Genomic DNA, 57,671 nt, shown 5'->3' on the forward strand with positions numbered 1-57,671 from the left:
GGCTGGGTCGACGCCTGGCAATTGTCGGACGAGGAGTTGGTCGCGCGCATCCGGTCGGATCAGGTCGACATTCTGGTCGATCTCTCCGGGCATTCCGCCGGCAACCGCCTCACCTTGTTCGCGCGCAAGCCCGCCCCGATCCAGGTCACGGCATGGGGCAATGCGACCGGCACCGGCCTGCCGACCATCGACTACTTCTTCGCCGATCCGGTCACGGTGCCCCAGGCCGTCCGGCCGCTGTTCGCGGAGGAGGTGTACGACCTGCCGGCCCTGATCACGACGGACCCGCTGCCGGATGCGCAGCCGACGCCGCTGCCGATGCTGCAAAATGGCTACGTCACCTTCGGTGTCTTCAACCGTGTCGACAAGATCTCCGATCAGGTGCTCGGTGTCTGGTCTGCCTTGCTGCGCGCGCTGCCCGATGCGCGCATCGTGGTGAAGAACGGGGCGCTCGACGACAGCTTCTTGCGCGACGGGCTGATCGCGCGCTTCGCGGCCCATGGCATCGCGGAGCACCGGCTGACCTGTCTCGGCTCGTCGATGCGGCATGAGCACATCGCAGCCTTCGCCCAGATCGACATCTCGCTTGATCCCTTTCCGCAGAACGGCGGCGTGAGCACCTGGGAATCGCTGCAGGCGGGCGTGCCCGTGGTGGCCAAGCTCGGCAACAGCTCGGCCTCGCGCGCCGGCGGCGCCATCGTCAAGGCGGTCGGTCTTGACGACTGGGTGGCCGAGGACGACGAAGGCTACATCGCGATCGCCCTGAAGCACGCCGCCAACCCCGCTGCCTTGGCGCAACTGAGGGCCGAGCTGCCGGCTCGCGTGGCGAGCTCGCCGGCCGGCAATGTCGTGACCTACACGCGCAAGGTCGAGGAAGGCTACCGCACCTTCTGGCGGCGCTATTGCGCGGCGGGTACCTGAACCCGGTCGCCCCCATGCCCCGCGAATCAAGCATCGTGTGCTAGCCTCGCGAAGGATATTCGTAAGCGGGTCGTCCACCGGCCGGCTTGGTTGTTCGGGCGGCGTCACCTGCCGAATCAGTTGCGTCTGTTGCATCCGGCTCATCTGATCTGGAGACGATCCTTGGCTGGCAATGTCGGCTCGCGTGCGTTTCAGAACGCCCGGCTCGAGAAGAAGAATCGTAAGCAGGCCGAGCCGTTGTTGGCGGCCGCGACCGCCGCGTATCACGCGCGGCGGCCGGCGGAGGTGCGCTCGCTGTGTGCCCAGGTGCTGGCGCTGCTGCCGGATCACGCCGGCGCGTTGCGGCTGCTCGGCATGGCTGCGCTCGATTCCGGCGCGTTGAGCGACGCCGCGGCGGCCCTGGCGCGCGCGGTGGAGATCGATCCGCGCGATGTCGATGCGCACGCCAATCTCGGCATCGTGCTGTCCAATCTGGGACGCCATGCCGAGGCGCGACGGCACCAGGAGCGCGCCGTGGCGCTGGTGCCCAGCTTCGCTGCCGGCTGGAATAGCCTCGGCAGCACGTTGCTGCGGCTGCAGGAGCCGGAGCCGGCGATCGCCGCCTATGAGCGCGCGGTGACGCTGAAGCCGGACTACGCAGACGCGCATTGCAACCGCGGCATGGCGCTGCTGCTCGTCGACCGCAGCGCCGAGGCGCTGCAGAGCTTCGATCGCGCGTTGGCGCTCAATCCACGTCATATCCAGGCGCTGCATGGCAAGGGTCTCGTCGGCCTCAAGCTCCGCCATTTTGACGAGGCGCTCGCGGCGTTGAATGCGGCGCTCGCGATCAGGCCGGATGCGGCAAGCGTCCTTGCCGAGCGCGGCCAGGTGCATCTGCAGGCCGGACGGTTTGATGAGGCTAAGGCGGATTTCGACGCGGCGCTGGCGCGCGAGCCAAACCTCGAATCCGCGTTGCTCGGCCGGGCCCATCTCGGCGTGCACCAGAACGATGTCGCGCCCGCCATGGCCGCCTGCCGCAAGGTGCTCGAGCAGAACCCTTCCTCCGAGGCCGCCTGGACCTGGCTCGGCGGCTGCTATGCGAAGCAGGGGGACATCGAGGCGGCGCTGCAGCACTTCGACCATGCGCTCGCGCTCAAGCCCGATTATCGCGATGCGATCGCTGCGAAGATCTTCACGCTCGACTTCCTGCCCGACGCCGATTTCGTCCGGCAACAGGCCGCCCGCCGCGAATGGTGGGAGCGGATCGGGACGCGGCTTCCGCGCGCCGTGCTGGCGCCGCGCAACAGAGATCCCGAGCGGCGGCTGGTCATCGGCTATGTCTCGGCTGATTTCCGCAATCACTCGGCGGCCTTCACCGTGCTGCCGGTGTTGCGCCATCATGATCACGCTCAGTTCGAGGTGATCTGCTATTCCTGCTCGGCGCGCCAGGACGAGGTCACGGCGCGCTGCCGGGCGGCGGCCGACCGCTGGGTCGATGCCTGGCAGATGTCCGACGACGATCTGGCCGCTCGCATCCAGGCCGACAGTGTCGACATCCTCGTCGATCTCTCCGGCCATTCCTCCGGCAACCGGCTTACTTTGTTCGCCCGCAAGCCCGCGCCGATCCAGGTCACGGCCTGGGGCCACGGCACCGGGACCGGCCTGCCGACGATCGACTACTTCTTCGCTGACCCGGTGACCGTGCCGGCCGACGTGCGCTCTTTGTTTGCCGAACAGGTCTATGACTTGCCCGCGGTGATCACGACGGATCCGCTGCCAGTGATGCCGACCACGGAGTTGCCGATGCTGCGCACCGGCTATGTCACCTTCGGCGTCTTCAACCGGATCGATAAGATCTCCGATGCGGCGCTGGCGGTGTGGGGGCGGCTGATGACGCAGTTGCCGGAGGCCCGCATCGTCGTCAAGAATTCCGCCATCGACGACGTCTTCCTGCGTGACGGCCTGGTGGCGCGCTTCGTCGCCCATGGCATCCGGGCAGAGCGCGTCATCTGCTTCGGCTCGACGACGCGCGAGCAGCATGTTGCGCAATTCGCCCATGTCGACATTTCGCTCGATCCGTTCCCGCAGAATGGTGGCGTCAGCACCTGGGAGTCGCTGCAGGCCGGCGTGCCCGTCCTTGCGAAGCTCGGCTGCAGCCCAGCCTCGCGCGCCGCCGCCGCGATCGACACTGCGCTCGGACTCGACGACTGGGTGGCCGCGGACGACGACTGCTATGTCGCCATCGCCCTGAAGCATGTTGCGGAGCCGGCCAGGCTGGCCCAGCTCAGAGCCGAGTTGCCGGCGCGGGTTGCGGGCTCTGCCGCCGGCAATGTCGAGACCTACACACGCAAGGTCGAGGAAGCCTATCGGCTGTTCTGGCGGCGCTCCTGCGCCAACCCGGATTGAGTGCGTGCGGGGCTGCGAGCCATAGCCCCCAGTGGATGTCGTGCAAGATCTTGGTGGAGCCTCTCCGTGGCAAGCGATGTCGGGACCCGCGCCTTTCAGAATGCGCGGTTGCAGAAGAAGCACCGCAAGCAGGCGGACGAGCTGATGCCGCGCGCCGTTGCCGCCTATCGCGCCGGCCGCCCGGCCGATGCACAGGCTGTCTGCGGCCAGATCCTGGCGCTGCTGCCCGATCATTTCGATGCCTTGCATCTGCTCGGCGTCATCGCGCTCGACAGCGGCCAGCTCGAGCTCGCCGAGCAGGCGTTGACCCGGGCCGTCGAGATCGAGCCGCGTCACGCTGAGGCGCTGTCCAATCTCGGGCTCGCGCTGTTCAACCGCAAACGCTACGCGGAGGCGCGCAAGTGCCAGGAGCGGGCGGTTGCGTTGAAGCCCAATTTCGTGGTCGCGCTCACAGGGCTCGGCAACACGCTGATGCGCTTGGGCCTGCAGCAGGAGGCGATCGCGGCGCATGACAAGGCGATCGCGCTGAAGCCGGACTACGCCGACGCCTATTGCAATCGCGGCATGGCGCTGCTGACGCTCAATCGCAACGCCGAGGCCAATCACAGCTTCGATCGCGCATTGTCGCTCACCCCGCGCCACATGGAGGCGATGTTCGGCAAGGGCCTCGCCTGCATCAATCTGCGCCATTCCGATGACGCGCTCGCGGCGTTCGATGCCGCGCTCGCGATCAAGCCAAACGCTGCGCAGGTGCTGGCCCAGCGCGGCCGGCTGCACCAGCAGGCCGGACGTTTCGACGAGGCGATGCCCGATTTCCAGGCCGCGCTCGCGCTCGATCCGCGTCACGAGGCGGCGCTGCTCGGCTTCGCCCAGCTCAGCGCCATCAAGGACAACATCGCGCCGGCGATGGATGCCTGCCGCAAGGTGCTGGAGCAGAACCCGCATTCGGAGGTCGCCTGGACCTGGCTCGGCGAATGCTTCTGCAGACAGGGCGACCTTGCGACAGCCTTGCAGCATTTCGAGCGCGCGCTCGAGATCAAGCCGGATTTCGGCGACGCGATCACCGCCAAGGTCTTCCTGCTCGATTTCATGCCCGATACTGACTTCGCCCAGCATCAGGCTGTCCGACGCGAATGGTGGAGCAGGATCGGCGCCCAGATCGCGCGGCGGCCGACGCCGCTGCGCGACCGCGATCCGGAGCGGCGGCTCACCATCGGCTATGTCTCGTCCGACTTCCGGACGCATTCGGCGGCGCTGGTGTTCCTGCCGGTGCTGCGCCATCACGATCACGGCGCGTTCAAGGTGGTCTGCTATTCCTGCTCGCCGCTGCAGGACGGGATGACGGCGCAGTGCCGTGCCGCCGCCGACGTCTGGGTCGACGCCTGGCAGATGTCCGACGAGGAGCTCGCCGATCGGATTGAAGCCGATGAGGTCGATATCCTGGTCGATCTCTCCGGCCATTCCGCCGGCAACCGCCTGCCGGTGTTCGCCCGCAAGCCGGCGCCGATTCAGGTCACGGCCTGGGGCAGCGGCACCGGCACCGGCGTGCCGACGATGGACTACTTCTTCGCCGACCCGGTCACGGTGCCGGAGGCCGCGCGCCCTCTGTTTGCCGAGCAGGTCTACGACCTGCCGGCTGTGATCACCACCGATCCGCTGCAGGGCTGGCAGCCGACGCCGCTGCCGATGCTGCGCAAGGGCCACGTCACCTTCGGCGTCTTCAACCGCATCGACAAGATCTCCGAGCCCGCGCTTGCGCTGTGGGCGCGGCTGATGGCGGAGCTGCCGGACTCGCGGATCGTGATCAAGAACGGCGCGCTCGATGCGCCGCTGCTGCGCGACGGCCTCGTCGCCCGCTTCGTGGCCCACGGCATTGCCGAGGAGCGCATCACCTGCCTCGGCCTGTCGACGCGCGATCAGCATATCGCCGAGTTCGCGGAGATCGACATGTCGCTCGACCCGTTCCCGCAGAATGGCGGCGTCAGCACCTGGGAGTCGCTGCAGGCCGGCGTGCCCGTGATCTGCAAGCTGGGGCACAGCGCGGCGGCACGGGCGGCCGCAGCCATCAACACTGCGGTGGGGCTGCCCGATTGGGCCGCTGAGGACGACGACGGCTACATCGCCATCGCCCTGAAATATGCGCGCGGGCCCGAGGCGCTGGCGAAGCTGCGGGCGGAGCTGCCGGCCATGGTCGCGAGCTCCGCGGCCGGCAATGTCGAGACCTACACGCGCAAGGTGGAGGAGGGCTATCGCCTGTTCTGGCGCCGCCATTGCGCCTCCGCCTGAGCTATAGGCGCGCGGCACCGACGATCCGTCCATCCGGTGCCTCGAGCAGCACGGCCGCATCCTCGCCCTCCGGCATCGGCTCGTTGAGCCGCAGCGCGGCGCCGCTCCAATCGCCGAGCGCGCGCACCGAGCGGACCACATTGAGCTCCTCCAGCGTGCGGCCGCCATTCTCGCCGCGGCGGATCGCCGTCTCATGCCGCCGGTCGAAGCCGACCAGCACGATTCGTCCGCGCCCTTCGCCGCCGGCGATCTCCACGGAGAGCTGGTCGCCATTGCGCGCGAGCTTGACGCTGGCCGCCGTGGAGCTCGCAACACGAACGCGGTCGATCGCCGGTCCGATCTCGGCTCTGTTGGAGCCGACATGGCTGGTCAGGCCGTCGACCACGATCTCCGGCGTGTAGGAGCCGTCGCCGAAGCGGCTGCCATAGCGGGCCTGGCGATCGGTCGCGGCGGGCAGCGAGAATGGATCCTTCCAGCCGAGGCGGTCCCAGTAGGTCACATGAAACGCGAGCGGCAGCACGTCGCGTCCCTGTCGGACTAATTCATTGAGATAGGCATTCGCAGGAGGGCACGACGAGCAGCCCTGCGAGGTGAACAGCTCGATGACGACGGGTCGTTTCACCTCCGCCGCGGCCGAGGGCGACCAGGGCGCGAACGAGGCGAGCAGGATGGCGAAGTGAGCAACGTGGCGTAGCGAGGCGTGGCGTAAGGACATGGCGTTCTCCCGCGAGGTGGCATGACCTCCTTCGCAGGCCCGAGCCATCGCGTTACCGCTGCGCGGCGCCCACACGCAGCCGTGATACGATCGCGCGCTCAGTCCCGCGCCCGTCGCGATCGTTGAGCGGGCCGCGCGGCACACGCGAGGACGGCCGCCCAGGTCCTTCAAAACGCTCCGTTTTTTCTCGGGCTCCGATGTAACTTTCTGAATCAAATCGTGTCCTGAAAAAGGTTTCCGCGTTCGCCTCGCTTGAAGTGACATGCTAGGAGAGCTTCGACCGGCTGATTTGCAGTTCGTTAACTGTTATGGCCATTCCGTGACTTTGATGGGGTCGAGCGACATGAGTTCCAAGGGGGCGGGCCACAAGGCCGAGCTGAGGCAGGCGCTGCGAGTCGGCGTGATCGGAGCCGGCGTGATGGGCAGCAATCATGCCCGCGTGCTCGCAGGCCTCCCCGATGTTCACCTCGTCGGCGTCGTCGATCCGCTGCCCGCGCATCGCTCTCGCGTCACCGAGCTTGCGAACTGCCCGACCTTCGAGAGCCTCGATCAGCTCGCCGCCGAAGGTGTCGATGCGGTGACGATCGCTGCGCCGACCCATCTGCATCATGAGCTCGCGCTCGCCTGCATCGCCCGCAAGGTGCACCTCCTCGTCGAGAAGCCGATTGCCTCCACGGTGGAGGAGGGCAAGGAGATCGTCGCGGCCGCGCATCGCGCCGGCGTCACCCTGATGATCGGCCATGTCGAGCGCTTCAATCCGGCGGTGGCCGCGATCAAGAAAGCGATCGCCGGCGAGGACCTGCTGTCGATCGCCATCACCCGCGTCGGCCCGTTCCCGCCGCGCATGTCGAATGTCGGCGTCGTTATCGATCTCGCCGTGCACGACATCGACCTGATCCGCTGGTTCACAGAGTCGGATATCATTGAGGTGCAGCCGCAGCTGTCGAGCGCGGTCGCCGAGCGCGAGGACATCGCGCTGCTGCAGTTCCGTACCGCCTCTGGCGTGCTTGCCCACATCAACACCAACTGGCTGACGCCGTTCAAGGCGCGCAACGTCACCGTGGCGACGCGCGGCAAGTACATCATGGGTGACCTGCTGACCCGCCAGGTCACCGAATGCTTCGGCTTCAAGCCGGATGGCAGCTACTCGATGCGGCATCTGCCGGTCGGCCATGACGAGCCGCTGCGCGCCGAGCTGATCGCCTTCCTGCACGCCGTGCGCTCCGGCACGTCGCCCGCCGTCACCGGCGACGAGGGCGTCGCGAGTCTCGCGATCGCCACGCAGTGCCTGGAGACCTCCAGCCATCGCCCGGCCGAGGCCGCCGCCACCAAGCGCCGCGCCGCTGCCGGCTAGTCGCATCTCTGCTTCACCCATTTCCGCCGCTCGAAAAGTCGTCAGAGCTCATGAACCAGCATTTGCGTCATCAGCCCATTCCGTTCATCGACACCGCCGCGCAGCGCCAGCGGCTCGGCAAGTCGCTCGATGACGCGGTCGCCCGCGTGCTCGCGCACTGCCAGTTTCTCGGCGGCCCCGAGATCATCCAGCTCGAGAAGGAGCTCGCCGAGTTCTGCGGCGCCAAATATGCCGTGAGCTGCTCCAGCGGCACCGATGCGCTGCTGATGGTGCTGATGGCCCAGGGCATCGGCCCGGGCGATGCGGTGCTGTGTCCGTCCTTCACCTTCTGCGCCACCGGCGAGTCGGTCGCGCTGACCGGCGCCACGCCGGTCTTCGTCGACGTGCTGGAGGACACCTTCAACATCGACCCGGCCTCGCTCCGCCGTGGCATCGCCACCGCGAAGCGGCTCGGCCTGAAGCCGAAGGCGGTCATTCCGGTCGACCTGTTCGGCCAGGCCGCCGATCACGACTCCGTCGCCGCGATCGCCGCGGACGAGGGGATGTTCGTGCTCGACGACGCCGCCCAAGGCTTTGGCGCCAGCTACAAGGGCCGCCGCATCGGCACCTTCGGGCTTGCGACCGCGACCAGCTTCTATCCGGCCAAGCCGCTCGGCTGCTTCGGCGACGGCGGCGCCATCCTGACCGACGACGCCGGCCTGCTGGAGCGCCTGCGCAGCGTGCGCGCCCATGGCGGCGGCAGCGACAAATACGACAACGTCCGCCTCGGCCTCACCGCGCGGCTCGACACCATCCAGGCCGCGATCCTGATCGAGAAGCTCCGGATCTTCGAGGACGAGATCCGCGCGCGCAACGCGGTCGCCGAGCGCTACACCGCGGCGCTGGCCGACGTCGTGAAGGTGCCGCGCCTCGTCGAGGGCTGCACCTCGGTGTGGGCGCAATACACCATCCGCCTGCCGCGCGGCGTCGACCGCGACACGTTTGCTGCCGCGCTGAAGGCGCAGGGCATCCCGACCGCGATCTACTATCCGAAGTCGATGCACCAGCAGACCGCGTATCGCATCTTCCCGAGCGCCGACGGTGGCCTGCCGGTCAGCGAGCAGCTCTCGGCCGATGTCATCAGCCTGCCAATGCACGCCTATCTGGATGAGGCGACACAGGCCCGCATCATCGACGTCGTGCGCGGCGCGCTGGCCTGAGGCCTCACGCATCGTCACGTATCCGGCTCGCGTCGTTACGGTGAGCCGCGCGCGCTGAACTGATCTGCCCCACCGGCAGCCCCACACACCGGTGTCGTCCCGGCGAACGCCGGGACCCATACCCCAGGGCGCGGTTTGGGCCCCGCTGGTCGTTGGCCCTTTGCCCAACACATCAGCCACGGCGTATGGATTCCCGATCGGCGCCCGCCGCCGCTGCGTGTCGGCAGGCTTGTCCGGGATGACGGCGGCGGGTGAGTTCTAACCGGTGTCATTGGTGCGGACGCGGGCTCGTCATACTCGCCGTCATTGCGAGCGAAGCGAAGCAATCCAGGGCCGCGCGTGTGACTCTGGATTGCTTCGCTTCGCTCGCCATGACGGTGGTGAGACAAGCGGTCTCCATTCGCCTCCGAGTCCGTAGGGTGGGCAAAGGCGCGCCCAACTACATGCTTTTTGGACCGACCCATCCCGCGCCGTGCCCACCATTGCCCCCACCCGTGCGGATGCGCGGTGGGCACGCGACCGCCCTGCGGGCGGCCGCTTTGCCCACCCTACGGCGGCGCGGCTCCGATTCCGATTTACATCTCAAACAGCGATCGACATAGCGGCGCGATCTCGCGGCACCTGATGCCCGAGGCTTGCGATCACTTCGTCCCTCGCAACGGTGCAGAGGGCGCAGGGAATGCCGGGTGAAGGCCTCACCCATGGCCCGCCTGCTGAAAAGAATGCAGGCGGCAGGTACCACAGGTTCAGCCGACATTCCGGCATTCCCTGCGCGATGGGCTTCCGGCTGCTCCGCGATCTCCCCGGTGCCCGGCTCGTTGGCCACCGTATCGCGACAACGCGCTTCGCACGCCATCGCGGACCTCAGCATCGGGAGGCCAGGACCACGCGACTTGACCGTCCGTAACAGCCCGTTCGTCCGCACGCCCAGGAGGACATGCTGCGAGCTCTCACGGCCATCGCATCCCCGCCTCGCGTGTCGTGACGATCGCGCGCAACGCCCCTTGTGTTCAGAAATTCTGTCAGAATGTGCGAACGGGCGGTTCTCGCAAAACCGCCCGTCGCTGGATCTGAGCCCGTAACGCCCCAAACGCGGCAGAGCCTGTATCAGAGCGAGGGACAGCTCCGGTGATCTTCCTCAACCCGAACAGTTGCAAGGGCTTCGAGCCCATACAAGGCAAGGAAGGGAGTGGATGATGACACAGATCGCAAATGGTGTCGCTGGTATCGATGTGGCCAAGGACAAGGTGGACGGCTGCATTCGGAAACTCGGAGTACGGCAGACATTCCCGAGCAGTTCGCTTGGGCATCGCCAGTTGGTGGCCTTGCTTCGCAAGCACAAGGTGACCAAGGCCGTCATGGAGGCCAGCGGCGGCTATGAGCGCGAATGGGCCAAGGCGCTGCGCGAGGCCGGGATAGAGGTGCGGATCGTTGATCCCAAACGGGTTCGCAGCTTCGCCTTGTCGGCGGGTCGACTGGCGAAGAACGACACGATAGACGCAGAGATGATCGCCTGGTTCGCCGAGACGTTCGACGAGGCACCGAGCCAGATCTACGATGCTGCACGCGAGGAACTGGCGGGGCTGGTGAAAGCGCGCAAGAATCTGATGGATCTGAAAACCCGTTTGCAGAACCAGACCGAGCATGTTGTGCCGGGATTGGCGCAGAAGGCCCATTCCCAGGTGTTGAAGACGCTCGCGGCTCAGATTGCGAAGCTCGAGGCTGCGATCTTCGCCAGGGTCAAGGCGACGCCGGAATTTGCCGAGCGCGCCGAGATCATTGAAAGTGTGCCGGGGCTTGCCGTCATGACCTCCGCGCTCCTCATCGCAGGAGCGCCGGAACTCGGCAAGGTGAGTGATAGGATCGCCGCTGCCCTGATCGGTGTTGCCCCTTACGACGACGACAGCGGCAAGCGCCGAGGCGAGCGCCACATCAAGGGAGGTCGGCGCTGGGTGAGAAACGGCCTGTTCCTTCCCTGCCTCGGAGCAGCGACGCAGCATAATCCGGTGCTCAAGACCTACTATGAACACCTCATCGCCAAGGGCAAAGAGCCGAAAGTTGCCCTCATCGCCTGTATGCGCAAGCTGATCATCATCCTCAACACGATGATCGCCCGCGGCGAAAAATGGAATCCCAAGCAGCCGCGCGTTGCGATGAGCTGATCGAGCGCCACATGCGCTCGGTTCACGACCGAGCGCATGCCAAGCCAACAGGACGGCGAGCGGACGGGGTCAAGGCCTTCAGCCGCCGAAGGCGGGGGCGCGTCTCGCGCCAGCCTTGAGGCCGGCCGTTCGCCGGCCTACCTCAAAAGCACAGTTGCTCCTGCATGAGGCGGGATGGGCGGGAGATAATCATGATTTCCGTAAAATCGGAATATAATTATTTTTATCGGAATTCATTTGGGCTTCTTACGCTCTCGTCCGGCGGGACCCCCCCCCGCGGCGGCTTCGGCCGACCACCGGCGATTGACGGCCATTTCTTCGTGTCGTGATCCGAAGCGGCCTTGTCGAGAGAACCGCGCTGCCTTGCGCAATCCAGCTCTCGTTAACAAAATGACAATAGCGTCGGGAATGTCGGGGATTGCTTGGAAACTGGACAATTGGCTCGCTGCGTGCTCAGAAGTTGGATGGTCAATGGCTCAGCAAACCGCAGACGCATATGACGCGCAGATGTGGACCTATCGCGAGCATCTGCGCGGATTGAACCGCCGGCTGGCGGAGGATTACGCACGCCGGAATGGTCCGCACGTGGTTGCGGCCATCGCGGCGCTCGCTGAGGCGGCGCCGGTGACGCTTGCGATAGCGCAGCTTCACGACGCGATTCGTCGCTCGCCGGCGAAAAATGTCTGGCCGATCCTCCGCAAGACGAGAGGCCAGCTCCTGCTTCAATCAGGTAACAGCGGTCAGGATTGTCCGTGGCCATGGCAGCGAACCAAGTCCGGCAATCTAAGTTACAGACTGTCGGGACATCTGCTGTTTTCGCCCTGGCCGACGAATGTTCGCCGCAGTGTTCGTAGCCTCTCCATCCAGCTGCAGCAGGTGATCCACAATACCCTGACAATACCGGACACAAGCGCGGTGTTTTTCGAAAGCTTTGTCGGCTCGATCCTGCCCAAGACCCGGCAAGCCGTTAGGCTGATAGATGAGATTAAGGCGCTCCAAGCGATCGCAATGCCGGACACCATTGCGGCCCTGGAGCGATGGTCCGGCGAGCCACGGCCCGGCTGCGCTGTCGAGCTACGGATTGAGCGAGGGGCCCTTGTCTACCGCAACGGTTCCGATCGGTGTGAGCTCGAAATTCCTGCCACGCTCACCAAGCCTCTTCTCGCTCCCACGACGCCCGATCGCCCGCTGGAACGGCACTCGGTCCAAGCCGGAACGTGGTCCTATTATCCGTGAAGATTAGTCAGCTTTCTGATGCGAACGCTAGTGCTCGACGTATATGTTGAGCGCACAGGGCGGTCGGCGCGGCGATCGTCATTGCTATTGAATATTGCGCGCCACAACTGGTCGGGTGGGTACGTCGTGATCGTACCAGGCTGCCATGAGTTACTCCGTGGTGGCTGAGTTTGTCCCCGGGCATCCACGTGGTTCCGGGCGCGCCTCACGACGTAGATGGCCGGGTCAAGCCCGGCCCACGGCGGCACGGAAGCAGACACAATAGGCAAAGCGCCATGTGCGATCGCGACCCAAAGCCTGGATAGGCCAGGGAAGCTGCGCGGATGGCCACACTTCGACTTCAAGCGGAATTCCTGCGTGTCCCCGCTTCAAACTCCGCCGCCAATCCTCTACAAGCCCCCCATGCTCGGACGTATCTTCACCGTTGGCGGCTATACGCTGCTGTCGCGCCTCACCGGTTTTGCTCGCGATATCATGCTGGCGGCGATCCTCGGCGCCGGGCCGATTGCGGACGCGTTCTTCATTGCGTTCCGGCTGCCGAACCATTTCCGGGCGATCTTTGCGGAGGGCGCGTTCAACGCCGCCTTCGTTCCGGCCTATGCGCATGTCCATGGCGAGAAGGGGCCGGCGTCCGCGAGCCTGTTTGCGGATCGGATCTTCACGCTGCTGCTGGCCTCGCAGGTCGTGCTGCTGATCCTCGCCTGGGTGTTCATGCCGCAGGCGATGACGATTTTGGCGCCGGGCTTCACCGACGATCCGGTGCAGCGGGACATGGCGATCACGCTGACGCGGATCACCTTTCCCTATCTGCTGCTGATCACGCTGGTGACGCTGTATGGCGGCATGCTCAACGTGATGCAGCGCTTCGCCAGCGCAGCGGCCGCGTCGATCTTCCTCAATCTTGCGATGATGCTGACGCTGGCGCTGGCGGCATTCTTTCCCAACGCTGGCCATGCCGCGGCATGGGGCGTGCTGATCTCCGGCTTCCTGCAGTATGTCCTGCTCGCCGGCGACCTCGCCCGCCATGGCGGGCTGCCGCGGTTTGCGCCGCTCAAGCTCGACGACGACATCCGTGCTTTCTTCAAGGCGCTGGGGCCGGCCACGCTCGGTTCGATGGGCACGCAGGTGGCGATGTTCGCCGACACCATCATCGCCACCTTCCTGCCCGCCGGCGCGATCTCGGCGCTGTATTATGCCGACCGTCTCAATCAGTTGCCGATCGGGGTGATCGGCATCGCCATCGGCACTGTGCTGCTGCCGGAGATGTCGCGGCGGCTGACCGCTGGCGATCACCAGGGCGCCATGGAGCAGCAGCGCCGCGCCTTCGAGTTCACCTTGTTGTTCTCGGTGCCGTTCGTCGCCGCCTTCCTCGCGGTCCCCGATGTGATCACGCGCGCGATGTTCGCGCGCGGCGCCTTCACCAAAGGCGATGCAGCGGCGGCCGGCGCGACGCTCGCGGCCTATGCCGTGGGCCTCATTCCCTTCGTGATGATCCGCAGCGCGGTCTCGACGTTCTACGCGCGCAAGGACACCGCGACGCCCGTCAAGGCCTCGCTCACCGGGTTGACGGCAAACGTCATCCTGAAGGTGCTGCTGATGGGCTCGCTGGCGCAGGTTGGCCTGGCGCTGGCGACCGCCGTCGGCGCCTGGATCAATCTGCTGCTGGTGCTCGGCTTTGCCGTGCACAAGCGCTACCTCGTCCTCGATCGCCCTCTCACGTCGTCGTTGTTGAAGTTTGCCGCGACCGGCGTGCTGCTCGCCACGTCACTTTGGCTGACGGTTTCCGTGGTTTTGCCGCATTTGGCCACACTCGGCCGTCTGCAGGACGAGGCCATGCTGGGCGTATTGATCATCGTCGGCGCGGTGATCTATGCCGCCGCCATACTGGCGCTGTTCGGCCTGCGCTGGCTCAAGGCGCTCGTGCGCCGCTGAGGCCGGCGCGTGGCATGACATACAACTGCGCGCGAACTGATGAGATCCTGCGCGCGTATCTGTTATGCCTTGCGCCACTGCGGCGCGGCGAATATTGTCGCGCGCGGGGAGATCATTCGTGACGCGACGGCGGCAAACTGCAAACTGGGCGAGGAGGGCGGTCGGCATTCTGGCCGCATATCTGATCGCGTTGCAGATGGTGCTCGCCGGCGCGATGTCGGCGCAGATGGCGGCCGCAGCCGCCAACGATCTCGGTGTGATCTGCACCGATGCTGATGGCAACGTCCACGGCCCCAGCACGCCGGACTCCGCGGTCCTGCACAAGGACTTCTGCGCGGTTTGCGCCTTCGCCGCCCATGCCGCGCCGGTGCCGACACTTGTCGTCGCCATGCTGGTGCGCAGCGCCAGCGAGCTGCGGCTTGCCAGCTTCGCCGCCTGGGCTGCGCGCGATTCCCGCCTCCGTGAACCCCGCCTGTCGCAAGGACCTCCCGCGAACGCCTGATCGCAGCTTGTCATCAGGTTTCGTTCGTCCAGAGGTTCATCATGTCCCGTTCCGTAACCGCGCTTTGCGCGGCGACGTGCCTTGTCACGTTGTCATCTCCCTGTTTCTCGCAAGCCCGCGAGCCCAGCAATCTGCCGACGGTCACCGTCGATCCGGCCAGGCCCGCCGTGTCGCGTCCGGCGAGGCCCGCCGGCAATGATCAGCCCGTGCGACGAGCGCGCGCGCCCCGATCGGCAGCCGCCCCGCAGACGGCCACGGCAGCTCCCGCCGGTCCCGCGCCGAGCCGGACCGCGCCGAATACGCAAACAGCGACCCAGCGCATCCAGCAGACGCCGGGCGCCGTCGCCGTCGTGCCGGATACCGCGTTCAAGAACGGCTCGGCGCAGGCCATCAAGGACGTGCTCGACTACGTGCCCGGCGTGTTCGCGCAGCCGAAATGGGGCGACGACACCAGGCTGTCGATTCGCGGCTCCGGCCTGTCGCGCAATTTCCATCTGCGCGGCACCCAGCTTTATCTCGACGGCATTCCGATCAACACCGCCGACGGCTATGGCGACTTCCAGGAGATCGACCCGACCGCCTATCGCTATGTCGAGGTCTACAAGGGCGCCAATGCGTTGCGCTATGGCGCCAACTCGCTCGGCGGCGCCGTCAACTTTGTCACGCCGACCGGGCGCGACGCCTCCGCGTTCGAGAGCCGGCTGGATGGCGGCGCGTTCGGCTTCCTGCGTGGCCAGGCCTCGACCGGCGGCACCTACGGCGCGGCCGACTATTTCGTGACCGGCTCGGCGTCGCGCGTGGACGGCTATCGCGACCACAGCTGGGGACAGTCCGAGCGCGGCAGCGCCAATCTCGGCTACCAGGTGTCGCCTGATTTCGAGACCCGATTCTATCTCAACGCCAACTCGGTGCGGCAGCGCATCCCGGGCGAGGTCACCAAGACCAGCGCGCTGAACTCGCCGCAGACAGCAGCCGCCAACAATGTGCTCAACGACTGGCAGCGCAACATCGACACGGTGCGCGTCGCCAACAAGTCGACGCTCCACCTCGACAACACCGATGTCGAGTTCGGCGTGTTCGCGGTCGACCGGCATCTGATGCATCCGATCTTCCAATGGCTCGACTACCGCTATCACGACTATGGCGGCTTCGTGCGCGCCGTCGACGATCGCGAGATCGGCGGCCATCGCAACCGCTTCACGGTCGGGCTGAACATTCAGAACGGCACCACGGACGCCAACCAGTTCGTCAACACCGGCGGCAACAAGGGCATGCAGATGTCCTCGCTGACCCAGAACCCGGAGAACTACACGCTCTATGCCGAGAATGCCTGGTACGCGCTGCCGAGCGTCTCGCTGATTGCCGGCGCGCAGTTCCTGCACGCGGTGCGCAGCCAGCAGGTCAATTTCACGCTCAACGGCGACGCGGCCGGCACCGCCACGTACGATCTCGCCAGCCCGAAGGTAGGCCTGCTCTGGGATGTCGACCCGAACTGGCAGGTGTTCGCCAACATCTCTCGCAGCGGCGAGGCGCCGAGCTTCGGCGAGGGCAGGGGCGCGCTGGTCCGCTTCTATGACGTCAAGGCGCAGACCGCGACCACCTACGAGATCGGCACGCGCGGCCGGCGGCCTGACGTCACCTGGGATTTCGCGCTCTACCACGCCGATATCCGCAACGAGCTGCAATGCTTCTATTCGTCGTTCGGCAATTGCAACGTCACCAATGCCGACAAGACGATGCATCAGGGCGTCGAGGCGGGCCTCGGCCTCAGCCTGCTGAAGGGGCTTGCGGTGAAGAGCGATACGCCGGACCGTGTCTGGCTCAATCTTGCCTACACCTACAACGACTTCCGCTACAGCAATGATGCGACCTGGGGCAACAACCGCCTGCCGGGCGCGCCCCCGCACTTCCTGCGCGCGGAGCTGCTGTACAAGCATCCGAGCGGCGTCGCCTTCGGTCCGAACATCGAGTGGGTGCCGCAATCCTATTTCGTCGACAGCGCCAACACGCTCAGCACGGAGTCCTATCTGCTGTGGGGCCTGAAGGCGACCTATGACGACGGCAAGAATTTCTCGGCGTATCTCGAAGGCCGCAACCTCGCCAACAAGGCCTATATCGCGACCACCAGCATCATCGATCGGGCGACGCCGACCTCGACCTTGTTCAATCCCGGCAACGGCCGCGGCGTCTATGCCGGCCTCCGCTACAAGCTGTGAGGAGGCGCACCATGCGCGATCACACCACTCATTCGCAAAGGACTGCTCTCGTGAAATCCATCCTGATCGGCCTCGCCGCTCTCTCCGCTGCGCTCGGCAGCGCCCCGGCGCAGGCCCATGTCGTCCTTGACAAGCCGGAGGCGCGCATCGGCAAGACCGTCAAGGCCGTGCTCGCGGTGCCGCATGGCTGCGAGGGCGCTGCGACGGTGCGTCTGACCGTGCAGGTGCCGGAAGGCCTGATCGCGGTCAAGCCGATGCCGAAACCGGGCTGGACCATCGACGTCAAGAAGGGCGCTTACGCGCGGGCCTATCATTTCTTTCACGGCGCGCAGCTCAGCGAAGGCGTCAAGGAGATCAGCTGGAGCGGCCGGCTGGAGGACAGCTACTATGACGAGTTCACCTTCACGGGCTTCGTTGCCGACACGTTCAAGCCGGGCGATGTGCTGCCCATTGCCGCGATCCAGGATTGCGAGAAGGGGACGGCGAATTGGGTCGAGATCGCCGCGCCCGGCCAGGATCCGCATGCGCTGAAATATCCCGCGCCGCTGCTGCGGCTGACATCCGCCGAGCCGCCGCCGCGCGGTGTCGCCAAGGGCGACATCACGGTGTCCTCGGGCTGGAGTCGCGCCACGCCCGGTGGCGCCAAGGTTGGCGCTGGCTATCTCACGCTCACCAATACGGGCCGTGAGCCGGACTGGCTGGTCTCCGTCAGCGCCGATATCGCCGAGAGCGTCGAGATCCATGAGATGTCGACACGTGACGGCGTCATGGTGATGCGGCCGATCGAGGAGGGGCTTGTGCTGCCGCCGGGACAGACGGTCACGCTGACATCCGGCGGCCTGCATCTGATGCTCACCGGCCTCAAGGCGCCGCTGGTCGAGGGCAAGTCGGTCGCCGTGACCTTGCAGTTCGAGCGCGCCGGCAAGATGGCCGTGCTGCTCGACGTGCTCGGCGTCGGCGCTCAGGCGCCCGGGCAACAGGACGGCGCCAAGGCGGAGCACGCGCATCATTGAGGCGGATGAGGGCGGCTCCGGCGCCGATGCGCTCCGGGGCTGCCTGATTGCAGCGCAGCATGATCCGGTGCTGCGCTGGCCGAGAGTTGACCGGTCGTGTTCCCCTGCGGCGGAGTTGCCGTTTGCGCGAGGCCTCGTTCCGCTGCAATATGGCGCCAACATCGCCAAAACGAAGCGGGACGAGAAACCAGATGGCAGCTCCAATCAAGTTCGGTATGGGACAAAGCGTTCTCCGCAAAGAGGATGACGCGCTGATTCGCGGCAAGGGCCGCTATACCGACGATCTCGCGCCATCGGCCGCCCTGCATGCCCTCGTGCTGCGCTCGCCGCAGGCCCATGCCAAGTTCACCATCGACGTTGCGGAGGCGCGGCTGCTGCCCGGCGTGGCGCTGATTCTGACCGCCGAGGACACCGCGGAACTCGGCGGCCTGCCGTGCCTGTTCAACCTCGAGACCGATCCGTTCACCGCGCCGCCTTACCCGATCCTGGCCAAGGACGAGGTGCGCCACGTCGGTGACGCCGTCGCCTTCGTCGTGGCCGATACGCTCGACCATGCGCGCGACGCGCTCGAGGCGATCAAGGTGGAGTGGACGACGCTTCCGGCCGTGACCGGCGTCGTCAATGCGATCAAACCGGGCGCGCCGCAGGTGTGGGCCGATCACAAGAACAACGTGCTGTTCGACGTCTCGATCGGCGACAAGTCGGCGACCGAGGCGGCGTTTGCGAAGGCGCATGCGGTCGCCGAGATCCGCATCGTCAATCCGCGCGTGGTCGCGAGCTTCATGGAGACGCGCGCCGCGGTCTGCGAATACGACACCAAGCGCGATCATCTGACCTTGACGGCCGGCAGCCAGGGCAGCCACCGCCTGCGCGACATCCTGTGCCAGAACGTGCTGAAGATCCCGACCGACAAGATGCGGGTGATCTGCCCGGATGTCGGCGGCGGCTTCGGCACAAAACTGTTTCCGTACCGGGAATACGCGCTGGTCGCGGTCGCCGCGCAGCGGCTGCGCAAGTCAGTGCGCTGGGCCGCCGATCGCTCCGAGCATTTCATGGGCGATGCGCAGGGCCGCGACAACGTCACGACAGCGAAGATGGCGCTCGCCGAGGACGGCAAGTTCCTTGCGATGGACGTCGATCTGATGGGCGACATGGGCGCCTATCTCTCGACCTTTGCGCCCTACATCCCGCATGGCGGCGCCGGCATGCTGCCGGGCCTCTACGACATCCAGGCCTTCCACTGCCGGGTGCGCACGATCTTCACCCACACCGTGCCGGTCGATGCCTATCGCGGCGCCGGCCGTCCCGAGGCGGCCTATGTCATCGAACGCCTGGTCGATGCCTGCGCGCGCAAGCTCGACATGTCGGTCGATGCGATCAGGCGCAAGAACTTCATTCCGCCGCGCGCGCTGCCCTACAAGACCGCGACCGGCAAGGTCTATGACTCCGGCGACTTCAACGCGCATCTGAAGCGCGCGATGGAGATCGCGGAGTGGAAGGATTTTTCCAAGCGTGCCAAGGCGGCCAAGAAGAACGGCCTCGTCCGCGGCATCGGCCTTGCGAGCTATGTCGAGGTCTGCGGCACGATGGGCGAGGAGACCGCCCATGTGAAGCTCGATCCCAACGGCGACGTGACGATCCTGATCGGCACGCAGTCGAGCGGGCAGGGCCATCAGACGGCCTATGCGCAGATCGTCGCCGAGCAGTTCGGCCTGCCGCCGGAGCGCGTCCATATCCACCAGGGCGACACCGCCCAGGTGCCGACGGGTCTCGGCACCGGCGGCTCGGCCTCGATCCCCTCGGGCGGCGTCAGCGTGCAGCGTGCGACGCACGACCTCGGCGACAAGCTGAAGCAGATCGCGGCAGAGGCGCTCGAAGCGGGGCTCGGTGACTTGGAAATCGCCGACGGCGTGATCCGCGTCGCCGGCACCGACCGGTCGATCTCCTTCGCCGATCTCGCCAAGCGCCCCGGCGTCGATCCCGCCAAGCTCGCCGGCAGCGCCACCTTCGCCAGCGCCGACGGCACCTATCCGAACGGCACCCATGTCGCGGAGATCGAGCTCGATCCGGCCACCGGCATCATCAGGATCGTCAACTACGTGATCGTCGACGATTTCGGCGTGACGCTGAATCCGTTGCTGCTCGCGGGGCAGGTGCATGGCGGCGCGGTGCAGGGCATCGGCCAGGCGCTGATGGAGCAGGTGGTCTACAGCAACTCCGATGCGCAGCTCGTCACCGGCAGCTACATGGACTACGCGCTACCGCGCGCCGCGGACGCGCCGACCTTCACCTTCGAGACCCACAACGTGCCCTGCAAGACCAACCCGATGGGTGTGAAGGGCGCGGGCGAGGCCGGCGCGATCGGCTCGTGCCCGGCCGTGGTCAACGCGATCGTCGAGGCGCTGTGGCGCGAGTACAAGATCGACCACATCGACATGCCGGCGACGCCCGAGCGCGTCTGGATCGCGATCCGGGAGCAGCATCGCCGTCACAGTCTCTGAGTACGGTATCCCTGAGCACCCTCCGATATCCGCCTCAATTCCGGAATAACCCGCCGGGACAGGGGTTGACCAACCAGGCGCGACCCGTCCAGGTGGGCTGGACGGGATTGTGACAACAAAGGAGCGAATTGATGAAGCGGACTGTCGTGGTAGCAGCAGCGTTGCTGCTAGGGGCCGGCGCCGTGATGGCACAGGAGAACCTGGTCAAGCAGAGCCAGGACATCATGAAGGCGAACGCCAAGAACCTCGGCGGTGTCCTGATCGCCATGGTTAAGGGCGAGAAGCCGTATGACCAGGCCGCCGTCAATGCCGCTTTGGCCCAGCTCGACGAGACCGCCAAGAAGCTGCCGACGATGTATCCGGCGAGCATGAAGGGCGCGAAGTTCGAGGGCGACTACAGCGCCTCGCCGAAGATCTGGGAAGACCAGGCCGGCTTCAAGGCCAAGATCGACAGCTTCGCCAAGGTCGTCACCGAGGCCAAGGCCAAGATCAAGGATCTCGACAGCCTGAAGGCGACCGCGCCCGGGATCGGCAAGGAATGCGGCGGCTGCCACGAGACCTTCCGTCTCAAGAACAGCTGATCTGACGCGAGTTTGAGGGGGCGGACGCGGGCTGCGCGTTCGCCCCCTCTTTGTTTGTCCGGCGTCGGCGTCCTATTCTCGCGGGCGCATCTCCATCGCAATCCTTCTCCCGCAGTCACGGAGCCACCATGCACCGCCGCCTCCTGCTTGCTCTGTGTGTGCTCGGCGTCGCCGGTCTTGCGGTATTCTGGTGGCTGACGCAGCCGTCGACGATCACGCTCGCAGCGGCGACGCGCGCGCCCGATCTCGCCAATGGCCAGGAGATGTTCAACATCGGCGGCTGCTCGTCATGCCATGCCGTGCCGAACCAGCCGGATCGCTTGAAGCTCGGCGGCGGCCTGCCGCTGGAATCGCCGTTCGGCACCTTCTATGCGCCCAACATCTCGCCTGATCCGAACGATGGCATCGGGCGCTGGAGCGAGGCCGAGTTCGTCAACGCCGTCCTGCGCGGCGTGTCGCCTGGCGGCAGTCACTATTATCCGGCGTTTCCCTATACCTCCTACGCCGCGGCGAAGGCCGACGACGTCAGGGATCTCTTTGCCTACATGAAGACGCTGCCGCCGGTCAGCGGCGCGTCGCGCCCGCATGATCTGCCATTCCCGTTCAACATCCGCCGCACCGTCGGGGTCTGGAAGCTGCTGTTCTTCGACGACAAGCCGTTCGTCGCGGATGCCTCGCGCTCGGCCGAGTGGAACCGCGGCGCCTACCTGGTGAACACCTTCGGCCATTGCGCGGAGTGCCACAGTCCGCGCAACCCGCTCGGCGGCATCAAGACCGCGCAGCGTCTCGCCGGCGGCCCTGATCCGGAAGGCCATGGCTTCGTGCCGAACATCACCCAGAAGGGGCTCGCGGACTGGAGCGAGAGCGATATCAGCTATTTCCTGGAGACCGGGCAGCTGCCCGACGGCGACAGCGCCGGCGGCTCGATGGCGCGGGTGATCCGCAATACCTCGCAGCTGACGGCTGAGGATCGCAAGGCGATGGCCGTTTATCTGAAATCGCTGCCGCCGGTCGAAGGTCCGCCGAAGCCGAAGAAATCCGCGAACTGAACCTGCGAGCTGAGCCGGCGCGCCGATGCTGGCTAGATCGGCTTGAAGCTGCCGTCGCTCTGGATCACCACCAGCGACACCGGCGGCGGGTTCTCCTTGCGCGCGCTGCCGAAGCTCACGACGAGCCCGCCGATGTCGAACTGGCCGACCTCGTTGATGATGCGCAGCAGCTCGGCGCGTGTCGGGTTCGGCCCGGTCATCGCCAGGGCGCGCGCCACCAGGCGCCCGGTGATGTAGCCTTCGAGCCCGATGAAGTCCGGAGTCTGGCTCGGATCGAGCGCCTTCATCGCCGCCTGATAGTCGGCGACGACGCGGCGATCGGTGTCCCACGGAAACGGCACCACCTCGGAGATGATGACCCCGCGGCCCTCGGAGCCGAGCTCCTTGGCGAGCGCGTTGCCGCCGACGAAGGACACCGCCGAGAAGGTCGGGTTGAAGCCCGAGCGATGCGCCATCTTGATGAACTCGGCGCAGGGGCCGTAGGTGCCGACCAGAATGACGGCTTCCGGCTCGGCGCGCCTGATGACCTTGAGCGCGGCGCCGACGGCGCGAGTGTTGCGCTCGAACGTGCCTTCGGCGGCGAGCTCCAGGCCGCGGCGATCGAGATAGGTCTTCACGCCGGCCAGCACGTCGCGGCCGAACGCGTCATCCTGATAGAAGATCGCGATCCGGGTGAGGCGCAGCTCCTCGGTGAGATGCTTGATCGTGGCTTCCGCCTCGGCCGCGTAGCTGGCGCGGATGTTGACGATGTTCTGGAATTCGGGAGCACGCAGGTATTCGGCGCCCGACACCGGGCCGATGAAGGGCACGTCGTTCGAGGCCGCGATCGGCGCGGTGGCCATCGCGGTCGGCGTGCCGACGGCGCCGATCAGCGCGAACACCTTGTCCTCATAGATCAGCTTGATCGTCTCGACGACCGAGCGGTCAGGATCGTAGCCGTCATTGCGGCTCGCGAGCTTCAGCCTGCGGCCATAGACGCCGCCTTTGGCGTTAAGCTCGCTGAATGCAGCGAGCAGGCCCTGGCGCGCGGCCTGACCCAGCGCCGCTGATGGACCTTCCAGCGCTGCGACCTGGCCGAATAAAATCGAGTCGTTGGTGACACCAAGCTCGTCCGCAACGGCCGAGGCGAGTGGAACGCCGCATGCGAGCAGGACGAGAAGAATGGAGTTTCGGAAACTTGCAAGCCAGCTCATTGCGATCTTCGCTGCACGGGTACGCCTGATGACAACTCAGCCTACACGCGTTGAATGAAGACCTCGCTAAAGAGGTACCGCCCGCTTGATCGCGTTTTGGGTGGCCTTGAAAAGTCAGTCATTAACCAAGCCAGGGTTTCTGGTACTCCACCACTGATCATCTTTGACCGTCTTTAACTTAGCCCGTTGACCATCGGCACACGCGTAGTGAGGGGCAGCCGTTTGGCGGGGGCCATATTGCAGGTTGAAGAGTACAGCGCACCGACGCTGCAGGAACAGGAAAGTGCTCGCATCGGTGGCGGGCGCGAGAGGCTGCGCGCGTCACTATCGCGATACCGTCTTTATCGACCTGCGATCATCGCCGCATGCGTCGGCGTCGTCCTGTCGATTGCCGGCACGGTTGCCGTCGGACGCTGGGAGAACCGGCTGGCGCGAACTGATTTCGAGGGCGTTGCCGAGGCGCAGGCGATCCTGGTCCAGAACGGCGTCAACGAATATGTCAGCCGCCTGACCGCGCTGCGCACCCGTTTCGAATCCGCCAACGACGACATCACCCGCAGCGAGTATCAGACCTTCAGCGCGCGGCTGTTCGAGGCGCATCGCGGCATGTTGCGTCTCGCCTGGCTGCCGCGCATCAAGCGCAAGGAGCGCGGCGAGTACGAGGCCGCCGCGATCACCGACGGCGTTCCCGCCTTCCGCATCAAGTCGTATCCGGACGGCACGGTCGCGCCCGAGAGCGACGAGTACTATCCGGTCTACTTCTCCACGGAGGCGAAGACCTCGCCGGTCTACGGCCTCGATTATTGGAGCATCCCCGATCATCGCGCGGTGCTGGAGCAGTCGCGCGACTACGACATGATCGGCGCGCTGCGCACACGACAGAACCTGATCAACCAGAACGAGCGCAACAACGCGGTGATGATCGGCATCCCCGTCTATGCCAAGGGGACGTCGCGCACGACGGTTGCCGATCGTCGCCGTAATCTCTCCGGCTTCATCGTCGGCGTGTTCGATCTGCCGATGCTGCTGCAGTCGGTGCGCGCCAACAATCCGAACAGTCCGGCGCTGCAGATCAACCTGCTGCCGCCCGAGCGCGTGATCAATGCCTCCGGCGTCGACCCGCAGCGCTGGCCGGCCGATCCCAATATCTGGTCGACCACCTTGCGCATCGGCGATGCCGACTGGGTGTTCCAGGCGGCGCCCGCCGGCGGACTGATGGCCAGTCACAACCGCGCCCTTGCGCTGTACGCGGCGGGCATGGCGACGACGATCTTCCTTGCGGTGTATCTCGCGCTGTCGAGCCGCAACGCATTGCAACTGGCGCTTGCCAATCGCCGCGTGCTCGAGCTGGCGCAGACCGACGCGCTGACGGGACTCGCCAACCGCGCCTTCTTCCTGGAGGAGATGGAGCGCATCAACGACGAGAAGAGCGGCCGCTTCACCGTCTTCCTGCTCGACCTCGACCGCTTCAAGAACGTCAACGACTCGCTCGGCCACGGCGCCGGCGACGAGCTGCTGGTGCAGGTCGCGCAGCGGCTGCGCTCGCAACTGCGCGACGAGGACGTGCTGGCCCGGCTCGGCGGCGACGAGTTCGCGCTGATCCAGGCGGGCTTCACCGACCAGCGCGCGGCCGCGATCGAGCTCGCGCAGCGCATCACCCGGCTGATCGCCGAGCCGTTCCAGATCGCCGGCCAGCGCGTCGAGATCGGCACTAGCATCGGCATCTCGCTGGCGCCGCAGCACGGCCGCGACCAGGAGCATCTGCTCAAGAAGGCCGACCTCGCGCTGTACCGCTCGAAATCCGCCGGCCGCAGCTGCTACACGATGTATGACGATGCGATGTCGGCCGAGCTCGAAGCGCGCAATACGCTGGAAGGCGATCTGCGTGACGCCATCGCGCAGTGCCAGTTCGAGGTGCACTATCAGCCGTTCTACGACGCGGACACCCGCCAGCGCCGCGGCGTCGAGGCGCTGGTGCGCTGGCGCCACCCAGTGAAGGGGCTTGTGCCGCCGGACAAGTTCATCCCGCTGGCGGAATCGACCGGCCTGATCGTGCCGCTCGGTGAGTGGATCATCGGCCGCGCCTGCGACGATGCAACGGCTTGGCCTGAGGACGTCAAGGTTGCGGTCAACCTGTCGCCGGTCCAGTTCAAGCAGGCGGAGCTGTTCGACGTCATCCAGTCGGCGCTCGCAAGGTCCGGCCTCGATCCGAAGCGGCTCGAGATCGAGATCACCGAGTCGGTGCTGCTGGAGCGCGCGGCGGAGAACGAGAGCTTCATCGACCGGCTGAAGGGGCTCGGCATCTCGCTGGCGCTCGACGATTTCGGCACCGGCTATTCCTCACTACGCTCGCTGACGGCATTCCCGTTCAACAAGATCAAGATCGACAAGTCGTTCGTCGCCAATCTGAGCACGCGTGACGAAAGCGCCGCGGTGATCTCGTCGGTCGTGACGCTGGCCCGCGGGCTCGGCATCCAGATCACGGCTGAGGGCGTCGAGACCGAGGAGCAACTGTCGCAGTTGCGCGCGCTCGGCGTCAACTTCGCGCAAGGCTATCTGCTGGGCCGGCCGATGCCGGTCGAGCAGCTCGAGCAGCACCTCGACATTGCCCGCAAGGCGTCGGAGCCTGATGAGGAGGAGACGCAGCCGGAGGCGGACGCAGCAGACAGCGGCGAGCCGCGTCCGGGCGCCGTGGTCGCGCTCATTCCGCGGTCCGGGGCGCTGCTATCCCTCGCATCCAACGGCTGAGCGGCGAGGCCGGCTCGGTGTCGCCCTGCAACGGCATCTGCGGCAGGCCGAGCATGGCCGCCTCGCGCGCGGCGCTCGGCGTGATGCCATAGGCGGCCTTGAACAGCCGGGTGAAATGCGCGTCGGTGCCGAGCTGCCAGCGCCGCGCCACCTCGCTGATGCGCAGGGAGCGCGCCCCGCTGCCGGCGAGATCGAAGAATGCGCGGTGCAGGCGGCGGCTGCGGATGTACTCCGCGATGCCGCCGATCGGCGCGAACAGCCGATAGAGCGACGCCCGCGACATGCCGAAATGCAGCGCCACGGCGTCGGCGCTGAGCTCGGGGCTGGCCAGCCGGGATTCGATATATTGCCGGATGCGCAGCAGCGAGGCATCCGCGGTGACGCTGCGATCGGCGTCGCGCCGCTCCAGCTCGCCGCGCAGGCAGGCCGAGATCAGCGACACGGTGCCGTCGACCACGGCCTGGCACTCGTCGAAGCTCATGCGCGGCGCGCAATCGAGTAGTGCGCCGAAATGCCGCGCCAAGAGCGGCGCCATCGCCCCGCTGCGCGGCAGGACAAGCCCGTGCAGATCATCGACCTGCAGCAGCCGCGCGTCGAACATCGGACGGGGAACGACCATGGTGACGTTCTCGAATGCGCGCGCACGCGTTTCGAGTGTCTGGGCCAGATCCAGCACGCAGAGATCGCCGGCTTCGACCTTGATCGGCCGCTGGCCGGCGACGCCCTCATAGCCGCCCCGCACGTAGAGCTGGATGATGACGTGGTCGACGCCGCTGCGCGCGATCGTCTCGGGGGAGCGCCGGAAGCGCTGGCCGCTGGCGCGGGCGGAGCCGAGCAGCACCGATCCCAGCGCGTAGGACAGGACATCGGCCCTGAACGGAGCCGGCTCGCCTGCGGCGAGCTCATCGACGTCGAAGAAGGTCGAGGTCGCTTCCCGCCAGGCTGCGATGTTGGCTGCGGTGTCCATCTGCTCGGCCGAGAAGCCGTAGCTCGGCAGCAGGGACGAAACGGCTTTCATCTCACTCTTCACACGACGTCGCCGACTTGATTGAGCTTTTGTCTCAACTTCTTGATCGACCGTATCCGACGGCCCGTTCGCCTTGACCCGGTGCCGCGTGGACCGGTTAAAGAACGCCTAACGCCAAGTTGCTGACGGAAAGCCGGGCCATTCGATGGTCCCCTCATTGCCCCCTCGCGATCGAAAGGTCCGGCTTTCCGAACGGCCGCGAGGTCTCCATCCGGCATGCGGCGGGGCCGCTCACCGGCTTTCATGACGAAATCATGCTTGTGCCATTTTGAGGATCTCGGCGCTCGTCGGTCACGACGGGCGCCTTTCTCTTTGCGGGCACCGCAAAGCGTTCAGCTCGCGCCGAAGGCCTTGAAGGTGATGATGGTGTGGGTGTCCTGGATGCCCGGCAGGACCTGGACCTTCTCGTTCACGAAGTGGCCGATGTCGGTCTCGTTGTCGACGTAGAACTTCACCAGCAGGTCGTAATTGCCGGCCGTCGAGTAGATCTCGGAGGCGATCTCGGCCTCGGCCAGCGCATTGGCCACGACGTAGGACTGGCCGAGCTTGCACTTGATCTGGACGAAGAAAGGAACCATTGCAGGCGGTCTCCGGAAGACGTTTCAGGCCTCAATATAGCGTTTTCCAGCGAAGTCGATACGCTTTCTCCGGCGGCGGCCCTGCTTGCCCGGCGCGGCCCGCCCGCGCTAGGAGAGGGGGATGAGCACCCCTGTCGCACTCACCATCGCCGGCTCGGATTCCTCCGGCGGAGCCGGCATCCAGGCCGACCTGAAGACCTTTGCCGCGCTGTCCGTCTACGGCGCTTCGGTGCTGACGGCGCTGACCGCGCAGAACACGACCGGCGTGACCGGGGTGCACCTGGTGCCGCCCGAATTCGTCACCGCCCAGATCGACGCCGTGTTCGACGATCTCGCGGTCGGTGCGGTCAAGATCGGCATGGTCGCGCAGGCGCCGATCGCCGAGGCGATCGCGGCGAGCCTGGCCCGCTGGAAGCCTCAGCAAGTGGTGCTCGATCCGGTGATGGTCGCGACCTCCGGGGCGCGGCTGCTGCCGGAGGACGCGATCGAGGCGCTGCGCAGCCGGCTCATCCCGCAGGCCGCGCTGATCACGCCCAACCTGCCGGAGGCGGCCGCGCTGCTCGGCGAGCCGATTGCTGATACCGATGAGGCGATCGCCGCGCAGGGCCGGCGCCTGCTCGCGCTCGGCTGTCCGGCCGTGCTGATCAAGGGCGGCCACGGGCAGGGCGTCGAGAGCACCGATTACCTGATCACCTCAGCGACCTCTATCGCGCTCCCGGCGCCGCGGGTGGCCACCAAGAACACGCACGGCACTGGCTGCTCGCTGTCGTCGGCGGTCGCCGCCGGCTTGGCCAAGGGCGAAGGCCTAGAGAGGGCCGTGCGCAACGCCAAGGCCTTCATCTCCGGTGCGATCGCGGCGGCCGATCGGTTCACGGTCGGGCATGGCCACGGGCCGGTGCATCATCTCTATCGGTTCTATTGAGGTCACACGGTTTTGAGACCTCGGGCTGCGGTCGATCCGCGTGATAGCAATTGATCATGCTACGTGGAGATGGGCCGCCGATGATCACGGACGGCGCTTGGGTTCAGGGGGATGACTGATGAGGACTTGGGTTCAGGGGGATGACTGATGAGGATAGGTATCGTCGCGGCTCTGGCTGTTACGCTCGCCGGCATCGTTGCGACGCCGGCGCTGGCGGAGCGCGCTTACACGGCCGAGGAGGAGCGCAACAAGCAGATCGTGCTCGACTTCTATGAGCAGGGTCTCAACCGGAAAGACTTTGCGGCCGCCTCGAAATATCTCGGCAAATACATCCAGCACAACCCGAGCGCCGAGGATGGCCCGGAGGGCTTCCGCAAGTTCATCGAATTCCTGAAGGCGAAGTTTCCCCAATCTCACAGCGAGATCACGAAGGTGCTGGTCGATGGCGACTTCGTCATCCTGCGCGTGCATGGCGTTCGCGAGCCCGGCACCCGCGGCAGTGCGATCGTCGACATCTTCCGCCTGAAGGACGGCAAGATCGAAGAGCATTGGGATTCGGTGCAGCCGATCCCGGAGCAGTCGGCCAACAGCAACGGCATGTTGTGAAGCGGCGGCGCCGCTCACTTCTCGTGGGCGGCTTCGACCTCGCGCGGATGTCCGTTGCCGATGCGCGCCCGATACTCGCCCGGCGACTCGCCAAACCAGCGGTTCGAGGCGCGGAAGAACGTGCTCTGGTCGGCATAGCCGAGCAGATAGCCGATGTCGGTCAATGACAGGCGTGGATCGGCGAGATGGCGCTGGGCAAGCTCCCGCCGTGTGTCGTCGACGAGGTCGCTGAAGGACAGGCCTTCCTCGGCCAGCCGGCGCTGAAAGGTGCGATCGCTGAGGCCCAGCGCAGCCGCGATCGCCGAGCGCAACGGGCTGCCGTCAGGAAGAAGCTTGGCGATCGCGCTCCGAGCGCGATAGGCGGTGTCGGTCTTGACCAGTCGCTCCAGCGCCTCGTCGGCGATGCGATCATGGATCGGCATCAGCTCGGGCGCCGCGGTCGTCAGCTTGCAGGCAAGATCCTCATGCGACACCAGGAAGCCGTTGAACGGGGCATCGAATTCGAGCGGTGACTGGAACGCCTTGTTGTAGGCCGCGATCGACAGCGGCACGGCATGCGTGAAGCGCGCCGCGAGCGGCGTCAGCGGGCGGTCGAGCATCCAGCGGCACAGATTCAGCAGATTGATGATGCCGTAGTCGTAGCGCTGCCGCGGGATCGGGCATTCGCCGCCATAGACGTCGGTGCGCACCCAGCGGCCGCCCTCGCCATCCTCCAGCGTGATCGCGACGGCGTCGCTGACCAGGCACATGTAGCGGATCAGGCGCATCAGCCCGGTCTGCAGATCCGGGCTCGACATCATCGCATAGCCCGCGACCCCATAATTATGCGGGCGTGGCGCTGCGACATTGACGAGGCCGATATCGGGATTGCCCGAGCGTTCGGCCGCCAGCACCCATAGCCGGCTCAACGCCTCCGTGGGCCAGCGGTGATCGCAATCCTCGAGATCCTTGATCGACAGGCCGACCTCGGCGAACAGCGCCGCTGCATCGAGGCCTTGCTCATCGAATGTGCTCGCGACGCCCCGCATCCAGGCTGACGATGTCGATCTGATCTGCTGCGCCATCCCCTTGGCTTACCCCTGGCTCGTCCCTGGCCTTCTGGAGCCAGTGCTTTGGCATCCTCGGATCATTGTGCAGGTGCACACGAGACTGCATAGCACCTGACATTGGCGATCGCGATACGAAATTCGTCGGAGCGGTCGCGCGGCTGGCGCAGGAGACAATCATGCCCGTTCTCAAAACCAACGATGGCACAGAGATCTACTACAAGGATTGGGGCTCCGGTCAGCCCATCGTGTTCAGCCATGGCTGGCCGCTGTCGTCGGATGATTGGGATGCGCAGTTGATGTTCTTCCTCAATCAAGGCTTCCGCGTCATCGCCCATGACCGCCGCGGCCATGGCCGCTCGGCCCAGGTCTCCGACGGCCACGACATGGACCATTATGCCGACGATCTCGCGGCGCTGACCGCGCATCTCGACCTCAAGGACGCGGTCCATGTCGGCCATTCCACCGGCGGCGGCGAGGTCGTGCACTATCTCGCGCGTCACGGCGAGAGCCGCGCGGCCAAGGCCGCGATCATCGCCGCCGTGCCGCCCTTGATGGTGCAGACGGCGGCCAATCCCGGCGGCCTGCCCAAGTCGGTGTTCGACGACTTCCAGACCCAGACCGCGACTCGCCGTGCCGAGTTCTACCGCGAGATCGCCGCTGGCCCGTTCTACGGCTTCAACAGGCCCGGCGCCAAGCCGTCCGAGGCTGTCATCCAGAACTGGTGGCGGCAGGGCATGATGGGCAGCGCCAAGGCGCATTACGATGGCGTGGTGGCGTTCTCGCAGACCGACTTCACCGAGGATCTGAAGAAGATCTCCTTGCCGGTGCTGGTGATGCACAGCGAGGACGATCAGATCGTGCCTTACGCCGACTCCGCGCCGCTGTCGGCCAAGCTGCTCAGGAACGGCACGTTGAAGACCTACAAGGGTTTTCCGCACGGCATGCCGACCACCGAGGCCGCCACCATCAACGCCGACCTCTTGGCCTTCATCAAGGGCTGACGCCCCGTGCGTCACATATCTTTCACGGAGATCTCCATGTCCAAGCTCGAAATGCTGACGCCGCAGAACTGCGCCGTCGCCCTCATCGACTATCAGCCGGCGATGTACCAGGGCGTGCAGTCGCACGACCGTCTCGGCGTGTTCAACAACATCCAGATCGTCGCCAAGGCGGCCAAGCTGTTCAAGCTGCCGACGGTGATCACCACGGTCGCCAAGGATTCGTTCTCCGGCCCGTTCATGCCGGAGATCACCGATCTCTTCCCGGAGCACGACATCGTCGACCGCACGGCGATGAACTCCTGGCTCGATGCCGGCTTCCGCAAGCAGGTCGCCGCCACCGGCCGCAAGAAGTTCATCATCGCGGGCCTCTGGACCGAGGCCTGCGTGCTGTTCCCCACGCTCGACATGCTGCGCGAGGGCTATGAGATCTACATCCCGGCCGATGCCTGCGGCGACCTCTCGCTCGAAGCGCATAACAGGGCGATGGATCGCGCCGTGCAGGCCGGCGCGGTGCCGATCACCTCGTGCCAGTTCGCCTTCGAGCTGCAGCAGGACTGGGCGCGCGCCGAGACCTATGACGGCATGATGGAGATCCTGAAAGCCCACTCGCCCTACGGCATCCAGATCCGCTTCTCGAAATGGGCGCTCGGCGAGCACGCTTCCGAAGGCGGCGCGAAGTAATCGGAGCATCGCATGAAGATCTATCTGCTCTCGCTCGGGGCAGGGCTGTTGGTCGGCGTGATCTACAGCCTGCTTCAGGTCCGCTCGCCGGCGCCGCCTCTGGTGGCGCTGGTCGGCCTGCTCGGCATCCTCGTCGGAGAGCAGGTGATCCCGATGGGCAGGCAGCTCCTGACCGGCAGCAGCATTGCTGCGGCCTGGCAGAAAGCGGCCTGCGCCTCGCACATCTTCGGCCTGCTGCCCGGCCATCACGGCCGGGCGGACACCACCCCTCACGCTGCGCCAGACGAGAAGGCCTCATGAGCGACCATCCCGATCTCATCCTGCATCGTGGCCTGTTCACGACGCTCGACCGCTCCAATCCCCAGGCGAATGCGGTCGCGATCAAGGACGGCGTGTTCACGGCCGTCGGCCACGAGCAGGACGTCATGAAGCTCGCCGGTCCGCAGACGAAGATCGTCGATCTCAAGGGCCGCCGCGTGCTGCCGGGGCTGATCGACAATCACCTGCACATCATCCGCGGCGGGCTCAATTTCAACATGGAGCTGCGCTGGGACGGCGTGCGCTCGCTGGCTGATGCCATGGCGATGCTGAAGGCGCAGGTCGCGATCACCCCGCCGCCGCAATGGGTCCGCGTCGTCGGCGGCTTCACCGAGCATCAGTTCGCCGAGAAGCGGCTGCCGACGATCGACGAGCTCAATGCGGTGGCGCCGGATACCCCCGTTTTCCTGCTGCATCTCTACGATCGCGCCATCCTCAACGGCGCCGCGCTGCGCGCCGTCGGCTACGACAAGGAGACGCCGCAGCCGCCCGGCGGCGAGATCGTTCGCGATATCAAAGGCAATCCCACGGGGCTGCTGCTGGCCAAGCCGAACGCCGCGATCCTCTATGCGACGCTCGCCAAGGGGCCAAAGCTGCCGTTCGACTATCAGCTCAACTCCACCCGCCACTTCATGCGCGAGCTGAACCGGCTCGGCGTCACCGGCGCGATCGATGCCGGTGGCGGCTTCCAGAACTATCCCGACGACTATGCCGTGATCCAGAAGCTGTCCGATGACGGCCAGCTCACGATCCGGCTCGCCTACAATCTGTTCACGCAGAAGCCGAAGGGCGAGAAGGACGACTTCCTGCGCTGGACGCAGAGCTCGTCCTACAAGCAGGGCAACGACTATTTCCGCCACAACGGCGCCGGCGAGATGCTGGTGTTCTCGGCCGCCGATTTCGAGGACTTTCGCGTGCCGCGGCCGGACATGCCGGCCGAGATGGAAGGCGAGCTCGAGGAGGTCGTGCGCATCCTCGTGCAGAACAAATGGCCGTGGCGGCTGCACGCGACCTATGATGAGACCATCTCGCGCGCGCTCGACGTGTTCGAGAAGGTCAACCAGGATACACCGCTCGACGGCATCAACTGGTTCTTCGATCATGCCGAGACCATCTCGGACCAGTCGATCGACCGCATCGCGGCGCTCGGCGGCGGCATCGCCGTGCAGCACCGAATGGCCTATCAGGGCGAATATTTCGTCGAGCGCTACGGCTATGGCGCGGCCGAGGCGACGCCGCCGGTGAAGAAGATCCTCGACAAGGGCGTCAAGGTCTCCGCCGGCACCGATGCGACGCGCGTGGCGTCCTACAATCCCTGGGTCTCGCTGGGGTGGCTGGTGACCGGCCGCACCGTCGGCGGCCTGCGGCTGTACCCGCAGCGCAACTGCCTCGATCGCGAGACGGCGTTGCGGATGTGGACCGAGAACGTGACCTGGTTCTCCAATGAGGAGGGCCGGAAGGGCCGCATCGAGGTCGGGCAGTTCGCCGACCTGATCGTGCCGGATCGCGACTTCTTCTCCTGCGCGGAGGCCGAGATCGCCGACATCACCAGCCACCTCACCATGGTCGGCGGCCGCGTCGTCTACGCGGCGTCCGACTTCAAGACACTCGACGAAGCCGTGCCGCCGCCGGCGATGCCGGACTGGTCCCCCGTGCGCCGCTTCGGCGGTTACGGCGCGTGGCTTGCGAAGGACGACACCGGCGCGGTCCGTGCCCAGGCGATGCAGATGTGCGGCTGCGCCAACGCTTGCGGCGTGCACGGCCACGATCACGCGCGGTCCTGGTCGAGCCAGCTGCCGGTGTCCGACCTCAAGAGCTTCTGGGGCGCGCTCGGCTGCGCCTGCTGGGCGGTGTGATGGCGGCATTGTCCGATACGCCACGGCCGATCGCAGCGGTGCTCGATTGGCCATGGCTCTGGCCGGCGGCGCGGTTCGCGCTGGTCTCGGCCTATCTGATCGGCGGCGTCCAGAAGCTCACGGACTTCTCCGGCGCCATCGCCGAGCAGGCCCATTTCGGCCTGCAGCCGGCTGCGCTCTGGGCCGTGGCCGCGATTGTCGTCGAGCTGATCGGCTCGCTGCTCGTCGTTATCAACCGCTTCGTCTGGCTCGGCGCCGGCGCGCTCGGCGTGCTGACATCAGTCGCCATGCTCACCGCCAACGACTTCTGGCACATGGAGGGCCATGACCGGTTCATGGCGCTCAATTCCTTCTTCGAGCATCTCGGCCTGATCGCAGGCCTCGTGCTCGTCTCCATCATGTCCTGGCGCGCGCGGCGCGCCTGATCCGGTTTCTCTTTGTCTGAGGTTGTCATGATCCGCTCCCGTCATCTCGTCGGCGCACTCGTCGCCACCACGCTGCTCGCCGCTCCCGCATTCGCCAAGGACACCGCGCCGCTGATTGGCGTCGGCGCGCAATACGACACGACCCACGTCTATGTCGCGCCCGACGACGTCGAGACGTTCGTGACGAGCTTCCTCGCCACCTTCGGCGGCCAGAGCACCAAGCAGGTGGTCGCGACGGTGACGCCGACGCCGAGCAGCACGACCTCGCAACTGTTGCAGACGCCGGTCGGCACGGTGTCGCTGTTCGGCTTCAAGACGCCGATTCCTTATCCGTTCGGGGCCGAGCGCACCGGCTATCTCGTCACCGACATGGACGCGGCGATCAAGGCGGCCAAGGCCGCCGGCGCCGATGTCGTCGTCGCGCCGTTCCCCGATCCGATCGGCCGTGATGCCGTGATTCAATGGCCGGGCGGCGTCAACATGCAGCTCTACTGGCACACGACCAAGCCGTCCTATGCGGCGTTCGAGACCGTTCCGGAGAATCGCGTCTATGTCTCGCCGGATCGCGTCGAGGCGTTCACACGCGCCTTCCTGCGCTTTGCGGACGGCAAGGTCGTCTCCGACGAGGCCAAGGCGCCCGGCGTCGAGATCGGCCGCCCGAACGATCACTACCGGCGCATCCGCATCGAGTCGGTGTTCGGCCGCATGACCGTGCTCGTGACCGACGGCCATCTGCCGTATCCGTTCGGCCGCGAGATGACCGGCTATGAGGTCGCCGATCTCAAGGCCACGCTCGACAAGGCCAAGGGCGCGGGCGCGACCGTGCTGGTCGAGCCCTTCACCGCCGACAGGCGCGAGCAGGCGCTGGTGCAATTTCCCGGCGGCTATGTCGCGGAGATCCACGCGCTGGTAAAGTAGCCGGATGGGGACGCGCGTGGGAAGCGCTCGGGCATGGACGAGGACGGCGGCAGCCGTTGCGATGGTCGCAACATCGTGCGGCCTCGCGGTCGCCGAGGACGACCGTCCCGCCATCCGCACCAACCGCTGGCAGGAGGACTGGTCCGCCCTCGCCAATCCGGCGCTGCGCACGCAGCCGTTCGACCCGATCAAGTACATCCCGTTGCAAGCCGGCGTGCCGCAGAGCTACGTCTCGTTCGGCATGACCCTGCGCGAGCGGTTCGAGAGCCTGGATGCGGCGAGCTTCGGCATCGGCGGCGCCAAGCCGGATTCTCACGTCCTGCAGCGCCTGCAGATCCATGCCGACGCGCATTTCGACGAACACTGGCAGGCGTTCGTGCAGCTCGAGGACATCAGAGCCTTCGGCAAGGCCAGCGTCACCTCCGTCGACCAGAACCCGCTCGATCTGCGGCTGGCCTTCCTGGCCTACGTCAACGCCACCGAGCAGGGCACGTTCAAGGCCCGCGTCGGGCGGCAGGATTTCGACTTCGACTTGCAGCGCTTCGTCTCGTCGCGCGACGGTCCGAATGTGCGGCAATCCTTCGATGCGCTGTGGGGCGATTGGGAGAGCGGTCCCTGGCGCTTCATCGGCTTCGTCAGCCAGCCCGTGCAGTACAATCTGGTGCGTCCGTTCGACGATGCGTCCAACGGCAAGTTCCTGTTCCACACCTTCCGGGTTGAGCGCCAGGTGCTCGGCACTAACGAACTGTCCGCGTATTACTCCTACTACCAGCGCGACAATGCGCGCTTTCTCGATGCATCGGGTCTCGAACAGCGCCACGTCCTCGACATCCGCTTCGCCGGCAAGCTCAAAGGCTTCGACTGGGATCTCGAGGCGATGGGACAGGCGGGCTCGGTCGGCGCCAAGCAGATCCGCGCCTGGGGCGCAGGCGCCCGCGCCGGCTATACGTTCGCTGATGTCGCCTGGCAGCCGCGCATCGGCCTGCAGATCGACGGCGCCTCCGGCGACCGCCATCGCGGCGACGACCGGATCGAGACCTTCAATCCGCTGTTCCCGAACGGCTACTATTTCTCGCTGGCCGGCTTTACCGGCTACACCAACCTGATCCATCTCAAGCCGTCACTGACCGTGAAGCCCACCGCCGCGCTGTCGTTCATGGCCGCGATCGGCCTGCAATGGCGCGCGACGACGGCGGATGCGATCTACGTCCAGCCCAATGTCGCGGTGGCCGGCACGGCCGGGCAGGGCAGCCTCTGGTCCGGCGTCTATGCGCAGCTCCGCGTCGACTATCGCTTCAACGCCAACCTCACCGGCGCCCTCGAAGCCGTGCACTATGACATCGGCGAGACGCTGCGCCGCGCCGGCGGCCACGATTCGAACTACATCGGCATCGAGCTGAAATACGCGCTCTGACCAACGAAGGCAGAATTCCATGGCGACCACCGACTCGCGCATCGTCCCGCTGCTGCTCAGCGTCAATGCCGGCTATGTCGACACTGCCGGCTTCCTGGCGCTGCAAGGCCTGTTCACCGCGCATGTCACCGGCAACTTCGTGACCTTCGGCGCGGCGCTAGCGCTTGGGACCTCCGGCGCGGTCGCCAAGCTGCTGGCGCTGCCGGTGTTCTGCGTGGTCGTGATCGCGACGCGGCTGATAGGGACCTTGCTGTCGCGCAGATGGTCCCGCGCCTTCGAGGTGCTGATTGCGGTCAAGCTGGTCCTGCTCGTGCTCGGCGCCGCGCTCGCGATCCATTTCGGCCCGTTCCACAATGGCGACAGCCAGGAGGCGATCCTCACCGGCATGGTGCTGGTCGCGGCGATGGCGATCCAGAACGCCGTGCATCGTATCCATCTGCCGACGTCGCCGCCCTCGACGCTGATGACCGGCACCACCACACAGGTGATGATCGATCTCGCCGACAAGATCTATGTCGGCGACAAGGGCCAGGCGCCGCCACCGGCGCGCCTCGCGCAGATGGCCATCAACGTCGCCGCCTTCGCGCTCGGCTGCGGCGCGGCCGCGCTGCTGTTCGTCAGGCTCGGCAACTGGTGCTTTGTGATCCCGCCGATTGTCGCTGCGCTGACCCTCATCGCGCGCATGGCTGGTCCGCAGCCGACGCGCTAATTCAGCACATCCCGGCGTGACGGGCGGCCCGGTCGTGCCCACGATCAGATGACGGAAATTTTAGGTCGGGCTCACGAAAAGTTATCGATCCGAAGAGGGCCTTAAAGGCTTGCCTGTTCAGAACCCTTTGCCCATTTTAGAACGAAACAGTTTCGTTCGTTTCGGAGAGCCGTATGGCTGTGCAGTCGTCCACCACCGAGTCCCCACCCCCGTCCAAGCCTGCCGACCAGACCGTCCCGGCGCGCGAGCGCGCGCTGAAGCAGTGGCGCGGCGACGCCGTCAAGGAGCTCCGCCGCGAGGCCGATCGCGAAACGGAGCGGCCGGATGAGCCAGCTCCTGCGAACGAGGAACAAAGTGAGCAGGGCGAAAAGCCGCGCAGAGGGCTGCTGCGGCGTCATCCTGTCGGCGCGGCGCTCGGGCTCGTTCTGCTGCTCGCCGCCGCCGCTGGCGGCTACGTGTATTACGATGCGGCGAGCCATTTCGAGAGCACCGACGACGCCTTCATCGCCGCCCGCCAGTTCTCGATCGCGCCCAAAGTTTCGGGCTACATCACCGCGGTTCCGGTCACCGACAACCAGCACGTCAAGGCCGGCGACGTGATCGCGCGCATCGACGATCGCGACTACAAGACGGCGCTGGCGCAGGCCGAGGCGCAGGTGAGGTCCGCTGAGGCGGCGATCCACAACATCGACGCCCAGATCGCGGTTCAGCAGGCACAGATCACGGCGGGCCAGGCGCAGGTCGAGCAGTCCCAGGCGGGGCTGACTTTCGCCCAGCAGCAGGCCGACCGCTACCAGCAGCTCGCCCGCACCGGCTCCGGCACCGTGCAGAGCGAGCAGCAATATACGTCGCAGCTCCAGCAGGCCAAGGCCGCGCTGACCTCGGCGCAGGCCAACCTGCAGGTCGCGCAGCGGCAGCTGGAATCGCTCAAGGCCCAGCGCGAGAGCGCCGACGCCAATCTTGCCCAGGCTCAGGCGCAACGCGACCAGGCGCAGCTCAATCTGTCCTATACGACGGTGACCGCGGCGCAGCCGGGCCGCGTGGTCAATCTTAGCGCCGCCGATGGACAGTTCGCGGCCCAAGGCACCGCGCTGTCGATGTTCGTGCCCGACGAGGTCTGGGTGACCGCCAATTTCAAGGAGACCCAGCTCGATCAGATGCGTCCCGGCCAGCCGGTGACTTTGGAGATCGATGCCTATCCGGAGCGCGAGCTGCGCGGTCATGTCGCCAGCGTGCAGTCCGGCTCGGGTCCGGCATTCTCGCTGCTGCCGCCGCAGAACGCGACCGGCAACTACGTCAAGATCGTGCAGCGCGTGCCTGTGAAGATCGAGATGGACGATCCGCCGACCGACGTTGCGCTGGGACCGGGCATGTCGGTGGTGCCGAAGGTGCGCGTCGATCCCAGGCCGTCGCTCTATGAGCGGCTGAAGGCCGTGCTGTAAGAGGTCCGTCATGAGCGAGGCTGCTGCTCTCTCCGCGCCGCGCGCCGGCAGTCCGTGGATCATCGCGGTGCTGGTGGCGCTGGCGACCTTCATGGAGGTGCTCGACACCACCATCGCCAACGTCGCGCTGCCCTACATTGCGGGCGGCATGGGCGTCAGCCAGGACGAATCCTCCTGGGTGGTGACGACGTATCTCGTCTCCAACGCGATCATCCTGACGGCGTCGAGCTATCTCGCCAAGCGCTTGGGTCGCAAGACCTTCTTCATCATGTGCCTCGGCCTGTTCACCTTGAGCTCGGTGCTGTGCGGCTTCGCCTGGAACCTCCAGGTGCTGTTGCTGTTCCGCATCCTGCAAGGGCTCGGCGGCGGCGGCATGGTGCCGGTGGCGCAGTCGATCCTCGCCGACTCCTTTCCGCCGGAAAAGCGCGGCCAGGCGTTCGCGCTGTTCGGCGTCGCCGTCGTCGTCGCGCCGGTGGTCGGTCCGACGCTCGGCGGCTATCTCTCGGACAATGCCTCCTGGCACTGGTGCTTCCTGATCAACGGCCCGGTCGGCGTTGCCGCGATGCTGCTGATCTGGGTGATCCTCAAGGAGCCGCAGGAGGTCACCGAGGAGCGGCGCAAGCAGGCGCATGGCTTCGACGTCATAGGCTTCGTGCTGGTCGCGACCTTCCTCGGCGCGCTCGAGCTGATGCTCGATCGCGGCCTGGAGGACGACTGGTTCGACTCGCGCTTCATCATGATCACCGCCGCGGTCTGCGCGACCGCCTTCATCGCTATGATCCCTTGGGAGATGAATCAGAAGAACCCGACGGTGGATGTCCGCATGCTGGCGTCGCGGCAGTTTGGCGCCTGCTTCCTGGTGATGCTGGCCACCGGCGCGATCCTGCTCGGCACCACGCAGATGCTGCCGCAGATGGTGCAGCAGGATTTCGGCTACACCGCCACCTGGGCCGGCCTCGTGCTGTCGCCGGGCGGCCTGGTCACGATGGCCATGATGTTCGTGGTCGGACGGCTCTCCGGTAAGGTGCAGCCGAAATACATGATCATGACGGGCGCCGCGGTCGTGGCGTTTGCGATGTACGATTTGACGCGGGTCTACGCCAATGTCGACTTCTGGTTCTTCGCGGAATCCCGCATGCTGATCGGCATCGGCCTGCCGCTGATCTTCCTGTCGATCACGACCGCGTCCTACAACGGCATTCCCCCTGAAAGAACCGACCAGGCCTCCGCGCTGATCAACGCCGCGCGCAACACCGGCGGCTCGATCGGCGTGTCCTTGGCCGCCAACATCCTGGCGCATCGCGGCCAGTTCCACCAGAACCGACTGGTCGAGAGCACCATCCCGTCGAACCCGGCCTATCAGGATACGCTGAACCAGGTGACCAACTACTTCGCCTCCCACGGCAGCTCGATGGTGCAGGCGAAACAGCAGGCGCTGGCCTGGATCGGCCAGACCGTCCAGGCGCAGTCGTCGCTGCTGGCGTATGTCGATGTGTATTGGGCGCTGATGCTGATCTCGCTGTCAGCCATTCCGCTCGCGCTGACCTTGCGCAAGGTCAAGCTCGGCGGCGGTCCGGCGATGGCGCATTGAGCGACGGCGCGTAGGGTGGGCAAAGGCGCAGCCGTGCTTTGTCGGCAATTGCCAATGGCCATGGCGCCGTGCCCACCATGCTTTCCGCGCACGCGGATGCACGGTGGGCACGCCGCCGCCTGACGGCGGCTGCCTTGCCCACCCTATACGACTACATGACGAGGCCGGTGCCTATGAATGCGCCCTCTCCCCTTGCGGGAGAGGGCATGTAGGAACGTGCTGCAAGCTCGGTTGGGTGAGGGGTATGTCTCCAAGAGTGTCGCTCGCGGAAAGATACCCCTCACCCAACCGCGTGCCTGGATGGGCCGGCGCTGCCCTCTCCCGCAAGGGGAGAGGGCACTGTATCTGGTCCAAACCGGCTACATAGGTGACAGAACAAACCGACGACATGGGTGACAGGTTGAGGTGATCGGCAGGAGGACTTGCCGATGGGCTGGAAGGAAACCTGCGCTGTGGACGAACGGATGCGTTTTGTGTTGGCAGTTGAAGCGGGAGAGAAGTCGTTTGCGGCACTCTGTCGGGAGTTCGGGATCAGCCGGCAGCAGGGCTACAAGTGGTGGCACCGCTACCAGGAGGAGGGTTTGGAGGGTCTGTTCGACAGGTCCCGAGCGCCTTTGCATCACCCCCAAGCAATCTCGGGGAAGATCGCCGAGCTCTGCCTCGAAGTCCGACGGGCTCATCCGACCTGGGGACCAGCGAAGGTACGCGCCTTTCTCAAGCGGAAGCGGCCCAGCACGACATGGCCCGCGGCCAGCACGATCGGAGCGCTGTTTGACCGCGAGGGTCTCACGGTGAAGCGGAAGATTCGTCGCCGCAGCCCTCCTTCGAGCTTTCCATTTGCCGATTGCGAGCAAGCCAACGATGTCTGGTGCATCGACTTCAAGGGCTGGTTTCTGACTGCGGATGGCACCCGTTGCGAACCGCTCACGCTGACGGACGCAGAGAGCCGCTGTCTGCTGCGGTGCCTGCCGTTGCAGCGTACCGACGGTGAGCATGTCTGGCCCGTGCTGGATGCGGCATTCCGCGAATTTGGCCTGCCGCTGCGGATGCGATCGGACAATGGCGCACCCTTCGCATCACAGGGTGCGGGCGGGTTGTCGCGGCTATCGGTGAAGCTGATCAAGGCCGGCGTCACACCGGAGCGCATCACGCCCGGCAAGCCGCAGCAGAACGGCCGCCACGAACGTATGCACCTGACGTTGTTGCAGGACACCGCGAAGCCGCCGGCCCGAACGTTGCGCGAGCAGATCAAGCGCTTTCAGAGCTTCCAGCGCATCTTCAACGAAGAACGGCCGCACGAGGCTCTCGACAACGCAACGCCAGCCGAGCGCTATCGTCCCTCGCCGCGCGCCTATCATGGCGTGCTGCGCTCACCCGAATACGAAGCGGACAGGGATGTCCGGCGTGTTCGCCACAATGGCGAGATCAGGTGGGGCGGCGAAACGATCTACATCAACCAGGCGCTCGCGGGTGAGCCGGTCGGCCTCTTGGAAACCGAGACGGGCTGGACTGTGAGCTATGGACCCGTCCTGCTCGGTACCATCGATCCAAAGAAGCACCTGCTCAGGCCGCCGAAGCGAAAGCGCCGTGGACTTGTGGACAACGCTACGCGTTGCCCACAGGGTCCACAGCGGCAAACGCAGCAAAAACCACAACAATTGAAGATCTGAACAAAACGAGAATTGTGTCAACTATGTCGTCGGTCAGATCTGTCACCTATGTCCCCGGTTGCTCATATCTAACAGGTCGCTGGGTGGCCCTGTGAGTGCAGAGCGAGGGCTACCATTGGGGGCGTGCCGCCTGAGATGGCTGCTTTGCCCACCCTACAAGGCGTGCTCACACCACCTCGTCCGCAATCCCATTCCGCAGCAGTCCGATCTTGTCGATCTCCACCTCCACCACGTCTCCCGGCTTCATCCACAGCGGCGGCGTCCGGCGGGAGCCGACGCCGCCGGGGGTGCCGGTGGCGATGACGTCGCCGGGCTCGAGCCGGGTGAAGGACGAGCAATATTCGATCTGGCGCGGGATATCGAAGATCATCTGGCTGATCGTCGCCTCCTGCACCACCTCGCCATTGAGCCGCGTCTGCAGCTTGAGCGGGCCGAGATCGTCGATTTCGTCTGCGGTCACGAGCCACGGCCCGAAGGCGCCGGTGTCTGGAAAATTCTTGCCCGGCGTGAACTGATGCGTATGGCGCTGGAAGTCGCGTACGCTGCCCTCATTGTAGCAGGCATAGCCGGCGATATGCTGGAACGCCTCACTGCGCGGGATGTAGCGGCCGGGCTTGCCGATGACGATGGCGAGCTCGCCCTCGAAATCGAGATCGGTCGAGACGCGCGGGCGGATGATGTTCGTGAGATGGCCGGTCTGGCTGTTGGCGAAGCGGCCGAACACCGTGGGGTTCTCGACCTCCGAGCGGCCGGTCTCCTTGCGATGGGTCTCGTAGTTGAGGCCGATGCACAGGATCTTGTCCGGGTTCGGAATGACCGGCAGGAAGGTGATCGCCGCGAGCGGATGCCGCGTCGCGCCGCTGGCTCCGGCAGCCGCCTCCTTGAGCGCATCGGCAGCGATCGCCGACTTCAAGTCGGGAAAGCGGTCGCGCAAGACGGCGCCGAGATCGGCGACTTCATCGCCTTCGACCAGTCCCCAGGATGTGACGTTGTTGATGGTGAAGCTCGCAAATTTCATGGGATGTCCTCTGGTCAGGTCGAGACCGCCGCGACGGCGGAGGGGGAGGTTGGTTCCTGCGCCGTCCGCGCGAAGCGCGCAATGGTGCGCTCCGGGAAGATCAGGGCAAACGCGGAGAGGGCGCCGACGATCAGCACGCCGGCGGTGAAGGTCATGGCATGGGCGTAGCCGAGCGGCGCGTTGCCGCCGGCTTCACCGACGATCCAGCCGGTGAGCGCATTCGAGATCAGCGCCGAGGCGGCGTTGCCGGAGTAGATCACGACGATCAGGCGGCCGCGCTGCACGGCCGGCGCGATGGCGCCGAGCGCGACGGGGCCGAAGATGGTCGTGAGGCTGGGCGCTGCGAAGGCGATGGCGACGCAGGCGAGTTGCAGCGGGCCCGTGGTGACGATGGAAAGCAGCAGCGCGCAGCCGGCGGCGAGCAGCGCCAGCCCCGAGGCATGGCCGAGGCATGCGCGCAGGCTGAAGCCACGACGCTGCAGAAATTGCGTCAGCCAGGAGCCGCCGAGCAGCAGGGGCGACTGGAACAGATAGATACCCGAAATGATCCAGCCGACCTCGACCTGCTTGTAGCCGAGGCCGAGCTGCAGGAACGGCGGCAGCCAGGTCGCGGACATGCCGACGATCCAGTAGGACGCGGTCGACATGATGATGACACCGATCACCGTCGCATCGCCCCACAGCACGCGCGCGGGCAACGCCTTGTCGTTGGCGACGGCCTCCGGCGCATGCGCCGAGTAGGGACCTTCGCCGCCGACGAAGAACCAGCCGATCATCCAAGCAAGGCCCACCAGGCCGCAGAACAGGAAACCGGTCCGCCAGCCGTAGTTGACGATCACATAGGTCAGGATCGGGCCGCCGGCCAAAAGACCGACGCTGATCCCCTGTAGCACCACCGCGCTCGGCACGCTGCGCCTGTCCTGCGGAAACCAGTTGTAGCAGGCATGCAATGCGGTCGGCAGGCCCGGGCCTTCGCCGGCGCCGAGGATGATGCGGCAGATCACGAGCACCGCAATGGAGCTTGAGAAGAAGATCGGCAGTTGCGTCGCCGACCAGATGCCGGCCATGATCAGCAGCAGCCACTTCACGGGAAAGCGGCCGACCACGAACATGCCCACCGCCATGCCGGACAGCGAGAACAGAAGGAAGAAGCTGCTGCCGATCAGGCCGAAATCCTTGGGGCTCAAGCCGAGCTCCTTCATCATCGGCACGGCCGAGAGGCCGAACACCAGCTTGTCGAAGAAGTTCAAGGTCTGGAACAGGAACAGCATGATGAGGACAGCGATGGCGCGTCCTCCCGCAGATCCCGTTATGGCTCCCGTCGATGTCGTCATGGCGCTTCCCCGTATGATTGATTGTTTTTGTCGTTAGTGCAGTCGTTCGTTCAGCTCGCTCAGCAGAGCCGCGAGCTCAGGCGCGTCCTTGGCGACGCCGTAGACGTAGTGGTCGGGCCGCACCAGCGCGGCGCTGCAGCCGTGACGCTCGAACCAGCGCGCGACGACGCCGCTCTCTTCGTGCAGGCCGCTGCCGCCGATGGTGATGGTTATGATTTCGGCAGGCGTGTTCGCGCTGTTGATCGGCGCGGAGCCGTCGAGGACGAGGCGCCAGCCCGTGCCAGCGATCGTGTCGAGCAGCGCGCGCCTGCCATCGCGGATGATCCAGGGCTGCGGAAACAGCGTGCCGTTGGCGGCATTCGCCTTCATCGCCAGCAACCCTGTCGTGAGCGGCGGTACGATCTCCTGGCGGGTGATGGTGCGCGGCACGCCGCCGCCCTCGGCGAGAATACGTTCATCGCGCGCCGCGGCAGCCACCGGATCCTGCTCGCAGATGACGCGGCCGATCGCCTTGATGCGGGTGGTGAGCTCGCGCACATGGGTGCTGCGCTCCGCCTCGTAGCTGTCGAGCAGCCTGTCCGGCGACTCCGTCCGCAGCACGCGGATGAGCTTCCAACTGAGATTGGCGGCGTCGCGCAGGCCCTGACACATGCCCTGGCCGATGAACGGCGGCTGCTGGTGCGCGGCATCGCCGGCGAGCAGCACGCGGCCCTGCCGCCACCGGCTCGCGACCAGCGCGTGGAAGCGATAGCTCGCCGCGCGCCACAGTTCGCCATCATCAGGGGAGAGCCAGGGCGAGAGCAATTGCCACACCTGCTCCGGTCGCTCCATCGCATGGCGATCCTCGCCAGGACGCAGCATGATCTCGAAGCGCCGGTGGTTTCCGGGACCGATGATATAGGTGGTCGGCCGCGCCGGATTGCAGAACTGAGCGGCGGTCTTCGGCAGCTTGCCGGCCCCGCTCTCGTTGACGCTGATATCGACCACCAGCCACGGCTCGTCGAAGTCGAGATCGTCGAAGCGGATGCCGAGCTTCTGGCGCACGGTGCTGGAGGCGCCATCGCAGGCGATCACGTAGTCGGCGCTGACCTCGCGCGTGTTGCCGTCTTCGCTGCTTAGAATGACGGTTGCGCGCTGCGCATCCTGCCGGATGTCGACCAGCGTCGTGCCGAGCTCGACCGTCACCGACGGACAGCGCGCGACGCGGTCGCGCATCACCTGCTCGACCGGCGGCTGGGTGAACACCATGCTCGGCGTGTAGCCGAGCGGGTAGGGCTCGCCGACCATGTCGATGCGGCGGATCAACTGGCCCTGCGCGCCGAAATGCTCCGAGGCCGGGAACGGCGCGACGTAGCGGCTGACCTCACTGGCGATGCCGAGATTGTCGAACAGCCGCATGATCTCGTGGTCGAGCGCAATCGCACGCGGCTTGTCGTAGATGTCGACGGCGCGGTCGATCGCCAGCGTGGAGATGCCTTCGCGGCCGAGCAGGCTCGCGATGACGGCGCCGGTCGGACCGAAGCCGACGATGATGACCTGATAATGCTCTGCTGACATGACGAAGCTCGTAGCTGATAGGATCAGGCGGCGAAGTCGACCGCGAGCTGCGCGGCCTTGACGTGATCGGCCTTCGGCGGCGCGATGCCCCATTGATCGGTGCGGCCGGGCGGCCAGACCCAATGCTCCGGCCCGCGCACGACGTAGTCGTCGTCGACCTGCAGCACCTCGGCGGTGTATTCGATCACCGTGCCGACGGGATCGATGAAATAGGCGAACACGTTGTCGCCGGGCCCGTGGCGGCCGACGCCCCAGGCGATCGGATAGCCGGCATCGATCATGCGGCCGGCGCCGCGCATCACGCCCTCCCAGGTCGGCATCAGGAAGGCGACGTGGTTGAGGCTGTTCACCTGGGCGCTGGCGATGACCACGGCGTGGTGATCGCTGTTGCAGCGGACGAAGGCCATGGCCGCCGAGCGATCCGTCAGCTTGAAGCCGAGCGCCTTCTCGTAGAACGCAGCGGTGCGATCGACATCTCGGCTGTTGAGATTGACATGGGCGAGGCGCTCCGGAAGCTCCGGCCGCGATGGCCTCGCCTCGTGCGTGACGTCGCCGTGCACGAAGCGCAGCACGCAGCCTTCGGGGCTGCACAGGCTCAGGACAACGCCGCCGTCGGGCGCCGCGTTCGGCGCGGGGGCTGCGATCAAGGTCGCGCCCTGCTGGATGGCGTTGCGCGCGATGGCGTCGAAATCACTCGCTTCGGCGAGACGGAACGTTACCGCCTTCAACTCGGTGCGGTCGCTCCGATGCAGCGCGACGACGTGATGATCAGTCCCTGTGGCGCGGAGATAGACGACGTCGTCCGCCGTGGCGACCCGCTCCAGCCCCCAGACGTCGCGATAGAACGCCTCGGAGAGGCCGAGATTTGGCGTGCCGAGGTCGACGCTGCGTAGAGCCGTGACCGGAAATCGGGTCATGGGCGAGTCCTCCGGCGCGATCTCTCGAGGGAGCGCGCGATGTTTCTTGTTCTCGAGCCGGTAAGCCGGCTGAGTTCTTTTATTACATAAAAAATCGAAATCAATCAGAATTTATAAATTTTATGTTCGGGAGCGAAGCTCTATACAAGAGCGGCGATTCCGAGGGAGATCGAACGTGGACGCGGTGATCGAGGCCGACGGGCAGGGCCCCTCGACCCAGGCAAGCCATGTGTATGACCGGCTGCGCGAGGACCTGCTGTCCGGGCGGCTGGCGCCATCGCGCAAGCTGCAGATGCGCTTCCTGACCGAGACCTATCAGACCGGGCAGACGCCGCTGCGCGAGGCGCTCAACCGCCTCACGGCCGACGGGCTGGTCGAGGTGCGCGAGCAGCGCGGCTTCTACGTCAAGGACATCAGCCGCGCCGAGCTCGCCGAGCTCACCAAGACGCGCTGCTGGGTCGAGGCGCTGGCGTTGCGGGAGTCGATGAAGGCGGCGACGCCGCAATGGGAGGAGCAGCTGGTGCTGGCGCAGCACCGGCTCAGCCGCGCGCCGCGCTCGCTCAGCGCCACCACCTTCGAGGACAATCCGGAGTGGGAGCGGCTGCACCGCGTCTATCACCGCGTCCTGATCTCGAATTGCGGCTCGCAATCCCTAATCACGTTTTGCAGCCAGCTCGCCGACCAGCTCTATCGCTACCGCCGGCTCTCGATCCGCAAGGCGTTCCCCTCACGCGCCGTCGGCGACGAGCACGCCGCACTCGTGCAGGCGGTGCTGAACGCCGATGTCGACGGCGCCGTCGCGCTGCTGACCGCGCATTATCAACGCACGGCCGACGTGATCCTGCAGGACGAGACGATCTTCCCGGAGCTGAAGGCGAAGGCGGGGACTGGACGATGATGTGATATCGCCTGAGCGCATGATGCTCTCATAGACGATTGCGACGGGGCTCCGGCTGCTCTGCGCGATGCTCGGCAACTGCCGATGATGACGATAACTGGGCGCCGCGATCTCAGTCTCACCCTCCCCTGGAGGGGGAGGGTCGATCGCACGCGAAGCGGGCGAGCGGGGTGGGGTGAAGCCATGGAAACCGGTGCGAGTGGAGAGATCACCCCACCCCGGCTCATACGCGCTTCGCGCCTATGAGCCGACCCTCCCCCTCCAGGGGAGGGTGACAGCGGGGCTGACCTCCGAGTTGCACGCTGCGGAACAGGGGACGTGCGCGAAGTTGCCACATGCGATTCCGCAAAATGACATCAAGTACTAACAGGAGCTCACGTCGCCGCCGACAGGAAGAAGTCGACGCGCCCTTCCACGAAGGCCTGGGCTTCCTTCTTCAGCGCGCGCATGTCCTCGCCGAGCAGGGCGCGGAACAACATCGAGAACACGACGAGATCGATGAAGATCTTCGCGGTCTCCTCGATCCTGTCGGCCGCGAAGGCGCCCTTGCCATAGAGCCCTTCCGCGCGCGCCAGTTCAGCCAGCACATGACCAACGTTGCGCGTGGCGCGCTGGCGCGCGGAGTCCTGGATCTCGAGCGTCAGCTCGGGGAAGCGCGGGTTCTCGGCGATCGCGGTGCGCATCAGGCCGATGGTCTCGTCGACGAAGGCGCGCTCGATCAGCGTCAGCGCCAGATTCACGAGGCGGGCGCGGAAGCTGCGGCCCTGCGGCACCAGGTTTTCGTACTGCGTGTTGTTCGCCGCCTGGCGGCAGATCACTGCGGCAAACAGCGCGGCCTTGCTGGGGAAGCGCGCATAGATTGTCGGCTTGCCGGCGCGCGCCGTCTGCGCGATCTCGTCGACGCTCGCCCCCTCGAAGCCCTGGGCGAGGAACACCGTCTTGGCGGCGGCCAGGATGCGCTCCTCGACCTCGCCGGCGCGTTCGAGCGAGGGACGCCCGACCTTGCCGCGCGCCGTCTTGGAAGCCGTCATCCGTTCCGCCATCGCCTTCTGTCGTGCTCCTCTCGGGGTTCCGCCTGTTTGGCACAGCGGCCGTCATTGATCAATCAACCCGGCGGCTACCGGTTCAATCGAGGTCCGGAATATCGGCTTGCGTCCGGGGTCATCCCTCTCCAGACTGCGGAAAACCATCGGGGGAAACCATGCATCGGAGACTCGTCCTGGCGCTGCTCGCCTTGGCTGCCGCCGCCGCGGCGGCGCCATCGGCGCAAGCCGAAACCATCGTCTTGAAATCCGAATTGAAGGCCGCCAACGAGGTGCCGCCGAATGCGAGCGCGGCAACCGGCACGGCGGAAGCGAGCTTCGACGTTGCGAGCAAGACGCTGACCTGGAAGATCACCTTTTCCGGTCTCAGCGGCCCGCCGATCGGCGCCCACTTCCACGGTCCGAGCGAGCCCGGCAAAACCGCCGGCATCGTGTTGCCGTTCAAGAGCCCGGAGCCGCCGATCACCGGCGCGGCCGCGCTCACCGATGCGCAGGCGGCCGATCTGCTCGCCGGCAAATGGTACGCCAACATCCACACCCAGGCCAACCCGGGCGGCGAGATCCGCGGCCAGATGGTCAAGCAATAGAGCGCGCGCTCACGCCGCGAGCTCCGGCTTGGCCGCGCGGCCGCCCGGCGCCGCGGCGCGCCGCACGTCGAGGAACTGCTTGAAGCGGTCGAGCGACATCGGCGGGGCGACCAGATAGCCCTGGCCTTCCTCCACGCCGCAGGCGAGCAGCGCGGTGACCTGCTCCGCATGCTCGATGCCCTCGGCGACCACGGACATGTCGAGCTCGCGCGCGAGCGCCACCAGCATCTGCACCACGACGACCGCCGACTGGTCGCGCGTGATCGCATCGACGAAGAACTTGTCGATCTTCAGGATGCGCGCGCCGAGCCGCTGGATCGTGGACAGGCCGCTATGGCCGATGCCGACATCGTCGAGCGCGATGCGGAAGCCGAACTCGCCGAGCTCCTTCACGACGTCGGTGGCCTTGGTGAGATCGGCGAGCTCCTCGCGCTCGGTGACCTCGAGCACGACCTGGCGGGTGGAGACGGAGGAGGAGGCCACCACCTTGCGCAGATCGTCGACGAATCCGTCGCCGAGCAGATGGCGCGGCGTGATGTTGACCGACAGCTTGAACAGCTTGTCCTGCCGCAGCTCCGGCTGCAGCTCGCGCAGGGCGGTCTTGAGGATCTGCCAGGTCAGTCTCTCGATGCGGCCTGAGCTTTCGGCGAGCGGGATGAAGCTCATCGGCGGCAGCAGCCGGCCGTCCGGCTTCTCCCACCGCGCCAGGATCTCGCAGCCGACGATGTCGCCGGTCCTGAGATTGAAGGTCGGCTGAAGATAGGGTTTGAACTCGTTGGCCGCGAGCGCGCGGTCGAGCTCGGCGACCGGATCGGCCGGGCGCTTGAGATAGCTCGCCAGCAGCAGGCCGAACACGCCGCCGAGCAGGCCGGCCGCCAGCATCATCAGCAGATAGGCGGTCTCACGGCGCGCGCTCAGGCTCTGCGGCGGCACATGGATCGTCGCCTGCAGCGGATAGCGATCCGACGCAATGGTGAACGCAACCATCTCGGCCGGCGGCTTGGCAGAAGCGTCGGGATGATAGCCCGCGACCTGCTCGCCATCCGGCAGCGTCAAGGTCACGTTGCTCTGCGCTCGCAGGCCCACTGGCAGCACGTCGAGCAGGTTGCCGTCGATGCGCAGGATCGCCACGAGGGATCGCTGCGCGTCGATGTCGTGCAGCACGCCGAAGGCGGCGCCGGTGAACTGCTCGACGCGGAACAGCCGCAGCTGGCCGTCGGTGGACTTGAACATCTCGTCGCGCCGCGCCCAGCCATTGTCGAATTCGAGCGTTTCCGAATAGGCCGCGCACTGCACCGTGCCGTCACGGTCGACGGTGCGGATGTCCTTGACGATGGTGCCTTGATAGACGTGCAGGCGCAGCGCCTGCAGCGCGATCGGGCTGCAATCCATCGGCCCCTTGGCGATCAGGCGGTGGAGCATCGCCCCGGCCGAGTCGATCGCGGCCTCCGAACGCCGCAGCGCGACCTTGCTGAGCTCGCTGAGCTGGCGCGCGGTCTGGTCGCCGATCAGCGCAGTCATGGCGAGATCGGCGCCCGTCAGGAAAGCTCCGACGCAGGCGACCACCGCTCCGACACGAAGCATGTGTTGTCGTTGCAATGCCATCGCGCTCGTGACCGCCCCCCGTATGACCACGGAGCATCGTTTCGCCCAACCTTCAACTTTCCGTATATGCACGCCAAGCTGCTGCGCGGCAGCGGTAAGCGGGCCCGCAGCTGCGCAAAGCTGGTTAAGGAAGTCCTAGCAGCGGCCGGCATGCACTCACGCGGCCTTGTCGGGCGCGCTCTCGGGCACCGCGCTCGTGGCGCGATCGGCCGACAGCAGCATCAAGGCAGTGAGCGCCGACAGGCTGAGGCTCGCCGACACGATCAGCACGCCACGGCCGAGCACGTCGATGAGAAGTCCGAACAGCAGCGGCGCGAAGGCCTGGCAGATCCGCGACGGTGCGCCGATCAGGCCGAGCCGGTAGGCGTAGTTGGCCGGGCCGAAGATCGCGAGCGGCAAGGTGCCGCGGGCGATAGTAAGAATGCCGTTGCCGGAGCCGTGCAGCAGCGCGAACGCCGCCACCGCGCCGCCGCCGAACAATCCGATGGTCAGGGCGCCGATCGGATGGGTGATGCAGGCAAGCCGGGCCGAGGCGAGCGGATGGAAGCGGCTGAGGAAGCCGGCCTCGAACACGCGCGCGGCGACCTGCGCCGGCCCGATCATCATGCCGGCGAACAGCGCCTGCGCCGGCGTGGCGCCGAACGCCTGCATCAGCCGCGGCAGATGCACCGCCATCGCCGCGGTCACCGTCCATGCCGCGGCCATCGCGAAGGCGATCAGCACCATCGGGCGGTCGAGCGGGATGGTCGGCTTGCCGGTCGGCATCTCGCCTGGCGCCATCGCTGTGGTCCGCGGCAGCGACAGATTGAGCGGCAGGCCGATCAGGAGATGCGCGATCGCCCAGGCGAAGCAGGTCTCGCGCCAGCCGATCGTCGCGAGCCCCCAGGTGCTCAGCGGCCAGCCGACGGTGGAGGCGAAGCCCGCGATCAGCGTGATGCCGGTGATCGCGCCGCGCGCATCCTTGCCGTAGATGCGCCCGAGCGCCCCGAACGCGGCGTCGTAGAGCCCGAGCCCCATGCCGACGCCGAGCCACAGCCAGGCGATCGCCATCACCCAGAGCGAATGCGACAGGCCGAGCAGCGCGAGCCCGATCGCCAGCACGATGTTGGAGGCGCACAGCACCTGCCGGCCGCCGACCCGGTCGATCTGCCGGCCGATGCGCGGGCCGAGCAGCCCGGAGATGATCAGCGACGCCGAGAACGCGGCGAAGAACCAGTTGTCGGAGATGCCGAGGTCGCGCGCGATCGGATCGGCGAGGATCGCCGGCAGATAGTAGCTCGATCCCCACGCCAAGGTCTGGGCGGTGCCGAGAGCGATGACCACGCCCAGCCGTCGTGCCTGCATTCCTCTTGCCCTCGTTGGTGCCGCGTCATGAGCAGCCGCATCCGGTGCGCCCGGCCGCTTTGGCTTTGGCGTCATCACCGCAGCAACTGTCTACCTCCGCCGGCGCCCGCCCGCCACAGCAGCCGGGCAGGGCTGCAATGCTCGCCACCCCGCCGCGGGTGCAGACACCGGTCTCGGGCAGTTGCAGCTCCACGCGCGCGGCGGCTGTCTTGTCGCCAGCGATGTCGGCGGCGATCGAGCGCACTTGCTCGTAGCCGGTCATCATCAGGAAGGTCGGCGCGCGGCCATAGCTCTTCATGCCCGCGAGATACAGGCCGGGCTCGTCGGCCTGCCCCAGCTCGCGCGCGCCGTGCGGCCGCACCGTGCCGCAGGAATGCTCGTTCGGATCGATCAGCGGCGCGAGCAAAATCGGCGCCTCGATCGCGGGATCGAGACGCAGCCGCAGCTCCGAGAGCATCGACAGATCGGGACGGAAGCCGGTGGCAACGATCAGCTTATCCGCGTGTACGCTGCGGTCGCCGCTCGCGCTGATCCGCAGCCGTCCATTGTCGCCGGCGATGCGGCTGACCTGAAATCCGCTCTCGACCGTGATGCGCCCAGATTGCACCAGTGCGGCAAAGGCCATGCCGAGCTCGCCGCGCGCGGCGAGCTCGTCGGCGCTGCCGCCGCCGAATGATCTCGCCGGATCGTCGGCACGCAGCAGCCAGATCGCCTGCGTGCCCGGCGCCTCCTCGGCGAGTGCCGCGAGGTCGATCAGGGTGCCGATCGCCGAATGGCCGCCGCCGAGCACGGCTGTGGTCTTGCCGGCATAGCGGCTGCGCTGCGTGCCGCGTATGTCGGGCATGGCATAGGCGATGCGCGCCTGATGCTCGTGCTCGCCAAAAGCGGGCAGGCCGTTGCCGCCGGCGGGATTGGGCGAGAACCAGGTGCCGGAGACATCGATCACCGCATCGGCCAGCATCGCGGCATCGCCCTTGCCGTTGCGATAACGCAGCTCGAACGGCGCGGCAGCGCGTCCCTTCGACTTGGCCTTGTCGAAGCCTGTACGGCTGATCGCGGTGACGCGATGCGAGGTTTGGATGAGGTCGCGCAGCGCCGTGCGGGTCGCCAGCGGCGCAAGATAGGATTCGATCAGCTCGCGGCCGGTCGGATAGATCTCAGGATCCGGCGAATTCCAGCCGATATGCGCGAGCAGCCGGGCCGCCGCCGTATCGACATTGTACTTCCACGGCGAGAACAGCTGCACGTGCTGCCACTGCCGCACCGCATGGGCCGCCTCGGGGCCCGCCTCCAGCACGACCGGCCTCAATCCGCGCTCCAGCGCATGCGCCGCCGCGGCAAGCCCGACCGGGCCGGCGCCGATGATCGCGACCGTCTTCGCATCCTTCATGGCTACCTCCCGTACTTCTAGAATGATCGAATTAAAGGGCAAATCGTCAGGCAGCCGTGCTCGCAGCACCGCAGCCGCGCTCCTCGATGCAGCATTCGGAAACGAGAAAGCCGAGCAGCGCGCGCATCACGTCATACTCCGCATGACAGACCAGCGTCGTGCCCTCGCGCTGCTGCGAGATCAGACCGACCGCCACCAGCGTCTTGACGTGGTGCGACAAAGTGGAGGCGGGGATCTTCAGCCGTTCCTGCAGCTTGCCCACCGGCATCCCGGCATGCCCCGCCCGCACCAGCGCGCGGTAGATCTTCAGGCGCGTGGTGTTGCCGAGGGCTTCCAGGCGAGCGGCGGCGTCGTCGAGCTTCATGGCGTGGAGGATGCGGCAAGCCAAAGGCGGCTGTCAAACGATATTTCTAGAATATTAGAAATTATGGAGTGGCCAGTAGCCGTCTTCGCCGAACTCTGCGGAGCCGCGATGGGCGCGTGGCTGATGAGCTGGCTGCTCGCTCCGTCAGGGCGGGCTGGTGTTGCCGCCGTCGCGGAGCTCGAGGCCTGAGCCCGCGCGTCAGCGCCGCGGCTCGTCCTGCTCGTCGTCGTCGCCTTCGCGCTCGCGGCGGGCGGGCTCGTAGCTCAGCGTGCGGTCGTCGGCCTGGATATGGATGGCCGGGAGATGCGTGATGGCGCCGGGGGCGCGGCTCACCGGCACGAGCTCCGGCGCCGTCTCCTGGCTGGCCTGCGCCACCGCGATGATCCCACCGACACCCGCCAGCAAGACGGCCAACGTCAACGTCCTACGCATACCCACACTCTCCGAGTCATCCGTGCCCCGCTCTCCGTCGGGGGCATGGGCTAGTGTGTTGCATCGGCGCTGACGACAACCTGTCGTGCCGCGTCAGCGATTTGTCAGCTTGTTCCAGGCAGGATGTCGCATCACCGTGAGGCTCGACTCCGCATCGGTCTCAGGCGTAATTTGGACATCGCAAGTCCACACTAAAATCCATGCGGCCTCTTTAGCATTTGCGAATGCTCCGCAATCGACAATCGGCCGGCGCGGCGCGATCGTGACGAAGAGCTTCGACAACAAAGCGCCGGGCCCCGGAAAGATCATGCATTTGCCTCAAAGTGGACGGTTCATGCGCATCGCGACACTGGCGATGCTGATCTCGACGGCGGCCTCGGCGGCGACCGATGCGCGCGAGGACGATCGCGAGCGCCGCGATGCGGTGCGTCGCGCGGTGGAGGCCGGCGACGTGCTGCCGCTGTCGCAGATCCTGCCGCGGGTGCGCGGCCGGATCGCGGGCGACGTGACCGGCATCGACATCGAGCGCCAGCGCGGCCGCTGGCGCTATGAGTTCAGGATGATCGGCCGCGACGGCCGCATGCGCGAGGTCTATGTCGATGCGCGCAGCGGGGAGATCGAGCGGGTCGAGGAAAAATAGATGCGTGTGCTGCTGGTCGAGGACGATCCGCGGCTGTCGTCCGATCTGTCGCGGACGCTGCAGGCGGCGGGCTATCTGGTCGAGACGTCCGCCAATGGCGAGCAGGCCTGGTTTCTCGGCGACACCGAGGACTATGGCGCCGTCATCCTCGATCTCGGCCTGCCCGGCATGGACGGCCTGTCCGTGCTGAAGCGCTGGCGCGGCGCGGGCCGGCATATGCCGGTGCTGATCCTGACGGCGCGCGCGAGCTGGGCCGAGCGCGTCGACGGCATCGACGCCGGCGCCGACGACTATCTGCCAAAGCCGTTTCGCAACGAGGAGCTGCTGGCGCGGCTGCGCGCGATCGTGCGGCGGTCCTCGGGCCATGCGGCGCCGGTGCTGTCGTCGGGCGACCTGACGCTCGACGAGCGCCAGATGAAGGTCAGCCTGTCGGGCGTGCCGGTCGCGCTGTCGCAACTGGAATATCGCCTGATCGCCTATCTGCTGCGCCAGAGCGGGCGCGTCGTGCCGCAGCACGAGCTGGAGGAGAACGTCTACGGCCTCGGCCATGATCACGATTCCAACGCGCTGGAGGTGCTGATCCGCCGCGTCCGCAAGAAGCTCGGCGCCGACATCATCGAGACCCGGCGCGGCTTCGGCTACATGATCCCGGAGACGGCGGAATGAGGCTCGGCTCGCTGCGGCTGCGGCTGGTGGCGGCGGGCACCATCGCGCTGCTGGTCGCACTCGGCGTCGCCGGCGCCGGCATGGTGGTGCTGTTCAAGCGCCATGTCGCGCGCACGCTCGCATCCGATCTCGATGTGCATCTGCGCCAGTTGCTGAACGGGCTCGAGGTCGATGCCGACGGCCGCATCATGGTGGCGCGGCCGCCGGCCGATCCGCGCTTCACGGTGCCGCTCTCGGGGCTGTACTGGCAGATCTCCGACGATCACGGCCAGCTCCTGCGCTCGCGCTCGCTGTGGGACACGATCCTGCCGCTGCCGATCGACGAGCCCGGACCGAGCGACGTGCATCAGCACGAGCTGACCGGACCGGTGGGTGCGCGCGTGCTGGTCGCCGAGCGCGGCATCGTGATGAATCCGGGCAGCCAGATCCGCGTCCGCGCGGCCGTTGCCTATGATCTCGACGGCGCCACCAGCGCGGTGCGCGCCTTCGCCAAGGATCTGTCGATTGCGCTCGCTGTGCTCGCCATCATCCTGGCGATCGGCACCACCGTTCAGGTCAGTCTCGGCCTGCGTCCGCTCGCGGTGCTGCGCCGGCGCGTCGCCGAGATTCGCGGCGGCCAGCGCCAGCATTTGCCGCTGGAGGTGCCGACCGAGGTGGCGCCGCTGGTCGAGGAGGTCAACGCGCTGCTCGACGCGCAGAGCCGCGAGATTCTGCGCTCGCGCAGCCGCGCCGCCGATCTCGCCCACGGCTTCAAGACGCCGCTTGCGGCGCTCACCGCCGACGCCGCGCGGCTGAAGGAGCTCGGCCAGCTGGAGCTGGCGCGCAATGTCGAGGACGTCGCCGAGGCGATGAGCCGGCAGGTCGATCGCGAGCTGGCGCTGGCGCGGCTGCGCGGCAAGGCGCGCGGCGGGCCGGAGGCCGCGACCGAGCTGGCGCCGCTGGTGGACGCGCTGCTCGGCACGCTGGCGCGCACGCCGGCGGCCGCCCATGTCAGCTTCGATGGCGAGGTGCCTCCCGGCTTGCGCGTGGCGATGGATCGCACCGATCTCGCCGAGGTGCTCGGCAATCTCCTGGAGAATGCCGCGCGCCACGCGACGAGCACGGTGCGTATCGTGGCGAGCGCGAAGCCGCTGCTCATCGCGGTGGAGGATGACGGCCCGGGCATTCCGGACGCGCAGATCGGCCGCGTGCTGGAGCGCGGCGGCCGCCTGGACGAGCAGGGGCCGGGCAGCGGCCTCGGGCTCGCGATCGTGCAGGACGTGCTCGAAGCCTATGGCTGGCGGCTGCAGATCGGCCGCTCCGAGCTCGGCGGCGCCCGGATCACGATCGCCCCGGCGATCGTGTCGGTCGGCGGCGGACCGCGGCCTGCGCTTCCCGCGGCAAGTCCGGCGCGCTCCATTCTGACAGCCGGCTGACATCCCGCGTCAGCGGCGCGACGCTCCCGGTCGGCTATGGCCTCGATCCATCCCAGTCCGCGCTCGGCGTGCCGGCGGCGGGCTGCCCAATGGTCGAAGGAAGCTGATCATGCGTATTCGAAATTCCGCCAAGGCCTATGGCTCGGTTGCGATCGGCCTGCACTGGATCGTCGCGGTGCTGGTGCCGGCGGCCTGGATCTCCGGTCATCTCGGCGATATGCTGCCGCGAGGCTCCCATGATCTGGGCCTGTTCCTGCATGC

The 57,671-nt window shown here is 66.5% G+C and carries 49 protein-coding genes and 1 pseudogene (2 of these 50 cut by a window edge); 34 read left to right on the top strand and 16 right to left on the bottom strand.

The genetic code is table 11. The features are described 5' to 3' along the window. From ACVILH_RS17295 to ACVILH_RS17305, 3 genes are all read left to right on the top strand, one after another. Window positions 1-921, top strand: partial view of an O-linked N-acetylglucosamine transferase, SPINDLY family protein gene (locus tag ACVILH_RS17295; RefSeq protein ID WP_456713962.1) — the end only. 1,302 nt of this gene lie to the left of the window's left edge; the window shows 921 of its 2,223 coding nt (coding positions 1,303-2,223); its start codon lies beyond the left edge, outside the window; its stop codon occupies window positions 919-921. Between the two features lie 162 nt (window positions 922-1,083). After that, a complete protein-coding gene (locus ACVILH_RS17300; RefSeq protein ID WP_456713963.1) occupies window positions 1,084-3,306 on the top strand; it encodes an O-linked N-acetylglucosamine transferase, SPINDLY family protein in 2,223 nt (740 codons plus the stop codon). 66 nt (window positions 3,307-3,372) lie between these two features. Further along, window positions 3,373-5,592, top strand: a complete 2,220-nt coding sequence (locus ACVILH_RS17305) for a tetratricopeptide repeat protein (RefSeq protein WP_456713964.1) — start codon at window positions 3,373-3,375, stop codon at window positions 5,590-5,592. 1 nt (window position 5,593) lies between these two features. On the opposite strand, the gene ACVILH_RS17310 is transcribed toward ACVILH_RS17305, so the two are convergent. Then, window positions 5,594-6,307: a DUF1223 domain-containing protein gene (locus tag ACVILH_RS17310; RefSeq protein WP_456713965.1), complete on the bottom strand. Its 714-nt coding sequence runs from the start codon at window positions 6,305-6,307 to the stop codon at window positions 5,594-5,596. Between the two features lie 343 nt (window positions 6,308-6,650). On the opposite strand from ACVILH_RS17310, the gene ACVILH_RS17315 reads away from it, so the two are divergent. The 11 genes from ACVILH_RS17315 to ACVILH_RS17365 all read left to right on the top strand — a co-directional run bounded on the left by ACVILH_RS17315 (window position 6,651) and on the right by ACVILH_RS17365 (window position 22,052). Further along, complete coding sequence (locus ACVILH_RS17315; protein WP_456713966.1) at window positions 6,651-7,661, top strand: Gfo/Idh/MocA family protein; 1,011 nt, start codon at window positions 6,651-6,653, stop codon at window positions 7,659-7,661. 50 nt (window positions 7,662-7,711) lie between these two features. Then, complete coding sequence (locus ACVILH_RS17320; RefSeq protein ID WP_456713967.1) at window positions 7,712-8,860, top strand: DegT/DnrJ/EryC1/StrS family aminotransferase; 1,149 nt, start codon at window positions 7,712-7,714, stop codon at window positions 8,858-8,860. A 1,193-nt stretch (window positions 8,861-10,053) separates the two neighbouring features. Next, on the top strand, window positions 10,054-11,022 hold the full coding sequence (locus ACVILH_RS17325; RefSeq protein ID WP_456711844.1) for an IS110 family RNA-guided transposase: 969 nt from the start codon (window positions 10,054-10,056) through the stop codon (window positions 11,020-11,022). A 471-nt stretch (window positions 11,023-11,493) separates the two neighbouring features. Beyond that, window positions 11,494-12,258 (top strand): hypothetical protein, encoded by a 765-nt coding sequence (locus ACVILH_RS17330; RefSeq protein WP_456713968.1) that lies wholly within the window; start codon window positions 11,494-11,496, stop codon window positions 12,256-12,258. A gap of 402 nt (window positions 12,259-12,660) precedes the next feature. Then, window positions 12,661-14,190 (top strand): murein biosynthesis integral membrane protein MurJ, encoded by a 1,530-nt coding sequence (gene murJ / locus ACVILH_RS17335; protein ID WP_456713969.1) that lies wholly within the window; start codon window positions 12,661-12,663, stop codon window positions 14,188-14,190. Window positions 14,191-14,308: 118 nt separating this feature from the next. Continuing rightward, the gene (locus ACVILH_RS17340) at window positions 14,309-14,692 is read left to right on the top strand and encodes a DUF2946 family protein (protein ID WP_456713970.1); all 384 of its coding nucleotides are present in this window, start codon (window positions 14,309-14,311) and stop codon (window positions 14,690-14,692) included. Window positions 14,693-14,733: 41 nt separating this feature from the next. Next, window positions 14,734-16,908, top strand: a complete 2,175-nt coding sequence (locus tag ACVILH_RS17345) for a TonB-dependent receptor family protein (protein WP_456713971.1) — start codon at window positions 14,734-14,736, stop codon at window positions 16,906-16,908. Between the two features lie 50 nt (window positions 16,909-16,958). After that, window positions 16,959-17,921: a DUF1775 domain-containing protein gene (locus ACVILH_RS17350; RefSeq protein ID WP_456713972.1), complete on the top strand. Its 963-nt coding sequence runs from the start codon at window positions 16,959-16,961 to the stop codon at window positions 17,919-17,921. Between the two features lie 191 nt (window positions 17,922-18,112). After that, entirely contained in the window at window positions 18,113-20,422 is a 2,310-nt protein-coding gene (locus ACVILH_RS17355) for a xanthine dehydrogenase family protein molybdopterin-binding subunit (protein WP_456713973.1), read from the top strand. A 131-nt stretch (window positions 20,423-20,553) separates the two neighbouring features. Next, window positions 20,554-21,003: a c-type cytochrome gene (locus ACVILH_RS17360; protein ID WP_035647434.1), complete on the top strand. Its 450-nt coding sequence runs from the start codon at window positions 20,554-20,556 to the stop codon at window positions 21,001-21,003. A gap of 128 nt (window positions 21,004-21,131) precedes the next feature. After that, a complete protein-coding gene (locus ACVILH_RS17365) occupies window positions 21,132-22,052 on the top strand; it encodes a c-type cytochrome (RefSeq protein WP_456713974.1) in 921 nt (306 codons plus the stop codon). A gap of 32 nt (window positions 22,053-22,084) precedes the next feature. Here the strand turns inward: ACVILH_RS17365 and ACVILH_RS17370 are convergent, their stop codons facing one another. Beyond that, window positions 22,085-23,245: an ABC transporter substrate-binding protein gene (locus tag ACVILH_RS17370; protein WP_456713975.1), complete on the bottom strand. Its 1,161-nt coding sequence runs from the start codon at window positions 23,243-23,245 to the stop codon at window positions 22,085-22,087. A gap of 237 nt (window positions 23,246-23,482) precedes the next feature. Between ACVILH_RS17370 and ACVILH_RS17375 the strand changes: the two genes are divergently transcribed. Continuing rightward, the gene (locus ACVILH_RS17375) at window positions 23,483-25,993 is read left to right on the top strand and encodes a bifunctional diguanylate cyclase/phosphodiesterase (protein ID WP_456713976.1); all 2,511 of its coding nucleotides are present in this window, start codon (window positions 23,483-23,485) and stop codon (window positions 25,991-25,993) included. Here the strand turns inward: ACVILH_RS17375 and ACVILH_RS17380 are convergent. Beyond that, window positions 25,947-27,011: a helix-turn-helix domain-containing protein gene (locus tag ACVILH_RS17380; protein WP_456713977.1), complete on the bottom strand. Its 1,065-nt coding sequence runs from the start codon at window positions 27,009-27,011 to the stop codon at window positions 25,947-25,949. The genes ACVILH_RS17375 and ACVILH_RS17380 overlap by 47 nt on opposite strands. Before the next feature lie 341 nt (window positions 27,012-27,352). Continuing rightward, a complete protein-coding gene (locus ACVILH_RS17385; RefSeq protein WP_006613331.1) occupies window positions 27,353-27,598 on the bottom strand; it encodes an Lrp/AsnC ligand binding domain-containing protein in 246 nt (81 codons plus the stop codon). Window positions 27,599-27,719: 121 nt separating this feature from the next. Between ACVILH_RS17385 and thiD the strand changes: the two genes are divergently transcribed. Further along, window positions 27,720-28,520 (top strand): bifunctional hydroxymethylpyrimidine kinase/phosphomethylpyrimidine kinase, encoded by an 801-nt coding sequence (thiD, locus tag ACVILH_RS17390; protein WP_456713978.1) that lies wholly within the window; start codon window positions 27,720-27,722, stop codon window positions 28,518-28,520. 147 nt (window positions 28,521-28,667) lie between these two features. Continuing rightward, window positions 28,668-29,126 (top strand): nuclear transport factor 2 family protein, encoded by a 459-nt coding sequence (locus tag ACVILH_RS17395; protein WP_456713979.1) that lies wholly within the window; start codon window positions 28,668-28,670, stop codon window positions 29,124-29,126. Between the two features lie 14 nt (window positions 29,127-29,140). Here ACVILH_RS17395 and ACVILH_RS17400 read toward each other — a convergent pair whose 3' ends face one another. Next, a complete protein-coding gene (locus ACVILH_RS17400; protein ID WP_456713980.1) occupies window positions 29,141-30,190 on the bottom strand; it encodes an AraC family transcriptional regulator in 1,050 nt (349 codons plus the stop codon). A 161-nt stretch (window positions 30,191-30,351) separates the two neighbouring features. Between ACVILH_RS17400 and ACVILH_RS17405 the strand changes: the two genes are divergently transcribed. The 11 genes and pseudogenes from ACVILH_RS17405 to ACVILH_RS17455 form a co-directional block, all read left to right on the top strand. Continuing rightward, complete coding sequence (locus ACVILH_RS17405; RefSeq protein WP_456713981.1) at window positions 30,352-31,176, top strand: alpha/beta fold hydrolase; 825 nt, start codon at window positions 30,352-30,354, stop codon at window positions 31,174-31,176. Window positions 31,177-31,212: 36 nt separating this feature from the next. Then, window positions 31,213-31,857, top strand: a complete 645-nt coding sequence (locus ACVILH_RS17410) for a hydrolase (protein ID WP_257170450.1) — start codon at window positions 31,213-31,215, stop codon at window positions 31,855-31,857. A gap of 12 nt (window positions 31,858-31,869) precedes the next feature. Further along, window positions 31,870-32,157: a XapX domain-containing protein gene (locus ACVILH_RS17415; RefSeq protein ID WP_456713982.1), complete on the top strand. Its 288-nt coding sequence runs from the start codon at window positions 31,870-31,872 to the stop codon at window positions 32,155-32,157. Next, window positions 32,154-34,031, top strand: coding sequence for an amidohydrolase (locus ACVILH_RS17420; protein ID WP_456713983.1), 1,878 nt, complete (start codon window positions 32,154-32,156; stop codon window positions 34,029-34,031). Before ACVILH_RS17415 ends, ACVILH_RS17420 begins: the two co-directional genes overlap by 4 nt. Then, the gene (locus ACVILH_RS17425) at window positions 34,031-34,456 is read left to right on the top strand and encodes a DoxX family protein (protein ID WP_456713984.1); all 426 of its coding nucleotides are present in this window, start codon (window positions 34,031-34,033) and stop codon (window positions 34,454-34,456) included. Before ACVILH_RS17420 ends, ACVILH_RS17425 begins: the two co-directional genes overlap by 1 nt. A gap of 27 nt (window positions 34,457-34,483) precedes the next feature. After that, window positions 34,484-35,374, top strand: a complete 891-nt coding sequence (locus ACVILH_RS17430; protein WP_456713985.1) for a glyoxalase — start codon at window positions 34,484-34,486, stop codon at window positions 35,372-35,374. Between the two features lie 61 nt (window positions 35,375-35,435). Next, entirely contained in the window at window positions 35,436-36,788 is a 1,353-nt protein-coding gene (locus tag ACVILH_RS17435) for an alginate export family protein (protein ID WP_456713986.1), read from the top strand. 19 nt (window positions 36,789-36,807) lie between these two features. Further along, complete coding sequence (locus tag ACVILH_RS17440; RefSeq protein WP_456713987.1) at window positions 36,808-37,497, top strand: YoaK family protein; 690 nt, start codon at window positions 36,808-36,810, stop codon at window positions 37,495-37,497. A gap of 173 nt (window positions 37,498-37,670) precedes the next feature. After that, the gene (locus ACVILH_RS17445; protein WP_456713988.1) at window positions 37,671-38,939 is read left to right on the top strand and encodes an HlyD family secretion protein; all 1,269 of its coding nucleotides are present in this window, start codon (window positions 37,671-37,673) and stop codon (window positions 38,937-38,939) included. Between the two features lie 10 nt (window positions 38,940-38,949). Next, window positions 38,950-40,530: a DHA2 family efflux MFS transporter permease subunit gene (locus tag ACVILH_RS17450; protein WP_456713989.1), complete on the top strand. Its 1,581-nt coding sequence runs from the start codon at window positions 38,950-38,952 to the stop codon at window positions 40,528-40,530. 428 nt (window positions 40,531-40,958) lie between these two features. After that, window positions 40,959-42,116 (top strand): annotated as a pseudogene (locus ACVILH_RS17455) (helix-turn-helix domain-containing protein); the annotation flags it as partial. Window positions 42,117-42,366: 250 nt separating this feature from the next. Here the strand turns inward: ACVILH_RS17455 and ACVILH_RS17460 are convergent. From ACVILH_RS17460 to ACVILH_RS17475, 4 genes are read right to left on the bottom strand one after another with little or no spacing between them, the layout of a single operon-like run. Next, window positions 42,367-43,218, bottom strand: a complete 852-nt coding sequence (locus ACVILH_RS17460) for a fumarylacetoacetate hydrolase family protein (RefSeq protein WP_456713990.1) — start codon at window positions 43,216-43,218, stop codon at window positions 42,367-42,369. A gap of 14 nt (window positions 43,219-43,232) precedes the next feature. After that, window positions 43,233-44,552: an MFS transporter gene (locus ACVILH_RS17465; RefSeq protein WP_456713991.1), complete on the bottom strand. Its 1,320-nt coding sequence runs from the start codon at window positions 44,550-44,552 to the stop codon at window positions 43,233-43,235. Window positions 44,553-44,585: 33 nt separating this feature from the next. Beyond that, window positions 44,586-46,109 carry a bifunctional 3-(3-hydroxy-phenyl)propionate/3-hydroxycinnamic acid hydroxylase MhpA gene (gene mhpA, locus ACVILH_RS17470; protein ID WP_456713992.1) on the bottom strand — a complete coding sequence of 508 codons (1,524 nt, stop codon included), beginning with the start codon at window positions 46,107-46,109 and terminating at the stop codon, window positions 44,586-44,588. A gap of 23 nt (window positions 46,110-46,132) precedes the next feature. Beyond that, entirely contained in the window at window positions 46,133-47,026 is an 894-nt protein-coding gene (locus ACVILH_RS17475; protein ID WP_456713993.1) for a VOC family protein, read from the bottom strand. A gap of 175 nt (window positions 47,027-47,201) precedes the next feature. Here ACVILH_RS17475 and ACVILH_RS17480 point away from each other — a divergent pair, with 175 nt between their 5' ends. Next, a complete protein-coding gene (locus ACVILH_RS17480; RefSeq protein ID WP_456713994.1) occupies window positions 47,202-47,924 on the top strand; it encodes a GntR family transcriptional regulator in 723 nt (240 codons plus the stop codon). Between the two features lie 374 nt (window positions 47,925-48,298). Here ACVILH_RS17480 and ACVILH_RS17485 read toward each other — a convergent pair whose 3' ends face one another. Continuing rightward, window positions 48,299-48,955 (bottom strand): TetR/AcrR family transcriptional regulator, encoded by a 657-nt coding sequence (locus ACVILH_RS17485; RefSeq protein ID WP_456713995.1) that lies wholly within the window; start codon window positions 48,953-48,955, stop codon window positions 48,299-48,301. A 170-nt stretch (window positions 48,956-49,125) separates the two neighbouring features. On the opposite strand from ACVILH_RS17485, the gene ACVILH_RS17490 reads away from it, so the two are divergent. Next, on the top strand, window positions 49,126-49,554 hold the full coding sequence (locus ACVILH_RS17490; RefSeq protein ID WP_456713996.1) for a CHRD domain-containing protein: 429 nt from the start codon (window positions 49,126-49,128) through the stop codon (window positions 49,552-49,554). A 9-nt stretch (window positions 49,555-49,563) separates the two neighbouring features. On the opposite strand, the gene ACVILH_RS17495 is transcribed toward ACVILH_RS17490, so the two are convergent. The 6 genes from ACVILH_RS17495 to ACVILH_RS17520 form a co-directional block, all read right to left on the bottom strand. Continuing rightward, window positions 49,564-51,138, bottom strand: a complete 1,575-nt coding sequence (locus ACVILH_RS17495) for an EAL domain-containing protein (RefSeq protein WP_456713997.1) — start codon at window positions 51,136-51,138, stop codon at window positions 49,564-49,566. A 177-nt stretch (window positions 51,139-51,315) separates the two neighbouring features. Next, the gene (locus ACVILH_RS17500) at window positions 51,316-52,503 is read right to left on the bottom strand and encodes an MFS transporter (protein ID WP_456713998.1); all 1,188 of its coding nucleotides are present in this window, start codon (window positions 52,501-52,503) and stop codon (window positions 51,316-51,318) included. Between the two features lie 25 nt (window positions 52,504-52,528). After that, a complete protein-coding gene (locus tag ACVILH_RS17505; protein WP_456713999.1) occupies window positions 52,529-53,893 on the bottom strand; it encodes an FAD-dependent oxidoreductase in 1,365 nt (454 codons plus the stop codon). Window positions 53,894-53,939: 46 nt separating this feature from the next. After that, complete coding sequence (locus ACVILH_RS17510; RefSeq protein ID WP_456714000.1) at window positions 53,940-54,257, bottom strand: ArsR/SmtB family transcription factor; 318 nt, start codon at window positions 54,255-54,257, stop codon at window positions 53,940-53,942. Between the two features lie 198 nt (window positions 54,258-54,455). Further along, window positions 54,456-54,689 carry a hypothetical protein gene (locus ACVILH_RS17515; RefSeq protein ID WP_456714001.1) on the bottom strand — a complete coding sequence of 78 codons (234 nt, stop codon included), beginning with the start codon at window positions 54,687-54,689 and terminating at the stop codon, window positions 54,456-54,458. Window positions 54,690-54,782: 93 nt separating this feature from the next. Beyond that, entirely contained in the window at window positions 54,783-54,998 is a 216-nt protein-coding gene (locus tag ACVILH_RS17520; protein WP_456714002.1) for a hypothetical protein, read from the bottom strand. A gap of 25 nt (window positions 54,999-55,023) precedes the next feature. On the opposite strand from ACVILH_RS17520, the gene ACVILH_RS17525 reads away from it, so the two are divergent. The 4 genes from ACVILH_RS17525 to ACVILH_RS17540 form a co-directional block, all read left to right on the top strand. Further along, the gene (locus ACVILH_RS17525; RefSeq protein WP_456714003.1) at window positions 55,024-55,329 is read left to right on the top strand and encodes a PepSY domain-containing protein; all 306 of its coding nucleotides are present in this window, start codon (window positions 55,024-55,026) and stop codon (window positions 55,327-55,329) included. Continuing rightward, complete coding sequence (locus ACVILH_RS17530; protein WP_456714004.1) at window positions 55,330-55,995, top strand: response regulator transcription factor; 666 nt, start codon at window positions 55,330-55,332, stop codon at window positions 55,993-55,995. Continuing rightward, window positions 55,992-57,410, top strand: a complete 1,419-nt coding sequence (locus tag ACVILH_RS17535) for a sensor histidine kinase (RefSeq protein ID WP_456714005.1) — start codon at window positions 55,992-55,994, stop codon at window positions 57,408-57,410. Before ACVILH_RS17530 ends, ACVILH_RS17535 begins: the two co-directional genes overlap by 4 nt. 109 nt (window positions 57,411-57,519) lie before the next feature. Beyond that, on the top strand, window positions 57,520-57,671 hold the start of the coding sequence (locus tag ACVILH_RS17540; protein ID WP_456714006.1) for a cytochrome b. 397 nt of this gene lie beyond the right edge of the window; 152 of the gene's 549 nt are visible here — the first part of the coding sequence; the start codon lies at window positions 57,520-57,522; the stop codon falls past the right edge of the window.

The organism is Bradyrhizobium sp. USDA 4353 (genome assembly GCF_054063215.1).

Bases quoted from the DNA above. Each gene is read 5' to 3' on its own strand.
- ACVILH_RS17310 (WP_456713965.1), bottom strand. From the start codon at position 6,307: ATGTCCTTACGCCACGCCTCGCTACGCCACGTTGCTCACTTCGCCATC.
- ACVILH_RS17315 (WP_456713966.1), top strand. From the start codon at position 6,651: ATGAGTTCCAAGGGGGCGGGCCACAAGGCCGAGCTGAGGCAGGCGCTG.
- ACVILH_RS17320 (WP_456713967.1), top strand. From the start codon at position 7,712: ATGAACCAGCATTTGCGTCATCAGCCCATTCCGTTCATCGACACCGCC.
- ACVILH_RS17325 (WP_456711844.1), top strand. From the start codon at position 10,054: ATGATGACACAGATCGCAAATGGTGTCGCTGGTATCGATGTGGCCAAG.
- ACVILH_RS17330 (WP_456713968.1), top strand. From the start codon at position 11,494: ATGGCTCAGCAAACCGCAGACGCATATGACGCGCAGATGTGGACCTAT.
- murJ (WP_456713969.1), top strand. From the start codon at position 12,661: ATGCTCGGACGTATCTTCACCGTTGGCGGCTATACGCTGCTGTCGCGC.
- ACVILH_RS17345 (WP_456713971.1), top strand. From the start codon at position 14,734: ATGTCCCGTTCCGTAACCGCGCTTTGCGCGGCGACGTGCCTTGTCACG.
- ACVILH_RS17355 (WP_456713973.1), top strand. From the start codon at position 18,113: ATGGCAGCTCCAATCAAGTTCGGTATGGGACAAAGCGTTCTCCGCAAA.
- ACVILH_RS17360 (WP_035647434.1), top strand. From the start codon at position 20,554: ATGAAGCGGACTGTCGTGGTAGCAGCAGCGTTGCTGCTAGGGGCCGGC.
- ACVILH_RS17365 (WP_456713974.1), top strand. From the start codon at position 21,132: ATGCACCGCCGCCTCCTGCTTGCTCTGTGTGTGCTCGGCGTCGCCGGT.
- ACVILH_RS17370 (WP_456713975.1), bottom strand. From the start codon at position 23,245: ATGAGCTGGCTTGCAAGTTTCCGAAACTCCATTCTTCTCGTCCTGCTC.
- ACVILH_RS17380 (WP_456713977.1), bottom strand. From the start codon at position 27,011: ATGAAAGCCGTTTCGTCCCTGCTGCCGAGCTACGGCTTCTCGGCCGAG.
- ACVILH_RS17385 (WP_006613331.1), bottom strand. From the start codon at position 27,598: ATGGTTCCTTTCTTCGTCCAGATCAAGTGCAAGCTCGGCCAGTCCTAC.
- thiD (WP_456713978.1), top strand. From the start codon at position 27,720: ATGAGCACCCCTGTCGCACTCACCATCGCCGGCTCGGATTCCTCCGGC.
- ACVILH_RS17395 (WP_456713979.1), top strand. From the start codon at position 28,668: ATGAGGATAGGTATCGTCGCGGCTCTGGCTGTTACGCTCGCCGGCATC.
- ACVILH_RS17400 (WP_456713980.1), bottom strand. From the start codon at position 30,190: ATGGCGCAGCAGATCAGATCGACATCGTCAGCCTGGATGCGGGGCGTC.
- ACVILH_RS17405 (WP_456713981.1), top strand. From the start codon at position 30,352: ATGCCCGTTCTCAAAACCAACGATGGCACAGAGATCTACTACAAGGAT.
- ACVILH_RS17410 (WP_257170450.1), top strand. From the start codon at position 31,213: ATGTCCAAGCTCGAAATGCTGACGCCGCAGAACTGCGCCGTCGCCCTC.
- ACVILH_RS17415 (WP_456713982.1), top strand. From the start codon at position 31,870: ATGAAGATCTATCTGCTCTCGCTCGGGGCAGGGCTGTTGGTCGGCGTG.
- ACVILH_RS17420 (WP_456713983.1), top strand. From the start codon at position 32,154: ATGAGCGACCATCCCGATCTCATCCTGCATCGTGGCCTGTTCACGACG.
- ACVILH_RS17425 (WP_456713984.1), top strand. From the start codon at position 34,031: ATGGCGGCATTGTCCGATACGCCACGGCCGATCGCAGCGGTGCTCGAT.
- ACVILH_RS17430 (WP_456713985.1), top strand. From the start codon at position 34,484: ATGATCCGCTCCCGTCATCTCGTCGGCGCACTCGTCGCCACCACGCTG.
- ACVILH_RS17435 (WP_456713986.1), top strand. From the start codon at position 35,436: ATGGTCGCAACATCGTGCGGCCTCGCGGTCGCCGAGGACGACCGTCCC.
- ACVILH_RS17440 (WP_456713987.1), top strand. From the start codon at position 36,808: ATGGCGACCACCGACTCGCGCATCGTCCCGCTGCTGCTCAGCGTCAAT.
- ACVILH_RS17445 (WP_456713988.1), top strand. From the start codon at position 37,671: ATGGCTGTGCAGTCGTCCACCACCGAGTCCCCACCCCCGTCCAAGCCT.
- ACVILH_RS17450 (WP_456713989.1), top strand. From the start codon at position 38,950: ATGAGCGAGGCTGCTGCTCTCTCCGCGCCGCGCGCCGGCAGTCCGTGG.
- ACVILH_RS17460 (WP_456713990.1), bottom strand. From the start codon at position 43,218: ATGAAATTTGCGAGCTTCACCATCAACAACGTCACATCCTGGGGACTG.
- ACVILH_RS17465 (WP_456713991.1), bottom strand. From the start codon at position 44,552: ATGACGACATCGACGGGAGCCATAACGGGATCTGCGGGAGGACGCGCC.
- mhpA (WP_456713992.1), bottom strand. From the start codon at position 46,109: ATGTCAGCAGAGCATTATCAGGTCATCATCGTCGGCTTCGGTCCGACC.
- ACVILH_RS17475 (WP_456713993.1), bottom strand. From the start codon at position 47,026: ATGACCCGATTTCCGGTCACGGCTCTACGCAGCGTCGACCTCGGCACG.
- ACVILH_RS17485 (WP_456713995.1), bottom strand. From the start codon at position 48,955: ATGACGGCTTCCAAGACGGCGCGCGGCAAGGTCGGGCGTCCCTCGCTC.
- ACVILH_RS17490 (WP_456713996.1), top strand. From the start codon at position 49,126: ATGCATCGGAGACTCGTCCTGGCGCTGCTCGCCTTGGCTGCCGCCGCC.
- ACVILH_RS17495 (WP_456713997.1), bottom strand. From the start codon at position 51,138: ATGCTTCGTGTCGGAGCGGTGGTCGCCTGCGTCGGAGCTTTCCTGACG.
- ACVILH_RS17500 (WP_456713998.1), bottom strand. From the start codon at position 52,503: ATGCAGGCACGACGGCTGGGCGTGGTCATCGCTCTCGGCACCGCCCAG.
- ACVILH_RS17505 (WP_456713999.1), bottom strand. From the start codon at position 53,893: ATGAAGGATGCGAAGACGGTCGCGATCATCGGCGCCGGCCCGGTCGGG.
- ACVILH_RS17510 (WP_456714000.1), bottom strand. From the start codon at position 54,257: ATGAAGCTCGACGACGCCGCCGCTCGCCTGGAAGCCCTCGGCAACACC.
- ACVILH_RS17515 (WP_456714001.1), bottom strand. From the start codon at position 54,689: ATGCGTAGGACGTTGACGTTGGCCGTCTTGCTGGCGGGTGTCGGTGGG.
- ACVILH_RS17520 (WP_456714002.1), bottom strand. From the start codon at position 54,998: ATGATCTTTCCGGGGCCCGGCGCTTTGTTGTCGAAGCTCTTCGTCACG.
- ACVILH_RS17525 (WP_456714003.1), top strand. From the start codon at position 55,024: ATGCGCATCGCGACACTGGCGATGCTGATCTCGACGGCGGCCTCGGCG.
- ACVILH_RS17530 (WP_456714004.1), top strand. From the start codon at position 55,330: ATGCGTGTGCTGCTGGTCGAGGACGATCCGCGGCTGTCGTCCGATCTG.
- ACVILH_RS17535 (WP_456714005.1), top strand. From the start codon at position 55,992: ATGAGGCTCGGCTCGCTGCGGCTGCGGCTGGTGGCGGCGGGCACCATC.